Raw genomic sequence first — 56,089 nt, 5'->3', positions numbered from 1 at the left:
GCAGCTGCATGTCGCCGGTATCGGCGCCCGGGGCCAGCGCGCCGGCCGTGGAGGTGAAGCCGATCTCCAGATAGCGGTCCGCGGTTCCGGTGGGATGAGCCAGGGTGCCGAACGTGCCGGTGACGTTCGCGCATCCCTTCACCGCCCAGGAGCAGGCGAAGCGATAGGTGGTGCTCGCCGAGTCCGCCTTGAAGTAGTAGCGGATCCTCACCTGGCTCAACTGCACTGCGGTGGAGCCGGTGTTGCGCACCTTGAACCAGGGCTCGCTCTGGTCCGCGGTGGCGCCGCTCGCGCTGGTGCGGTACTGGACGGCAAGACCTCCGGCCGCGGCGGCGGGGGCGGACATCGGAACGGCGACCAGGGCGGTGCCGCCCAGGAGCGCCGACAGGGCGAGGGCCACGCGACGGCGGCCTGTGGGGGGACGGCTAAGGGGACGGTTTCTCATGTGGGTTCCTTTCGGTGGGCTCCCGCCGACCGCGGGAGGTGGGGGTGCTCAGGAACGCGAGAAGACGTGCCGTGCTTGACCAGTTGACCGTTCGGCCCTTACCAGTTGACGTCGCCTGAAAGTGGCATAGACCATTGCGTCCGTCAACCCCCTTGCGCCAAAGGGGACTTGCTTGGATCGGGACGGTTCGGGTTACCTGTGCAGCGAAGCCGCTTTGATTCAACCCCCTTGACCAGCAGACAAGTTAGGGTCAGAGGGCATACCAGTTGGCCGGTACCGACGACGAACGAGAGTCCTGCATGGAGATCGATCCCGACGCCTCCCGCGCGGTACTCAAGCGGGAAAGAGTCCGCGACACGATCCTCGAGCTCATCGAGGAACGCCGCCCCGGCGACGCCATTCCGTCAGAGCGCTCTCTCTGTGCCCAACTCGGTGTGTCCCGGCCCACTTTGCGAGCAGCGGTGGACCAACTCGTGGTCGCCGGACTGCTGGTGCGTGAGCACGGGCGAGGCATGTTCGTGGCCGCCGAGAAGATCACCCAGGAACTGGTCCCGGACCGGCAGACGTTCAGCCTGCCCCAGGCCGCGGGCACATGGACCAGCAGACTCCTGGAATTCAGCACACTGTCCGCCGGTGCCCGGGTGGGCCGCAGGCTGCGCATCTCGCCGGCGGCCAAAATCCGGTACGTGGCACGGCTCCGGCTGGTCGACGGCTCGCCCATGGCCATCGAGTACCTGCACGTCCCGGCCGACCTGGTGCCGGACCTGACCAGTGACGAACTGGAGGACGGCGACCTGTACGAGCATCTCGGTGAACGGCACGGAATCCAGGTCAGTGAGGCGGTCCAGTCGATCGAGCCCACGGTGGTGACCCGCGACGAGGCGGGCCTGCTCGATGTGCCGGAGCTGTCCCCAGCCCTGCTGTTCGAGCGACTCACCTCGGACGCCCTGGGCCGACCGGTGGAGTATGTCCACTCGATCTACCGCGGCGACCGCTACCGCATCGTCTCCCGGCTGGCGCTCGGTCCGCGATCCGAACACCCGTCACCCCGCGACGGACACCACCCCGGTATCCCGCCGGGAGACTTCCTGCCGGGCGAACCCGTCACCTTCTCCACCCGCGGCGTGGTGGCCGGCGGCCTCTTCGGTCACAGCGGCGGACGAGGTGAGGGCGGCCCCGCCACGTGACAGAGAAGGCGGCCCCGCAACGTGAGAGAGGGCGGCCCCGCAAGGTGAGAGAGAGCGACCCCGCAGCCTGGCGGCGGAGGAAGGCCCTGACCTCTTACCGGCTCCAGGCAGGCGGGCGCTTCTCGGTGAACGCCTGGGCGCCCTCGGTGGCGGCGCCGGTGGTGAAGACCGGCGCACTCAGCGGATCCTGGACGGTGTAGGCGGTGTGGTCGTCGAGGCCGCGGGTGTCCTGGACGATCCGCTTCGTGATGTGGACGGCGTCGCGGGAGTGGGCCTGAACTCGTTCGGCCAGGGCGAGGGCCGCGTCGAGTGCTCCGTCTTCACGGGTGAGCCGGTTGACGAGCCCGTACCGGGCCGCGTCCGGAGCGGGCAGGGCGGTCGCGGTCAGCAGCATCTCCGTGGCCACGTGGTAGGGGAGCCGGCCCGGGAGCCGGACGGCTCCGCCCTCGGCCGCGATAAGCCCGCGGGCGACCTCGGGCAAGGCGAAGAACGCGGTGTCGGATGCGGTGATGAGGTCGCAGGCGAGGGCGAGTTCGAAGCCCCCGGCGATGGCCGCGCCTTCGACGGCGGCGATGAGCGGCTTGCGGATGCGGGCGCGGGTGAGTCCGGCGAGCCCGCGGTCGGCGACAAGCGGAACGCCTTCGGTGGGGAAGGCCTTGAGGTCCATTCCTGAACAGAAGTGGCCGCCCGCACCGGTAAGGATGCCGACGGACAAGGACGGGTCGGACTCCAGGCGGGTGAGGGCCGAGTCCAAGGCGTCGGCCAGGACTTGGTCGACGGCGTTACGGACACGGGGCCGGTTGAGGGTGATGAGCAGGACGCCGGGGCGTGGTTCGGCCGTCATCACTACAGGGTCAAGGCTGTCCATGCGGTGTGCTCCTTGCCGTGGGCGGATGGGCAGATGGGCAGGCGGGCAGGCGCCTGGGTGAGGAGGGGGCAGCCACGCCGACGGGCCGGGTGGCCGGGCAGGCGCGCGGGCATGCGGGCACGCGCGCCTGCGGGAAAGGTCAGGTCAGATCCGTACGACGGGCAGCGCGGCGAGTCCGCGCATCACCCGGGCCGGTCGCCAGGGGAGTTCGTCGTCGGGTTTGGCCAACTGCACCTGGCCCAGACGCTGCAACAGCAGGGGGAAGGCGACGGCACCTTCGAGCCGGGCCAGGGCGGCGCCGATGCAGAAGTGGGGGCCGTAGCCGAAGGCGAGATGGTCGTTGGGAGTTCGGCCCACATCCAGCCGGTCGGCGTCCGGGAAACGGGCCTCGTCGCGGTTGGCGGAGCCGATCAGGAGACTGACGATGTCCCCCTCGCCGATCGACTGACCGTGCAGGCCGATCGGTTCGGCGGCGCACCGGAACGTCGCGTCCCGCACCGGGGAGTCGTAGCGAAGGAGCTCCTCGACGGCTGTGCCGACGAGTTCCGGGCCGGCTTCCGCTTCGGTCAGCCGGGCGGCCTGGTCCGGGTTCCGGAGCAGCGCGAGCGTGCCGTTGCCGATGAGGTTCATGGTGGTGTCGTGGCCGACCAGCAGCAGGAGGTAGGCGGTCGAGCGCAGCTCCTCCTCGCTCATCGCCCCGCTGTGGTCGCCGGCCCGTACGAGTGCGCCCAGCAGGTCAACCCCACTGCTCTCACCGCCGGTTCGTTTGCCGGCGATCAGGCGGTGGAGGAGGGCATGCAGTTCGTTCTCCACCCGGGCCGGATCCCGGCCCGGAGCGGGCGCGATCGTGGCCATGAGTGTGTCCCGAGTCGCCGCGTTGTCGAGTTCCTCGGGGACACCGAGGATCGCGCAGATCATCCGGAAGGTGAGAGGTGCCGCGAACGCCGCGATCACATCGACGTGGGTGTCGTGCTCGATCCGGTCCAGCAGACGGTTGGCGGTGTCCGCGATGAAGGGTTCCAGCCGGGCGATACGGCGGGGCACGAACGCCGCGTTCACCAGGGTCCGCAGACGGGTGTGGTCCGGGGGGTCGGCGTGGACCAGATGCCGGTTCAGCCCGGCCGGCCCCGGAACATAACCGGGCACCCGGCCCGGGTCCTTGCTCAGCCGCCCATCGGTCAACAGGGCTCGGACGTCCGTGTAGCGGGAGATCTGCCACACGGTGGGTCGGCCGGGCCTGCGGTCCGCGTGAGCGGGCGCATGCCGGCGCAGCCAGGTGAAGTAGGGGTAGGGATCCCGCACCCGCGTGGCCAGCAGGTCAGGGGGCGGGGACGGTGTGTGGGGAGCGGGCACGCTGGCTCCGGACTCGATGATCGAAACGGACACCGCGCCAACGCTGGGACGCGACCGAAAGATACGGAAGACGTCGAAATCGTGCGCGACACGAGAGGCAAGATCGCCCCGACGGGTCAGTCCGTCGATGGGCTCCGGGGCGGTATCCGCCCGACGCGACGAAGGGTGGTCCCTCGGCTAGGGTGATGTGGACGACGTGCTCACTCCGGTCGTTTCGTGCTGCCGACCGTCCGCTGCCCCTCGTGCGTCCACCACTGGTTCGTGGCGTGGCAGGAAAACCTTGAGGGCTGTCGCGGGATCCGCTGCCGTACGCATCGGCAACGGGGCCGTCGGCCGGCCCGGAGCGGGCACCGACATCGTGTGATGCGTGGAATTCCGGATCGGATTCGAGAGGACTCACACATGCCCTTCGCCACTGCCAAGGACGGCACACAGATCTTCTACAAGGACTGGGGATCGGGCCAGCCAGTCGTCTTCTCCCACGGCTGGCCGCTGACCGCGGATGCCTGGGACGCCCAGATGAAGGTGATGGCGGACAACGGCTTCAGGGCCGTCGCCCACGACCGGCGCGGTGGCGGACGCTCCGGCCAGACCTGGGACGGCAACAACCTCGACACGTACGCCGACGACCTGGCGGCGGTCATCGACGCGCTCGACCTCCGGGATGTCATCCTGGTCGGCCACTCGACGGGCGGTGGCGAGGTCACCCGATACATCGGCCGGCACGGCTCCGGCCGGGTGGCCAAGGCGGTCCTGGTCGGCGCGATCCCGCCGCTCATGCTCAAGACCGAAGACAACCCCGAAGGTCTGCCGATCGACGTCTTCGACGATATCCGCAAGGGCGTGGAGACCGACCGGTCGCAGTTCTACAAGGACCTCAGCGCCGCGTTCTACGGCGCCAACCGTGACGGATCGACCGTCACCCAGGGGACGCGGGACGAGTTCTGGCTCTGGGGAATGACCGTGGGCATCAAGGGCGCCTACGACTGCGTCAAGGCGTTCTCCGAGACCGACCTCACCGAAGACCTCAAGAAGATCGACGTACCCACACTCATCGTGCACGGCGACGACGACCAGATCGTTCCCATCGTGGCTGCCGGCGACAAGTCCTCGAAGCTCGTGAAGGACGCGATCTACAAGGTGTACCCGGGCGCTCCCCACGGTCTCGCCATGGTGCCCAAGTTCGCCGAGGTGTTCAACGCCGACCTCCTCGACTTCGCGCGCAGTTGAACCACCGGCCTCCGGACAGAACGCGGGACGAAGGAGGCCGCCACATGCGTAGTGCCCCGGAGGCATAGTCGATACGCTCCCTGTGGGGGGAACACCCATGCGGATGGGGGACGTTCGTGGCGTATCGGAGACCGGTGCGGCTGTGCTGCGGAGCAATGCGGAGCCTTAGCCATGGGGCTGGTGCTGGCCGGCTGCTCGGCGGCGGGGGACGGCGGAAACGCGGAACCCGCCGCTTCCAAGGACGCGACAGCGAGCAGTCGTACGAGCGCCACCCCCGCCCCGGCCGCGAGCAGCGGCACGAGCGCCAACTCGGCGCCGGCCCCGTCACCCAGCGGCACAGGACTGGACTTTCATCCCGATCCGGGCCGCGCGCCGAAGACCCGCGCGGAGGGCTTGCGCCTGGCCCGCGCCATCGCGGCGGCGCCCGCCAACTGGGGCCCCGGATACGTCAAGCGGAACCCGTACGAGAGTGACCCCGGCTACTGGCCCGTGCTCGACGCGAACTGCGTCTGGCAGCGCGAACCACTGCCCTCGACGGTGCTCGCCAGTCTCACCCGCTACAGCGAACTGCCCGCGGAGAACGGCAAGGGCCCGATCCGCCTCGCCGCGGTCGTCACCGTGCACCGGACCGTGCGGGACGCCGAATGGGAGATGGCCGGGACTCTCGAAGAAGCCCTGCGCTGCCCCGACCAGCAGCTCCGCCAGGGCGAGCGGATCACCGGACTGCTCTCCCAAGGGTCCGCATTCGGCCAGTTGGGCAACTTCAGCGCCGAGGACACGATCACGGAGGGCGGCCAGTACTACAGCGACGAACTCGGCGGTCCCTATTACTACTACTGGATGCAGGGCCGCATGGCCCAGGTCACCGTGGCCGTCGTCGGCTTCCGTGCCCGGTTCCGCCGTGAGGTCGAGGCGGCCCGCCGGGTGACCAGCCCCTGGGCCGTGCCGGTCACCGGCGCGGACCCGGACGCGGCGGCGCCCTGGCTGGCCACCGCGTTCGTGCCCGGCCCCTCGCTGGAGGAGGCGGTCAACCGCCACGGTCCGCTCCCCGCGCGCAGCGTGCGCGTCCTGGCCAGGATGCTCGCCGCCGCACTGCGCGAGGTGCATGCCGCCGGGCTGGTCCACCGGGACGTCAAGCCCGCCAACGTCCTGCTCGCGGTGGACGGCCCGCGCCTCATCGACTTCGGGATCGCCCGCGCGGCCGACGAGACCGCGATCACCTCCACCGACCTGGTCGTCGGCACACCCGGGTTCCTGTCCCCCGAACAGGCCGAGGCGCGGGGCTCCGCGGTGGGCCCGCCGAGCGACATCTTCTCGCTGGGCTGCCTGCTGGCGTACGCGGCGGGCGGCCGGCCGCCGTTCGGCACCGGCACGGCGGACGCCCTGCTCTACCGAACGGTCCACGACGAACCCGACCTGGCCGGGATCGAATCCGAGGGGGACACGGACGACGGCGGCCTGCCGGCACTGCTGCGCCGGTGCCTGGCGAAGGACCCGGCGGACCGTCCGACGGCCGAGCAGTTCGGCACGGCACTGCTGGTCGAGGACGCGGTCCCCGAGGGCGGGCAGCTCGACTGGCTGCCCGAGGACGTCGTACGGGCCATCGCCGACCGTTCGTCCGAGATGCTGGCGCTGCCCGACATCGAGCCGACAGTCGCCGAAGCGTCAGGGGACGGGGAACGGACCTCGCCGAGCCGTCGGCGCCTGCTCGTGCTGGCTTCCGGGGCGGCCGTGCTCCTTGCGGGTGGCGGTGTGGCGGCCTGGGCCGCTCTGCGGGACGAGGACATCCCGGGGTCGCCGGCGCCGCGGGACCACCGCTGGGCCGTCGGCGTGCAGGCGGACCTGAGCGGGCCGCAGCGGACCGTGGGCGAGGCGCAGGAGCGGGGCGCGCGGCTGGCGATCGAGCACTACAACTCCCGCAAGGACAAGCCTTTCGAGCTCGTACTGAAGACCGCTGACGACGGCGGCAGCGCCGGGCGGGCGCCGGGCGCTGCGAAGAAGCTGATCCTCGACACGGACGTGCTCGCCGTACTCGGCCCGACCAACGACGAGACGGCGGGCGCCGTCCTCGGTTCCTACGACGAGGCCCTGCTGCCGCTGCTGTGCCTCTCGGCCGGGGGGCTGATCCTGACCGCGCAGCAGTACCGGTCCTTCGTGCACTGCCGGCCCAGCGACGCGGCCGTCGCCCTGCCGATCAGCATCTATCTCATGCGGCAGAAGGGAAAGCTGCGCGCCGGCCTGCTCCAGGACCGCACCGCACGGACGTACGCCCAGGAGTCCGCCTCGATCAACGCCATCATGCTGCGCCGGCTGGGCCGGCCGGCCTACCCCCGGGTGATCCCGGCGGACACCAAGGACGTGCAACCCGTCGTCGCCGACATGCTGCGTGCGGGGATCGGCTCCTTCATCTACGCCGGTGACGCACAGGGCGGGGCCCGGGTGGCCCGCGCACTGGCCGCCGCAGGTTTCGACGGCCCACGGCTCACCCCGCAGGCCGTGATCGACCCGGAGTTCCTGAAGGAGGCCGGGAACGCGGCCGAAGGATGGCTGCTGACCGCTTCCTTCGTCGACCCCTCCGCCGTGCCGGCCGCGGCGGCCTTCTCCGCCGCCTTCCGCAAGCGGTACGGAGCCGAGCCCGGCCACTACGCCGCCGAGGCGTACGACTCCGTCAACCTCGTCGTCCAGGAGATGGTGAAGGCCGCGAAGGGCGGACGGCCGCCGAAACGCCAGGAGTTGTTGGGCGTGTTGCGCAAGAGCCACTACAAGGGCATCACCAAGGACTTCTCCTTCAAGCCGGCGGACGGCGCGTTCGCCGGCTGGGGCGTCTTCCTGTACCAGGTCGAGGGCGGGCGGTTCCGCTTCCTCGGCGCCGCCCCCTCCCAGGTGTAGCGGTGACCGGCGGGCACGGGCAGGGGCACGCGGGAGTGCGGGCGCTCAAGCCGGGGGATCCGCCTTTCGTCGGCGGCTACCGGCTGCTCGGCCGGCTCGGCGCGGGCGGCATGGGCGTGGTCTACCTGGCCCGCTCGACGGGCGGGGCGCTGGTCGCGCTGAAGGTGATCCGCGCCGAGTACGCGTCCGACCACGACTTCCGGGCCCAGTTCCGGCGTGAGGCCGAGGCGGCGGCCGGGCTCAGCGGGCGATGGGTCGTACCGGTCACCGCGGCGGCTCCGCAGGCCCGCGAGCCCTGGCTGGCCACCGCCTTCGTACCGGGCCCGTCCCTGGCCGAGGCCGTCGCGCTGCACGGGCCGCTGCCGGACCGGACGGTGCGCGCGCTCGGAGCCCGGCTGGCGGAAGCGCTCATCGAGGTGCACGCCGCGGGTCTGGTGCACCGGGACGTCAAGCCGGGCAACGTCCTCCTCGCCCTGGACGGGCCCCGGCTGATCGACTTCGGCATCGCGCGCGGCACCGGCGCCACGGCGCTCACCGCGAGCGACGTGGTGATCGGCTCGCCCGGCTATCTCTCGCCCGAGCAGGCGCGGGCCGAGGGCGGTGAGATCGGTCCGCCGAGCGACATCTTCTCCCTGGGCTGTGTCCTGGCGTACGCGGCGACCGGGCGCCGCCCGTTCGGCATCGGCACCCCGGCCGCCGTCATCTTCCGTGCGGTCCACGAGGAGCCGGACCTGGACGCCGTACCGTGGGCCCTGGTCCCGCTGCTGACCGGCTGCCTCGCCAAGGACCCGCGCGCCAGGCCGACCGCGCCGGAGGTCCGGGACGCGCTGGCCGGTGAAGGCGAAGGGGAGGACGACTGGCTGCCCTCCGCGCTGCCCCGGCTGATCGCGGAACGCTCCGCCACGGTCCTGTCCCTGCCCGACCCCGGGCCGAGCACACGCGTGCTGCCGCCCGAGCGGCCCGGCCTCGCACGGCGCCGCCTGCTGACGCTGGGCTGGGCGGCCTGTGTGGTCGCGGTCGGCGGGGGAGTGGCGGCCTGGGCCGCCTCCAGATCCGCGGCCGGCAACTCCGGCGGGACGGGCTCCGGGGCACTGCCCCGGTACGTCATCGGGCTGCACGCGGACCTGTCGGGAAAGGACAAGGCGGTGGGCCGGGCGCAGGAGCGGGGCGTGCGGCTGGCCGTGGAACAGTTCAACTCCCGCTCCCGGGACGGCCGTAGCTTCGACCTGGCCCTCAAGGTCCTTGACGACGCGGGGGAGGCGGAGCGGGCCGCCGAGGTGGCCGGAAGCTTCGTCGCGGACCACGGTGTGTACGCCGTCATCGGCCCGACCGGCACCACCATGACGGAGACCGTCGCCGCCCGCTACGAGAAGGCCTTGCTTCCCATCGTGACCGTCTCGTCCGGCAGCGATCTGTTCTCCGAGACCACCACCCGGGCGTTCTTCCAGCTCAGACCCGACGAGGACACCCTGTCCACGGCCTTCATCCAGTACCTCACCCACACCGAGAAGAGCCGCAGAACCGCCCTCATCGACGACAGGGCGGCCAGTCGTACCAGTTGGCAGATCGTCAGGGACCTGACGACGTTCCCGCCCTCCAACGGCACCACGACCACCCATGTCGTGCCCGCGGACAGCGAGGACTTCGACACCGTGGCCGCCGCCGTGCTCGCGGCCAAGTCGGAGGCCGTGGTCTACGGCGGTTCCTCAACGAGGCGGGCCCGGCGGCCGAGGGCTGGGTGATCTGCACGACCTAGGTCGATCCGGCCGAACTGCCCGCAACCGCAAGCTTTGTGACGGCGTACAAGAGGCGCTTCGGCGTACGCGCCGTCGGGCGCTTCGCCGTCGAGGCGTACGACGCGCTGAACTTCGTCGCCGAAGGTCTGCGCGAGCTGGGCAGCGCCGGGGTCGAGCGGGGCGCCATGGTGCGCAGACTCCGCGCGTCCACGTACAAGGGGCTGGCCAAGACCATCCAATTCGACGCGGTGACCCACGAGTTCCGCTGGATCGACGGCCTCTTCCTGCACCGCGTACAGAACGGCACCCCGCATTTCCTGGGCCGCTACGACCAGCCCAAGAAGGCCTGATCCGGCGCCTGCCTGGCGGTCCTGCTCAGTCACGCGCCTGCCTCGGCCGCGCGACGGCGCGCACCGCGACCCGCACCGCCCCCGCCGAGCCGGGCCGCGTCAGTCTGTCAGTCGCGCGAGGGCCAGCGCGTGGGCGCGGTCCAGCGCGTCGGCGGCGGCGCAGGCGATGTCCGGCTCCACGCCGGTGCCCTCCCAGTTGGTGCCGGAGACGGGGTTGATCGCGCGGCCCACCGGAATGGTGGCTTCCAGGTGTGGGTGCACCGTCCAGCCCTCACGCGGGTGCGCCCCGCCGCCGGTGCGCTCGCCGACGACAACGGCCCGGCCCAGCTGCTGCAGGTCGTACGCGAGTTCCTCGGCGGCGGAGAAGGTGCGGCCGCTGGTCAGCACGTACAACGGCTTGGTGCCACCGAAGCGCGCGCCGGGCACGTGCGCGGGACTCCAGTACTGCTCGTGGCGTTCGCCGTCGCGCCAGTGCATGGTGTTGAGGTGGGTGCGCTCATCCAGCAGATGACCGCAGACGAAGGACACCGTGTCCGGGTCACCGCCCAGGTTGCCGCGAAGGTCCACGATCAGTGCCCGGGCGGATGAGGCCAGAGCGAGCGCGGCCCCCAGCGGCCCGGCCGCCCACTCCAACGGAAAGAGTGCCGGCGCCAGCTCCACCACGGCCACCACGCCCTCGAGCAGCTCAACCCGGGGTATGCCGCCCAAGGAGGTGTCGAAGTCCCGGCGCAGGGCCGCCAAAGCCGCCGCCCCCTGCTCCGGAGGCACCAGGTCGGCGTGGTACTTCAGTCTCAGGTGCCCGTCGCCGTTGACGGATTGGAGGTCCGCGGTGACCAGCCGGCCGAGCTCTTCGGCGCTGTCGACGTCGTACGCCCCCTCGGCGAGACGCTGTCGCAACAGCCCCGCGAGCTGCTCGGCCGTCTCCGGGAAGATGTAGTGCTCGGTCAGGAGCCGGGCCGTCTCGTCGATGACAGGGGCGGGCCTTAGCTGTGTCTGAGTCGTCATGGCAGGGAGTACAGCACCGCTCTTGCGAAAGCGTCAAGAGAGTTAGACACTTTCGGAATGCACGATCAGCCTCACAGTCCGCAGCCACCCGAGGAGCTCCAGGAGATCGGTGCGCCCGAGCAGTTCGCGGCGCTCGCCCATCCGCTGCGTCAGCGGCTCCTCTTCGTCCTCGGCCACCGGCCCGCTACCATCAGCCAACTCGCGGCGCAACTCGACGCGAGGAAGGGCAACGTGGCCCACCACCTCAAAGTGCTGCGGGAAGCCGGGCTGGTCCACATCGCCGAGACCCGCCGGGTTCGCGGCGGAACCGAGCACTACTACCAGCGCACGGCCCGCCGCATGGTCGTCGCCGAACCCCGTGCGGACGGCACGGCGGCGATGCTGGCCGCGGTCGCTCAGGAACTTCAACGCTCACCCGCGGAAATTGTTTTGACGCTGCGTCATCTTCGCCTCAGCCCGGCGAAGGCACAACAGCTCGCCGAGACCCTCGCCCGACTGGTCGACGAATCCGAGGAGGACGGAGAGGGTCAGCCCATGCACAGCGTGCTGGTGACGCTGTATCAGCAGGCCGCCCAACCGGCCGGCACCGACACTTCCCCCTAGGTCCTGTCCGAGGTGTCTCCGGTCCCTCCCCAGGACGGCCTTTCGGCAGACCCGGCCGGCGGGTCCCCGTCGGCCGGGTCTTCCGTACCGGGGAGGGACTGTTCGGTCCAGATGGCCTTGCCCTCCGGGGTGTAGCGGCTGCCCCAGCGTTCGCAGAGGGCGTTGACGAGCTGGAGTCCCCGGCCCCCCTCGTCGGTGTCCGAGGAGCGCCGGATGCGGGGCATGGTCAGACTCGCGTCGGACACCTCGCAGACGAGTGTTCCGCTGCACAGGAGGCGCAGCCCGATGGGGCCCCTGGCATGCCGGATGACGTTCCCGACGAGCTCACTGGCCAGTAGCTCCGTCGTCATGACCAGGTCGTCCAGCTGCCATTGGGCGAGTTGCTCCCGTACATGGCGGCGGGCCTCACCCGCGGCCTCCGGACCCTCCGGCAGAGCCCAGGAAGCCATCTGCCGGTCGGCCACGGTGTGCAGACGGGCGATCAGCAGGGCGGCGTCGTCGGCGGTCGGCCCACCCGGCAGCATGCCCGCGGTGACGGTGTCGCACAGGTCCTCCAGATCGGGACAACAGGCCTCGTCGGGGAGCAGATCGGCGAGCTGGGCCATGCCCTGGTCGATCTCCCGGTGCGACGACTCCACGAGCCCGTCGGTGAAGAGGACCAGAAGAGTGTCCGCCGACAGTTTCAGTTCCGTCGTCTCGAACGGAGGGAACGCGGCGCCCAGGGGAGGGTTGACGGCGACCTCGGGGAAGTAGGCGCTGCCGTCGGGCCGGACGACGAGCGGCGGCGGATGCCCCGCCCGCACCACGGTGCACGATCCGTCGGTGGAGTCGTACAGCGCGTACAGGCAGGTCGCGTACGCGTGCTCGCCGAGGCCCCCCACGATGTCGTTGAGGTGGCCCATGATCTCGTCGGGAGGCAGTTCCAGGGCGGCCAGCGTGTGCACCGCGGTGCGCAGGCGTCCCATGGTCGCGGCCTCGGGCAGACCGTGGCCCATCACGTCACCGATGACGAGGGCCACCTGGCCCGCGGACAGCGGGATCAGGTCGTACCAGTCCCCGCCCACGTCGGAGGTCTGCCCGGCCGGCAGAAATCTCGCCGCGGCGGTGACCCCGGGCACGGTGGGCAGCCTCAGGGGCAGCAGAGCCTGCTGGAGTTCCTCGGAGCGGGTGAGCTCGGCGTCGTAGAGCCGTGCTCTCTCCAGGGCGTGTGCCATGAGCGCGCTGATGGTGATGAGGAGCGTTCGTTCCTCGGACGTGAGGCGCCGCACGGTGTCGAAGGCGATGACACACACGCCGAAGGTGTGGCCGGAGGCCGTCAACGGGAGGAAGGCCCAGGCCTCCTTGTTGCTCGGAGGCCGGCTGCCGCCGTCGGGGAAGGCCGAGAACCATTCCTCCCGCGACGAGAAGAAACAGGGTTCGCCCGTCAGGACGGCCCGCCCGGCGGGACCGGCGTCGGGCAGTTCCATGCCGTGGGCGCCGTGCATCTGCTGGAGGAAGGAGCTCGGGTAACCGACGGACCCGATGTGCACCAGCCTCCGGTCCTCGATGACGAGCACGAGGAGGCCCTGCGCGTCGAACGGCGGCAGGACACGTTGGGCGACGGCCTTCACCACGTCCTGCGAGGTGGTCGCCGCGGCGAGCTGAGTGGTCAGCTCCGCCGTGCGGCGCGCCCGTTCGGCCGCGGTCCGGATGGCCGCCACCTGCTCCGCCTCCCGGCGGCGCCGATCGGTGACGTCGGTGAAGTACAGGGTGAGACCGCTGGGCACCGGGACGAGCCGCAGGTCGTAACAGCGGCCGGTGTCGGCCATCGTGACGTCGAAGCCGGTGGCGATGGACTCCGCGGCGCCGTGCCGGCACCGTTCCTCCAGGTCGGGCATCCCGCGCAGCGCGGGAAGGTCCCACAGGTCACGTCCGAAGAGCTGTTCGTCGGCCGAACCGAGAATGTGTTCCGCCTCCAGGTTGGCGAAGGTGATGCGCCAGTCGTCGTCCACGGACAGGAAGGCGTCGCTCATGTGCTGCAGGGCACGGCTGAGGGCATCGCGGGTGGAGCGCGACGCGTCGCTCGCCCAGCCCTTGCCGATGATGCGCGCGACCCGACCCTGCTCGTCGAGGACGACATGACCGGAAGCGCGAGTCCACGTGTAGCCCCCGTCGCCGCGCCGGACCCGGTACTCGGCCTCGAACGGCGCGTGGGTCCGGATGGTGCGTTCGGCCGCCGTCAGGGTGCTCGGGAGATCGTCGGGGTGCACCACCTTCATCCAGCTCTCGACGCCGGGCACGAAGGCCGCCGGATCGGTGTGGTAGACCTTCATGGCCACCTCGTCCCACAGCAGCTCACCGGTACTCACGTCCCACTCCCAGGAGCCGACCGGAGTGAAATCGAGGTCGGTGCCCAGGCGGGCGGGCTCCGGCATCGCCCTCAGACGGTTCATGGTCCATTCGGCCACCGAGGTGAGGAACGTCCACTGCGCGTGCGTCGGTTCCTCGTTGTCACCGGTGAGGCACGTGATCGCGCCGATGGCGCGGCCGGCGTCGACCAGGGGCACGGAGAACCAGCCGGACCGTGACAGCAGCGGCGCGGTGGGTTCGACCAGGTCGGAGGGGAGAGCCGGCACCCATGCGTGCCGGCCGGAGCGTACGGCGCGGGCCGTCGCCGTGGGCCCGTCCTGGTCGACGATCTCCCATGCCCGGGTGACCGACGACGGCAGTCCGGTGGTGGACACCAGACGCAGAGCCGACATGGGGCCCCGCAGGTAGACGGCCCCGCCGACGCAGCCCAGCTCCGCGATGGAGTGCTGAAGGGCGAGCCGGAAGACCTCGCTTTCCGTGATGCCGTCGTCAGCGGTTTCGAGTAGGTCCAGCCGCCTGATCACAGACCCAATATAGGATGGAATGCCGCATACGACACTCATGGAATTGTCTGCTGCCGAGGGTGCTTTCGGTCGGGGCCACCTCCTCCATGGGCCCGGTCCCTCCCCTCCGGAGGGGGTGGAGACCCTCCTGTCGCGTGTGACTGATGGACAGCTCCGCCGAGCCTCGGAGCGCCACGGTACGGCTCAACCCGTGCGTGTCGCGGGCGTGATCGCTTTGGCAGGTGGCACAACAGGACCGACTTCGAAGGAACGCACCCGATCACGATCACGATCACGATCACGATCACGTTCGCGGCCATCGGCCAGGGCCTCTCTGACGATTCCCGCAGGTCGCGGTCGGCCCGTACAGCGGCAGCGGCCGGTCGTCCGGCCGGCTCCGGAAGTGGGACGCCGTCGGCCTGCCGGTCGGAGCCGAGGACCGCGCGTGTCCCGGGTTGCGGGGCGCGGTGCGCGACACCACGCTGGCCAGAACGCCCGCGTGATCGACCGCTCGGGACCGGTCGCCCGTTTCCCATGGTGTCGCGCGGCGGTCCGCTCACGGGCACATGTGGCGGGTGGTCCGACGACGGGAGGACGGTGGCGCACAGGTGAACGCCGGATCGCGTCGTCCTCACCGGCGGCCGGGCGAGCCCGGCACGGGTCGCGGCGGGCGCCGGATGCGGTACGTCGTGGGGAATCGTTCCTCCCGTGGCGTCTGGGCAGTTGCGCGGGCGCGTACGGCCGGCTCGGATGTGCGGCGCGGCACCGGAGACCACAAGGGCGTCCCGGTGAGTCACGGGCTGCGGGTGGCCGCGGCGTACGCGTGGCGGCTGCTCGTCGTCGGAGTGGTCGCCTACGTGGTCTTCGCCCTTCTGGGCAAGCTGCAGCTGGTCGCCGTGGCCCTGTTTCTCGCGCTGGTCGTGACGGCGGTCCTGCGTCCCCTCGCCGATCTGCTGGCGCGTCGCATGCCGAGGACCGTGGCGGTGATCGTGAGCATCCTCGGGAGCCTCCTGCTCGTGCTCGGCGTGATGGCGCTGGTCGGTCGTGTCGTGGCGGGCGAGTCGGGGCAGCTGGGCCATGAGTTCGCCGGGGGGCTGGGGCGTATCGAGCGATGGCTGGCGGGCTCCCCCTTTCATGTGAGCCACTCGGTCCTGTCGAATCTCCAGGGCAAGGTGGCCACCTTCGTCTCCGATCACCGTTCCGTACTGATCAGCAGCGCCCTCAGTGGTGCAGGCCGCGCGGTGGAGTTCGTCACCGGCCTGGTGCTCGCCCTGTTCTGCTCGCTGTTCTTCATCCGGTCCGGGGACAGATTCTGGCGCTGGTTCCAGGAGTTGATGCCGGAGGGCGCGCGCGACCCGTGGGACCGCGGTGGGCGGGCGGCCTGGCGGACCTTCGCCGGGTACACGCGCGGCATCATCATCGTGGCGGCCACCAACGCCATTCTCGTCGGAATCGCCCTCTACATTCTGGGCGTCCCCTTGGCACTGCCGCTCACGCTCCTCGAGTTCTTCGCCGCGTTCATCCCGCTGGTGGGCTCGCCCGTCGCGCTCGGCGTGGCCACCGTCGTCGCACTCGCCACCAAGGGGCCGGTCGTCGCGATCATCGTGCTCGCACTGATCGTCGTCATCGGCCAGTTGGAGGGGCACGTACTGCACCCGCTCGTCCTGAGCTGGGCGGTCCGGCTGCACCCCGTGGTCGTGGCCCTGTCCGTCATCGCCGGGAGCATCCTGGCCGGTGTGACCGGCGCCGTCGTGGCCGTACCGATGGTGTCGGTCGCCTGGTCCGTGATCTCCGAGCTGCGCGCACGCCCCGAGCCGGAGCCCTCCGGACGCTCACCGGATCACCCCTCCGCTCCGCCCGAACCGCACTCCGAGCCGCCCGGACCGTCCCGGGCCGGGGAACCGAAGCGGTGACGGCCGAGGGCGGGCCAGGTTCATTCCGTCCAGCCCAAGTCCGTGTAGGACTTCCCGCAGGCGATGGCGGCCAGCGCGGTACGGGTGTACTCGACCAGTCGGCCGGGGAGCGCGTCCAGCGGCCACCACCGCCACTCCGTACACCGTTCGGGTTCCAGGACCCGGGGCTCGCCGCTCCAGCGGGAGGCGGCGAAGAACAACTGCAAGCGGGGGAAGGGGCTCCAGGGGTTGCGTTGATCCAGGGTGTGTACGAGGGACAGGTCGCGCGCCTCGATCGTGATGCCGGTTTCTTCCGACGCCGCTCGGACCATGCAGGTCAGCGCGGACTCTCCCGGCTCGCGGTGTCCGGCCGGTACGTGCCAGGTCGAAGGAGCGAACGGGCTGTCAGGGTGGCGTTTGCCGAGCAGGACCGCGCCGTCTCGTACGAGGACGAGGTGGGCGCCGACGATGCTGCGCTCCCGGTGCTCGCCCTCCTGCCGGACGCGCACGGTCGGCGGTGTGCCGCTGCTGTCCGTGCGGGGGTGCGGATGCCGTTGGTGTTCGTGGATGACGACCGCTGTGCCGGGGTCCATGGTCATGTACGCCGTCTCGTCGGGGTGGGTCCAGCGGAGCTGGATGCCTTCGTGGAGAGGGATCTCGTGGGCGGGCCGGTTCAGGGTGCCCCGGTAGACGAGGACCCGGTCCTTGAGCGTGCCGGCGGCGTCGACCGTCTCCACGGTGATGAAGGGCGTGAGGCCGGGGACGGTGAGGCCGGTCTCCTCGCGCAGTTCGCGGGCGATGCACTGGGCGCACGTCTCGCCGGGCTCGGTGCCGCCACCGATGAGGCCCCAAGTGCCAGGACTCCAGATGGGTTTGTTCGCGTCGCGCAGGTGCAGCAGATAGCGCCCGCAGTCGTCGACGAGAAGGGCGGCGGTGCCGGGCACGTCCATGGTGCGGGGGCTCGACGGGAGGCTGTCGGCGTCGGTGTCGGTGTCGGTCACGCGGAGGGTCCTTTCGTGTCGGACGATGGCGACGGAGTCGGGGCGTGAAGCGTGCGTGTGAAGCGTGCCCGTGAAGCGGGGTGCCGACCAGGGGCGGGTATTCAGCATTCCTGGGACAGGTGCGGAGTTCGGCCGAGATACCGCCGACGTGAACGAGGCCGGCGTGCTGCTTCTGGCGTGACGCGCGACCACCGAGCGGGAGTGGCGGACCGCCGCTCGCGAAGCTCTCGCCGCCCGATTCGACCGAGACGCGGCAGCCCAGCCCACCCGGGGTCGTGGCGCATGAGCACACAAGGTTCATGTGTCGGGGTGCCGTTGAGGCTCCGCGTCAGGACCGGGCGAGGCCACCGAACTCGTTGCCCTCCGGGTCGGCCAGGAACGTCCACGGGATGTCGCCCCGGCCCGCGGGAGTAGAGTGAAAGGTGCGGTTCGGAGGTCTCTGCCCCGGACAAGGGGGTTATGCCCCGAACAACGAGGTCGCCATGCAGCCAACGGAATCGTTCCCCGACGGACACGCCGAGGTACGCATAGTCGCGGCTTCCCCGGAGGTCGCCCGTCGCGTGGCGGAAGTGCTTCGACGCTGCTTCGCCGCCACCGAGCAGCGTAGCTACCCCGGCGGCGCCGACGGGGGCACGCGTCTTCAGCTCAGCGTCGACACCAGTCAGCCGGCGGAACCGGCACGCTCCTGGCTGGAGACCAGCCGTGCCTCGGAGAGACCCTCCGACGAAGGGGAGCCGGCATCCAGGAACGGTCCGCCCGGCCCGTCCCAGGAGTAGCGTGAGGGCATTGGGAGCACTTCGCGCACCGGCCCCGATGCCGGTGTCGTTCCCGGTGAGGAACAACGCCGGGCAACTGCCCAAGGCAGCGGGTCCGGAGACAGGCTTCGCGCGATGTCCGCCACCGCCGACCATCTCCCGCCGCGCGTCGCGCTCTTCAAGGCCCCGACCGTGCGCCTCGCTTTGAAGCCCGTGAGTCCGTCACGCGGGCGTGTCGAGCTGGACGGCGCCTGGTGGCCCCGTTCACATGATCTGGCGCACGAACTCTCCGCGCTGGCGGATGTGCTGGATCCGCTGTGGGGGCGGATCACCCGAATCGCCGTGGACCCCGGCCACTGGCCGATCATTCCGCGCAGGATCTTCGTCAACGGCCAGGTGGTGAAGGTCGATTGGTTCACAGCGGGGCAGGATCAACACAAGATCCTGCTGTTGTCCTACAAGGCGGGCCGCTGGGACCTCCTCGTGATCCCCCCGGAGACCAGCGCCCCCGCGGCGGCCCGGCTGATGGCTGCCGCGAGCGGCACCGGTCCGGCGCTGACAGCGACCGCCCTCCTGGCGGCGGAACAGGTCGACGTGACGCCGTTGGCGTGCGAGTCCGACACCGACCGCCCCGCCCGACTGCCGCTGGGCGGGTGGCAGCCGTCGTCACCGCCCCGGCCGGCAGTGCGCTGACGGCCGAGAGAGCGGTCCGTCCCGGCTCGATCAGCCGTGACTGCCCGCGCCGGATGCCATGAGGGTCTCGGCGGACGCCGTGGTCGTATCCGGAGGTACGACCAGCAGGTCCCAGCGCCCCTGGCCGGGAGCGATCAGGATGATGGCGGGCGGAGCGGATGCGGTCGGACTCCTGTGCAGTCGCACGACCTGACCGGCGACGAGGGTTCGGCCGGGCAGCGCGGGCCATGCGGCCCCGCTGACGGTGACGTTGCTGATGCGGCCCCACGCGCGCGGCAACCCGGCGAGGAGCTGGGGAAGTTCGGCGAGCAGGTCGTACGAGCGTGGCCACCATGCTCCGTCGATGGCCCGGGGCAGACCGCTGTGAGGCGCCAGGCGCAGGCGCAGGAGGGAATGGACGGGAGGCGGAGGCTGCACTGCGGTGGTCATCTGGGCTCCTGCCGACTGTCGTACAGGGATGAGCGTTTGGCCTCAGACGCGGCGGGCGGCGACGCGCTCCGGAGTGGGCCAGTGCACCTCGGACACCCAGCCGAGGCGTTCGAGGATGCGGATGACGGCGGCCGACGGGTCGATCTGGCCGCGGTCCACGCCGTGGCGGGCGCTCGTGGGGTCGGCGTGATGGAGGTTGTGCCAGCTCTCGCCGAACGACAGCAGGGCCAGCGGCCACAGGTTGGTGGCCCTGTCGTGGCGCCTGGTGTGGAACGGGCGTTCGCCGATCATGTGGCACAGCGAGTTGACGCTCCAGGTCACATGATGGAGCAGCGCGATGCGGACAAGTCCCGCCCACAGAAGGGCGGTTGCGCCGTACACCCAGGTGCCGCCGATCGCCCAGCCCAGCCCGAAGGGCAGGGCGAGGGTGAGCACGCACAGCGCCGGGAAGGCTCGGTCGACGGCCCGGATGTCGCGATCGGCGAGGAGGTCGGGGGCGTAACGCTCCGCGGGTGTGAGTTCGTTGCGGAAGAGCCAGCCGACGTGTGCGTGGAACAACCCGCGCAACTGGCCGCGCAGATGTGTGCCGTAGCGGTACGGGGAGTGCGGGTCACCGGGCCGGTCGGTGAAGGCGTGATGACGGCGGTGGGTGGCGACCCAGCCGATGACGTCGCCCTGGAAGCTCATCGACCCGGCCACCGCGAGCGCGATGCGCACGGGGCGGACGGCCCGGTATCCGCCGTGAGTGAGGCCGCGATGAAAGCCGACGGTGACTCCGAGGCCGGTGACCGTGTAGAGGACGACGGCAAGCAGCACGTCGACGGGATGGATGAGGCGACCCCACAGCAGCCATCCGGCCAGGCCGAGCGCCACGAACGGCAGGACGACGATCACCGCCGTGACCGTCACGTACAGCCGCTCCCCGCCGCCGCGCGGGGCTGCTGAGCCGCCCGAGGGGAACGGGGACGTCCCGTCGTAGACCTGGGGTGGCGAGGGGTCGTCCGGCGGAACGGCGGTCGTGGGTGCGGTGGACATGGGCGCCATGGGAAGCTCCTCGGCCTTGGTGCGGGTGGCGCGGCCGGGGTCAGGGGCTGCCCCTGTGACGGGAATCGTGAGAGCTGGACCGGTTGGACAGCGACATATTTGGACAGCGGCATATGAAGCGTCCTCGCTTCGTCCACCGTACTCCCGCATTGTGCGAAACGGGGTCCGCCGGATCGAGTGACCACCGTCCGGCACCGACTCCCGGCGGACGTCGGCCGACAACTCGGCGGAGTAACATGCGGAGTACCGAGGGCATTTCGTGCACCGGCTTCCATGACGGGTCGTCTTCGGCGAGCCACGAAAACCGGGCCGCCGCAGAGGCGCCCCGGAGACGGGTCCACATCATGTCGGCGACCTTGTCCGCACCCCTGCCACACGTCGAGCCCGTCGCCGCCCCGGACGCGCGTCTCGTCCTCAAGACCGATGGCGGCTCCCGCGGACTCCTGGACGGTGCCTGGTGGCCGCGCTCCCGGGATCTGTTGAGTGAACTGCCCGCGTTGACCGAGACGTTGGACCCTCTGTGGGGTCGCATCACCCGGATCGCCGTCAACCCGCGGTACTGGCCGGACATCCCGCGCAAGATTCCCGTGGGCGGCCACATCGTCAGAGTTGGCTGGTTCACCCCGGAAATCGACCCGCACAAGCTGCTGCTGCTCTCCTACGGCACCGGCCGCTGGGATCTCCTGATCATCCCGCCCGAGACCGGTGCGGCGTCGGCGGCCCGGCTGATGGCAGCGGCGTCCGACCACGACGGTCCGCCCTTGACCGCGAGTGAACTCATGGCGGCGGAGGAGGTCGGGCACGGTGTCTCCGCGGCAGACCGGCCGCTCGGTTCGGACGAGGCATGGGAGTACGAGGGCGGAGCTTCGGCGGTATCCGCGGCCATTCCGGAACAGGCCGGTCCGGACAGTCGGACCAGCCGCCTGATTCTCGGTATGTGAGGCGGTCGCCATGTACGACTTCCTGACGGCCGTCGCCTTCGTTGTCCTCATCGTGGCGGCGGCATACGTGATCCACCGGCTCAACATCCAGCACGCGGACCGAATCGCCGTGCACGGGTACGGCGCGGCCCTGCCCGGACACGGGGGCCGCCGCACGCCGCAGCCCCCGGTGGGACCGGAGCGGTCCGATGCGCCCACCCCCGGCGAACGACGGGACCACCGCGACGGAGGCCGTGGCCGCTTCCCTCCAGGGCGCCGCAGCGCCCGCCCCACTCAGCACGACTGACCAGCCGTTATCCGTCAGCCGCGCACGGATCGCCGACTCGGCCCGTCCGGCCAGGCGTACACCCGGGAATGTATGCCTGGCCATGCTCCACGCGAACCGCACCCGGCGTCGACCGGCCGGGACCGCGTCCCTCAGGAGGCCTCCACCGCCGCCTTGATCCGCCGGCCGAAGGCGTCCGCGTCCTTGCGGGCCGCACTCAGCGCGAAGCTCACCAGCAGCTTGCCGATGCCATGGCCCTCGAGGACGTTGAAGATCCTGACACGGGTCGTGCGGTCGCCGGTGGACTCGAGGTCGTAGCCGCCCTCGGTCGCCGTGACGACGTTCTTCGAGACCTCCGCCCAGCGGATCAGGTGGGGCGGCTCGAACTCGGTGATCCGGAACGTCCGGCCCGTCTTCATGCCGGCGTCCTTGACCGTGCTGGTGAAGACCGTGCCCGCTGCCGTCGGGCCTTCCGGCGTCTTCGTGATCGCCTGCACCCTGGGGCTGAACTTGGGGTCGTTCGTGCCGGCGGCGAGGAAGGCGAAAACCTCCTCGATGGGGCGGTTGATCTCGGTTGTCGCCTCGAACTGACCGGACACGGTTCCTCCTGTGCTGCGATCACGGACCGCCCGCTGAGGGCGCGCGGGCTTGCCGCGCGGCTCAGCCTAGGGGGCGGGAGCTCCACCGGCCCGTCGCACGGACCCATTCGTACGACGACCGACACACAGACCGGAAGAAGCGGGAGACAGGAGTGGCGATACCCGGTCATGTCTCCGTGCGACGGCCCCGCACGCTCAATGATCGAAGCTGTCGGTCAGGCGCACGGTGTAGCCGTCTTCTTCCATCAGGACGACGGTGACGCCGAAAGGGTTGGGGTGGTCCAGCTCCATAGGGGTGAAGGCGTAGTCGACGGCGGCCCGGACGGGCGGCGGAAGTTCGCCGTCCGGCTGAGGCGCGGGAGCCGGCGTCCAGTCGAGGGTGGTCGTGGACCGGTCGGGGTCCTCGGCACCGGCGGACGGGAACGCCTCGGTGTAGGGGAACTGGTGCAGCACATGACCGTCCGGGGTGGCTTGGACCATGTTCAGGCAGGGGGCGGGGCCGACGACGGGCAGCTCACAGGTGGTGGCGACCTCAGATGTCTCCCAGGCGAGGACGATCTCGTCCGCGCAGGCCGCCGCGGCGATGTTCGACAGCGCCGCGATGCCGGTGAGCGCGTCGGCCCCCGGCTTGGTCGGGCGGACCCAGATCAGCCCGACCAGCTCTCCGCGCACCAGCGGCATGATGACCGGCCGGGGCGCTGCACCCTCGCCCACTCCGTTGGCGTAGGTGCTTTTCATCGAGCTGACCAGCGTGTCCCACGTTCGTGTGTCCACGGAAGCCCCCTTTGCCGCTGTTGCCTTCGATCACCAGTGACCCTGTCACGCGGGGCGTCCCCGTGTCAGCGGGATGTCCGGCACACGACCCCTGCGATGTCCTCCGCCCACACCCTTCGTAGATCGTTTGCGCGGGCGTCCCCTAGGCTCGATGAGATGCAGCGCGTGGAAGTCCTTCAGTTGCTGGTCTCGGCCGTACACCGTTTCGAGGGCCGTCCGAGCGACGGGGCGCCCGCGCTGCCCGATGCTGATCTGGTGACGACGGCGCAAGTGCGCGCCGGACTCGGAATCGTCGGCGACCGCTACTTCAATCATCCGGCCCACCGCAACGCGTCGATCACGCTCATGGCCGCCGAGCGCTTCCCGCAGGGCCTCGCCGCGGACGCGGACCTCCTGCTGACCCGCCGCAACGTCCTGCTGCGGGGTGTGGACATCGACGCGTGTGTCGGCGCGACCGTCTCGCTGGACTGCGGTACCGGGCCCGTGCTGCTGGCCGTACGCAGTGCTGCCAGGCCCTGCGCGTGGATGAACACCACGCTCGGCCCCGGCGCGCAACGGGCGCTGCGCGACCGCGGGGGAGTCCGCTGCCGCCCGCTGTCCGACGGCACCCTGACGCTCGGGCCCGCCCTGTTCACGGTGGTGGAGCCGGCACCCGCGAAGGACTGACCTGGGGCGGGTGAGGTCGGCACCCGCGAAGAAGTGACCCGTGGCGGGTGCGGTCGGCAGCCGGGAATCCTCGGCCCGCCGCCCCTTATTCAACCAGTTGGTTGACTAAGTCGTGGGGCGGTCGTACGGTTATTCAACCGAGTGGTTGATTACGTGAGGTGAGAGGTGGCCGACGACCGGCTGTCCCGGGTGTTCTCCGCCCTGGCCGACCCGACCCGGCGCGACATCGTGGCCAGGCTGGCGGCGGGGGATGCCACGGTCAATGACCTGGCCGAGCCCTACGACGTGACCGTGCAGGCCGTGTCCAAGCACATCAGGGTGCTGGAGGACGCCGGTCTGGTCAGTCGCAGCAGGGACGCTCAGCGCCGGCCCTGCCATCTGGAGGGTGAGGTCCTCGACCTGATGACGAAATGGATCGAACGCTACCGCCGCGAGGCGGAGGACCGTTTCCGTCGCCTCGATGCCGTCCTCGAACAGATGGAGGAACAGCCGGTGAAGGGCGCCTCGGTGAAGAAGGCGGCATCGTGAGCGGCGCGGACGCGAGTGATCGGTACGAGACGCGGATCGTGGCCGACCCGGCGCTGCCCACCATCCTCATCACCCGGGAGTTCGACGCCTCTGCCGAGCGCGTGTTCAGGGCGTACACCGATCCTGATCTCGTCGTCCAGTGGCTCGGCCCGCGCCGGCTCACCATGCGGATCGACGCGTACGAGGCGCGCACTGGTGGCTCGTACCGCTACGTGCATCGCGAGGACGACGGGACGGAGTACGGCTTCCGCGGCGTGTTCCACGAGGTGCGTCGCGACGAGCGCATCGTGCAGACCTTCGCCTATGACGGCTTCCCGGACGGCGTCAGCCTGGAGACCACCGTCTTCGAGGACCTCGGTGGCCGCACCCGGGTCACCACCACCTCCCTCATGGGCTCCATCGAGGCCCGCGACGCGATGATCAGAAGCGGCATGCGACGCGGCGTCCGCGAAGGCCACGAGCGCCTTGACGAACTGCTCGGCGGCCGCCGGAGCAGCAACGCAGGATGACGGACCGAGACGGAAGGCTTGAGATCATGACGAGCGCAGCCGAAGAGCACCGCACCGTCGCCGGGGTCTTCACGGACCGCGTGCGCGGAGTGCGTCCCGGGGCATGGGACAACCCCGCGCCGTGCGAGGGCTGGGTCGCCCGGGACGTGGTGCGCCACCTCGTCGAGTGGTTCCCGGACTTCGTGAAGGCGGGCGCCGGAGTCGAACTGCCGAAGGGGCCGTCGGTGGACGACGACCCGGTGAAGGCCTGGACGGTGCACAGCGACGGGGTGCAGGCACTCCTCGACGATCCGGCCACGGCGCACAAGACGCTGTCGAACCCGCACATCGGAGAGGTCCCCCTCGACCGGGCGGTCGACCGCTTCTACACCGCCGATGTCTTCATGCACACCTGGGACCTGGCGCGGGCCAGCGGCCAGGAGGAGCGCCTCGACCCCGGCAAGTGCGCCCAGTTGCTCGACGGGATGCTGCCGCTCGACGATGTGCTGCGCCAGAGCGGACAGTACGGGCCACGGGTCGAGGTCCCCGAGACCGCTGACGTGCAGACCCGCTTGCTCGCCTTCATCGGACGCGAGCCCTGAGAGACGGCATCGGCCGGATCACGGTCCCGCCGGGTCACCGCCCGGCCGGGTCACCACACTCCCGGATCACGGTCCGCCCGGTTCACCGTCCCGTACGGGCCGTGGCATCCCGTGCGGCTGCCGGGTCCGTTGCGCCGCCCTGGACCGGAGGCGGCGGCTCGTCCGGACCCCTCCCGCCGATCGCCGTCAGCTCCGCCGCGAGCGTCTGCAGCCAGCTGTCGATGTCGACCAGCGCGGGCAGCACGGGGGCCGGGGCCGCGGAGACGACCTCTGGCGGAAGAGGCGTGGGCCGTGCCCGTACGCCACCGGGCGGGAACGCGGCCGCCCGGTCCATCGCCGTGGCCAGTTCCCCGACCGACTCCCGGGCCCACCGGACCGCGTCGGGCGGCGCCGGACCGTACGCCTGCCGGGGCAGCCAATGGGATCCGATCTCCGCGTGGGAGGCGCAGTTGAGCGCCAGATGCCAGTCGGGGCCGCCGTCGACGGGATCACCGCCACCCTCCGTCCGATACTGCGCGTAGGCGCCCTCCGCGATGCGGAGCCGGTGCCGGGTCAGCCGCAGTGACTCCTCGGCCGCACCGCCCCGGGGCCGTGGATCACCGGACGTGCCGGACGCGCAGACCGCGGCGACCACGGTGACCTGCACCAGGGGCCCCACCGCACGCAGCAACTCCGCCATACTGCGTCGAACCTCGGCGCGGGCTCCGGCGGGCCAGGCGAGCACACCGCACATCAGCCCGATCGCGCAGCCCGCCAGGACATTGATCAGGCGGGTCTCCGCCAGCCGCCAGGTGGCCGGAGCGAGCTGGCTGAAGGCGGCGGCGACCACCAGGGTGAACAACCCCTGCGCCCAGGCCGGTCCCGCGATCGGCCCCACGGAGAAGGCCACGAACATCGCCGGCACCAGCACGACGGCGTACACGTCGACGGTGCCGCCCGCCCCGAAGATCAGCGCCCCGGCGGCCAGTGCGCCCACCAGCGTGCCGACCGCCGCCGAGCGCACCGTGGACCAGGTCGCTCCCGCGGTCGTGCGCCCCAGCGTCAGCACGGCCAGCAGTACCCAGAAGCCGTGCGAGAGGTCCAGGACTCCGGCCACGAGACGGGCCGCGCCGAGCCCCAGGGCCGTGCGTACGGCGTTCTGGAACAGGACCGAGCGCAAAGTGAGATTGCCGGTCAGCCGTAGGGTCAGGAGCCGTGTCGTGGATGGCTCCGCGTACCAGAACTGCTCGGGCGGCAGTCCCGCCGAGTTGCGGCGCCCACCGATCGCCACTGCCACCGCGGCCTGAACGGTCAGGGCCGAGGCCGCCGTGGTCAGCAGGTCGGAACGGCATTCCAGCAGCCGCTGCGACGCTTTGGCATCCGTGTCGCGCCCGGTGCCCGACGGACGTCCGCGTACGGCGACGAAGTCGGCGACCATCTCCTCGAGGGCCTCGGGTCCCGGAACGGCCCGCGCGCCGCGGAGAGCTTCCGCCGTCGCCGCGCATCCGGCCGCGACACCGCGCAGCAGCGCCTCGGAGAGCGGATCGGCGGCCGTCGCGGACTTCGGCCGCTCGGCCGTCCGGGCCAGTTGGTCAAGTACACGCCGTGTCGCGGCTCCGGCCTGCGCCAGTCCGCGGTCGGTGCGGCCCGCCCCGGTCGGGCGGGAGGCCGGTGGCGTCTGCGACAAGCGCAGTGCCAGTCCCTCCTTGCGCAGACGCCGTGCCCGCTCGGGGCCGTGACGGTGGCCTTGAGCCGCCGCGAGCGCCGAGGCGGCCGCGAGATCCAGGGCGCCGGCGATCCGCGCACGGTACGGCTGAACGGGGGGAGCGGGCAGGAGCAGCAGTTCGCACAGGACCAGCAGGGCGCCACCGGTGATAAGTCCGACGAGCCGCTGCGGCAGGGTGTCCGGCGCGTACGGCGGGAAACACGCGAGGACGTAGAAGAGCAGCAGCCCCGGGGCCGTACTCGCCGCGGCCGGTCCGTACGCGGCGGCGAAGGAGACGGCGAAGCCGATCACCAGCATTCCCGCGACGGCGGAGGCGGTCGTCACGGCGAGAGCGGTGCCGAGGGCTGTCAGCGCGACGGCGATCGGCAGCACGCACAGCACCGTACGGGCCCGGTCGCGGCCGCCGCCGGGGATCGGGGAGAGGACGCCGAGCGCGATCGGCGCGAAGAGGGCGTAGACCGCGACGACCGGCTGGTCCAGCGGGTAGAGGGCCGCGTAGAAGCCCGTCGCGGAAGCGATCGTGACACGCGCGGACTGCCGCGCGGCCCGTACACGACCGGGGGAGGAGGGCCGCTTCGGCATGGACGTGTCCTTCCCCGGCGCCTCCCCGGGCCCGTCCCCGCCGTACGTCCATTGTCGACCGGGACCGGGTCACGGGCAGCGCGACTGTCGCGGACCCGGTCCCGGCCCGGGGAACAGCGACACCGCTCGGCCGGCATCCCGAGCCGGAGCGGGCGGTCGGCGCCCACCTGTGACACGGTGGGGCCCACGCCTCGCCGGACGCCTCCTGGAGCTACGGCTTCGCCGGGCCGCATCCCGGGGCCCCGGGTTCGCCGTACGGCCGACCGCGGCTCTGCGCCGGCCGACCGGTGGCTCTGCTCCGGCCGGACGATGGCTGAGCCCGGATCGGACGATGGCTTCGCTCCGGCCGCCCGATGGTTCCCCTCCGGGCGCCCGTGGGTCTGCCGTGGGTCTGCCGTGGGTGGTGGCCGTAACAAGGCGGCGTGGTACGGAAGTTGGACGGATCCGGGCCGAGGGACGGCCACATGTTTGCCGAGCCCGCGACACGGTCCGCAAGCACGTCGTCACCCGGCAGGCGAGAGCACACCGTCTGGTCAGGGGTTTCTCTATTCAGGAGGCGGGTCAGCGCATAACATCCGGACGGGAACGCGCCCAAAAGGCCTGCTGGGGCAGCCTGCTGGGGTCCGAACCCGAACCCCCGACCACGTGTCGAGTCTCCGCCTGCTCAAACGTACAGTCCCGCACGAAGGAACCATCAGTGAGCGAAGCCGGATCTTCCGGAAGAGTCCAGCCGGCTCATGCCGGCGATCCCTCCCGTATAGGTCCGTACCGGATCATCGGTCGTCTCGGTGCCGGAGGCATGGGTACCGTCCATGCCGGAGTGGCGCCCGACGGAACGCGCGTGGCGGTCAAGGTGATTCACCCCGCGCAGGCCCAAGAGCCCGAATTCAGGGCCCGTTTCAGGCGCGAAGTGGAATTGTCCTCCCGTGTCACCGGCCCGTACTTGATCCCCCTCCTCACCGCAGACGCGAACGCCGAGCACCCATGGCTGGCCACCGAGTACGTCGCCGGACCGACGCTGAACCAGCAGGTGCTCGCCCAAGGACGACTCGCCGGAGCGAATCTGTACGCTTTCGCGGCCGCCACCGCGCAGGCGCTGGCCGGCGTCCACGCGGTCGGCGTGGTGCACCGCGACGTGAAGCCGCAGAACGTCATCCTCACGCCCTCCGGCCCCTGCGTCCTGGACTTCGGAATCGCGCACGCCGCCGACGGCACCAGCGTCACCCGTACCGGAGTCATGACCGGCACCCCCGGCTGGATCAGCCCCGAGCGGTACCGCACCGGGGCCACCGGGCCCGCGGGCGACATGTTCGCCTGGGGAGCGCTCGTCGCCTACGCGGCCACCGGAAGAACTCCTTTCGGGACCGGCGCACCCGACGTGGTCGCGTTCCGCGTGATGTCGGGTGACCCCGACCTGGACGGTGTCCCCGCGCCCCTGCGCGGGATCGTGCGGAAAGCACTGGCCAAGGAACCCGGGGACCGTCCCTCGGCCGCCGATGCCGCCGAGGAATGCTTCGAACTTCTGGCCTCCCAGGTGACCCAAGTCATGCGCGCCGACACGTTGTTCACGCGGGCCGAGGACATGGTCACAGCGGTCTGGGACATACCCCACGCGAACGATCCGGTGTGGCCGCGGCCCGCGAGGCGTCCACGAAGACCATGGGCGGGCATGGTCGTTGTCGCGGCAGCGGTCATCGGGGGCCTGGTCGGCGGAGTGGTGGCCCTGATGCCCGGCAGGACGGACGGCGGCCGTGCCGGAACCTCGAGCACGGCTTCCGCTCCGGCTTCCTCGTCGACCGGATCTCCGCAGCCGTCCACGGCGGGCGTGGAGGCGAGCACGGAGGCGAGCGCGGAGGCGAAGCGGAAGCAGGCTGCGAGCGGCGGTTCGGCAAGTGCGGCGAGCTGGGCCGAGGCGCGGTCGGCACGGGGCCAGGGTGAGCACGACGTCTCGCGCGCAGTTCTGCACGACCAGGGTGTTCTCGTCCAGGAACTGGGTGACGGCGTCGACTTCGCCCCGGAGGGCGTGAGGTTCCACGCGTCGCGCGGAGAGGTCTACCTCTCGTACCGGCTCTCCTCCGACGAGCAGGCAACGATGTACGCGGAGACGAAGGTCGCCGGGTTGATGTGCCGGACGCTGAGGGACGTCGTTCTGCGCCTGCACCCGGAACTGCCGTACCGCACCTACGTCATGGTGAAGGAGGCGACGGGCCGCGACCCGCAGGTGACCTGGGACGACGACTTCCTCACCAACGCGCGGTGCACGTCGGCCGCCGACAACGACACCGGGCAGGCTTCCGCTGCCGGCTCGGGCTGGGAGCCGGACGAACAGGGCCTCGGCCAGGCCATGATCCCCAGCACCGACAGCGATGAGATCAACGTCGCGGACCGCGCGACCAGGAAGATCATCGAGCGGACGAACGCAATGCGCACGACGCTCGGCACTGATCGCCTGCTCGGCAACGCGGAGCTCAAGATGGGCTTCGACCCGGGCAACTCGGCGATGTATGTGTGGTCGGACTACGTCACGTGGAACCAGGGGCAGGTCGCGACCTGGGCGGACATGGCGGCGGGCGAGGCGTGCCGGGCTCTGGTGAAGCAGCGGGACAGCGCGGGCGTTCTGTGGCCGTACTCCCGCTATGCCGTGGCGGAGAGGGGCGGATCCGGCTACCTGATGATCCGTTGGGGTACGGCGGGCGCCCTGGCGGATTGCCCGGCCTGATCGAGGACGGCCCGACGACCGTACGAGCGCGCCCGGGTTGACCCTCGACCTGGTCGAGGGCTCAGGGTTCCGGGTGTGGAGAGCGAGATGCGCAGCATTGGTGAGATGGCCCGGGACAGCGGACTGGGCGTGAGCGCCCTGCGGTTCTACGACCGTGGTGGTGTGCTGGTCCCTGCCTGGGTGGATCCGGTGAGCGGCTACCGCTGGTACGGCCCCGAGCAACTCGAGGAGGCCCGGTTGCTGGCCCGGTTGCGCCGGGCCGCCATGCCGTTGGCGGACATCCGTATGGTGCTCGCCGGATGGGCCGGCGCGGACACCGACCTGGTGCGCAAGCTCCTTCAGGCGCATGTGCGCCGTCTTGAGGTGGGACTGTCCGATGCCCGCAACGAGTTCTCCACGCTCCGAGCACTACTCGAACGCAGGGAGAAACCCATGACTTTGCCCCGCACCGGCGCCGTCCGCCTGTCCGTCTCCGCGCCGGAACTCGCCGGCGCGCTGGACGCGGTCCGTTTCGCCGCCGGTACCGACCCGGAGCTGCCGATGCTCGGGGGTGTCCTGTTCGACATCGAGGGCGAGACACTCAACGTCGTGGCCACGGACCGGTACCGGATGGCCGTCGCGCAGGCCGACACCGACGGGCACGCCGATCCTCGCGTGCAGATCATTGTCCCGTCCCCGCTCGCCGACGCGATGCGGGCCCTGCTCAGCGAGGATGAATCCGTCCAACTCGCCGTCGACGGCGACCGCGTGACGCTGGAGGCGGGAGACCGGCAGACGGCCGGCCAATGCCTCGACCACGACTTCCCCGACTACCGCCGCCTCGTCCGCTTGCCGGCCGGCCGGCGCGCCCTGGTCGATGTGGCGACCTTCCAGGAAGCGGTGGAGACCGGTCCCGTCCGACCGGGCGAAGTGCGCGGATCGGACGAAACGGCCGCCGACCTCAGCCTGCTCAAGGTGACGTCCGACGGAACGGTGACCATCGGCGTGGACGGTGACGACGACCAGAGTCTTGTCGCCGTCAACCGCGAGTTCCTGCTGAACGCGCTCGCCGCCGGAGCCAGGGACCGACTGGTCCTGGAGATCGGCGCCCCCACCGCGCCCATCGCGATCCGACGACCCGACGACGAGGACACGTTCTCCCTGCTGATGCCGGTCCGTCTGGAGAACTGAGCACGGCACCTGTGCTTCCGCCGCTCACTCCTGCTCGGCGCGGGACACAGCGGTGGTTGGATCGCGTGGAGCCGGTGAGGTGTCGCTCGATCGAGATGCAACTCGCTGGTTGCGCCTCGCGTGGCATTGTGCAACCCTGGAGTTGCATCTGATCGTGGCGATGAAGGAGTTCCCTCATGAGCGAGGACCGGATCGAACGCGAAACCCTGATCGAAGCGCCCCTGGAACGGGTCTGGTCGCTGGTGGCCCAACCCGGCTTCTGGGTCGCCGACAAGGCGAGCCTGCCCGGAACCGTGGCGACGGAGGGCGAGTCGATGGTGGCGAAGAACCCCGAGCACGGCGACTTCCCCGTGCGCGTGGAGACGGTTCGGCCGCCGACGTATCTGGCGTACCGCTGGACCAGCGCGTTCCCCGGAGAGGAACTGCGCGAGGAGAACAGCACGCTCGTGGAGTTCACGCTGACGCAGGAGGGCGACCGGACGCGGCTGCGTGTCGTGGAGAGCGGGTTCGCGGCGCTGGCCGGGTCCGAGGAGCTGCGCAGCCAGAACCTGAAGGACCACACCCAGGGCTGGCCCCTGGAGCTCGACGCGCTCAAGAAGCGCGCCGAGCAGCCCTCGCCGTGACGGAGGGGCAACCTGGTCGCGCCGCCGAGGACATCGACAGCGTCCTCGGTGCGCTGGCCGATCCGACGCGACGTCAACTGCTCGATCTGCTGGCCGAACAGGGCACCGCCACGGCGACGACCCTCGCCGAACGGCTCCCTGTCTCGCGGCAGGCGGTGGTCAAGCACCTCGCCGTCCTGGACGCCGCGGGGCTGGTCTCCGGCAGCCGGGTCGGGCGTGAGGTGAGGTACGCGGTGCGGTCCGCGGCGCTGGACGCGGCCGCACGGTGGATGGCCGCGCTCGCAGTCGACTGGGACCGGCGGCTCGCGCACATCAAGAGCGTCGCCGAGTCACCGGAACAAGGCCCCTCATCGGCTCGGCCCGACTGACACGAAGCGCTCACTGAAAGGAAGCACCCATGGACACGACAGGGCTTCGTGCTGCCTACGACAGGTTGCTCGAGGTCGCGGCCATGCCCGACCTCGGCGACGCCGACGACGGAGGGTGGAACGCCGATCAGATCCTGGCTCACCTCCTCAGCGTCGACGCCACTGTCGCCGCGGTCGCACTGGGAGTCGTCTCGGGCTCGCGTCCAACCTTCGACAACCGCGTCTCTCTCGACCCCTGGAATCTGGACTGGATCATCGCCGAGCACTCGGGCAGGGCAGACCTGGCGGCCCATCTCCGCAGCCAGGTCGCCGTCTTGTGCGACGTCGCCGGTCTGCTCAGTGAGCAAGCGGCATCGGTTCTGGTGCCCTCGCTCCTCCTGTCGAACAACGCGCTTGGGCTGGACCAGCCGGTTCCGCTCGCCGCCCTCATCGACGGCCTCGCCGACGACCATGTCCCGCGGCACACCCAACAGCTCTTGGACCTCCGCGTCGCGGTCCCTGGGCTCTCGGCGGAGAAGTAGCCCAGTTGACCGCACTTGCCGCGGTGCCGTTCGCGGCCTTTCCGGTGGCGCTGGTCATGCTCGACACCGACGACCTGCCGTGCAAAGGCCGGCGGCAGGCCTGTTCGTATGGATCACCGGCCGGGCCGAAGCCGCCCAGGCTGCCGCGTCAGCCCGGTCGGCGACGTCACTCGCGGGAACAGAGCCGCCGATGCCTGAGTGACGTAGTGGCGAGGGCGTCGAAGCGGCCCGAGTGTCGTGGTGAAGCGGTGTGGCGTACGGGTTGCGGCCGCACCGGACCGGAGGCGTGTTACTCACTTTCGAGTGACAGGCGGGTGAGGCGTGGCGATGTACTGGATGCCCGCGTATGGACTAAATGCTTCGGTAGTACGGGAGTTGGTGATGATAGTCCATCACTTTTCAGCTTTCCGTAGTTAAAGGCCTTATGCAGGCGTCTGTAACTGATATGTCCGTAATTGGTAACAGCGGTCGGGTGTCGCTCCTCGCGGGCGGCGACGTGCAGCAACTTATGAGTCCTCGGCCACCGGGCCGGGACTCGCACAGGGTCGCACCGTGCAGTTACCCACAAGTGGGGTGCTCGTACGGGGTGTGCCGGCTCTCGAACCTTGAGGAGCATTCATGTCCGTTTCCACGTCTGTCACGGCCCGCCGTGTGGCGGCCGCGGCCATCGCGGCAGGCGCACTGGTCGGCTCGGCCGCCGTGTCCGCCTCGGCCGCGGAGCCGCGCTTCGAGCGCACGCACGTCGCCATCAGCAGGGTCCAGAGCGACGCGCCGGGCTTTGACGACCGCTCCAGCCGTTCGCTGAACGCGGAGTGGGTGGAAATCACCAATTCCGACCGCCACGGGGTGAACCTGAACGGCTGGACGCTGTCGGACGAAGACGGCAACCGCTACACGTTCGACGACTACCGCCTGGCCGGCCGTGCCACCGTCCGGATCCACACGGGCATCGGCCGTGACACCAGCCGTGACCTCTACCAGGACCGCCGCAACGAGGTGTGGGACAACCACTCCGACGTCGCCACGCTGCGGACCGACCGCGGCCGCTTCGTCGACAGCGTCTCCTGGGGCCGGCACCACGACCGTGACCACGGTCGCGACGACCACCGTGGTCACGGCCGCGACCACGACCGTGACCACGGCCGCGACCACGACCGTGACCACGACCGTGACCACGGCCGCGACGACCACCGGGACCACGGCCGCGACCACGACCGTGACCACGGTCGCGACGACCACCGTGACCACGGCCGCGACCACGACCGTGACCACGGTCGCGACGACCACCGCGACCACGGCCGCGACCACGACCGTGACCACGGTCGCGACCGTGACCACGGCCGCGACGACCACCGCGACCACGGCGACAACCGTGGGCACGGCGACAACCGCGGCCAGGGTCAGGGTCAGGGGCAAGGCCAGGGTCAGGGCCACGGACAAGGTCAGGGCCAGGGTCAGGGGCAAGGCCAGGGCCAGGGGCAGGGCCAGGGGCAGGGCCAGGGCCAGGGCCACGGACAGGGCCAGGGCCACGGTCAGGGCCACAGCCCGATCCAGGGACTCCTCGGCCACTGAACGGCGCCTGAAAGCACACCCGTTCACGGTGTACGCGGTTGGCATCCGGTCAGGACGTGGAGATGACCGGCTGTAGCCCCGGGCCCGATCGGACCCGGTGAAAGCCACGAACCCGCAGGACGGCATCGACGCAGAAGACCCGCACCACACGGTGCGGGTCTTCTGCGTCCGGGCCCGGGCGGACCCCCACGGCTTCGCTCGGCGATCCGGATGCCCAGTCCGGTCCGGACCGGACCATGCCCCTCACAACACCCGGCGTCTGCGCCCCAGCCAGGTCTGTGCGATGACGACGACGGCCAGGAAGGCGCCGCTGACGACCTGTTGGTAGGCGGAGTCCAGCGAGCCGATCTGGTTGATGACGTTCTGGATGACCTTCAGCAGCAGCACACCGACGAGTGAGCCGCTGATGAAGCCGAACCCGCCGGTGAGCAGGGTGCCGCCGATGACGACCGCGGAGATCGCCTCCAGTTCCATGCCGGAGCCGAGGATCGTCACGCCCGACGCCAGCCACGCCGCGTTGAGCGCTCCGGCGAGTCCCGCGCACAGTCCCGAGAGCGCGTAGACGGAGATCTTCGTACGAGCCACGGGGGCGCCCATCAGAGCCGCGGCGTCCTCGTTCCCGCCGACCGCGTAGACGTACTGCCCGAACCGGGTGCGCCGGAGGACGACCGCGCCCAGAACGAACAGCGCCACGGTGATCCACACGGGCACGCCGACGCCGAGCAGCGCGCCCTGTCCGAGCTTCGCGAAGAACGAGTCCTTGTCCACGAGATACGTCTTCGAGCCCTCGTCGGTGACGGAGAGCAGGAGGCCCCGGGCGCCCAGCATCGAGGCCAGCGTGACGATGAACGGAGCCGGCCGCGAACGGGCGATCAGCAGGCCGTTGACGAGACCGATCAGCCCGCAGACGGTCAGCGGCAGGAGCAGCGCGACGACCGTTCCGTACTGGGAACCCCAGGCCGCCAGCACACCGCCGAGCGCGAAGAGCGAGCCCACCGACAGATCGATGCCGCCGGTGACGATGACGAAGGTCATGCCGAGCGCGACCACGGCGAGGAACGCCGAGGAGAGCGCCATGTTCTCCAGGTTGTCGCCGGTCAGGAAGGTGTCGAAGCTGAGCGACGCCGCGATCATCGCGACGATCAGCGTGACCAGTGCCCCGTGTTGCTGGGCGAGCGCGCTGAGCCGCTCGGAGCGGCCGGCGCCGGACGGTTCTTCCTCGGCCGTGTTCTTCGCGCGCACCGGAGCTTCCACGTCGGTCGTCATCGCTTTCCTCGTTCCCGTGCCGCGTAGACGGCGAGGACGATCACCACGGCCTGGGCGATCTGGGTCCACGACGGCGGCAGATCGTGCTTGATGAGCGTGGTGGTGAGCAATTGAATGAGGACGGCGCCGGCGACCGTGCCGCCGATGCGGACCCGGCCTCCGCTCAGCGGGGTGCCGCCGACCACGACCGCGGTGATCGCGGACAGTTCCATCAGGTTGCCGAGCGAGGTCGGGTCGCTCGCGGTGAGGCGCGCGGTGGCCAGCACTCCCGCGACGGCGGCGAGGACGCCCGAGCAGACGTACACCAGGATGAGGACGCGGCGTACCGGCAGTCCGGCGAGCCGGGCCGCCGGGCGGCTGTCCCCGATGGCGAGGAGCTGGCGGCCGAAGGTCGTGCGGCGCACGGCGAACGCGACGAGCAGCGCGAGGGCGACGGCGATCAGTACGACGTACGGGATGCCCAGGACATCGCCGGAGCCGAGCTTCGCCATTGCCGGATCGTGAACGTCCTTGAGCTGGGGGAGGAGCACCAGTGCGAGCCCGCGCCCGGCGACCATCAGGGCGAGTGTCGCGACGATCGGCTGGACACCGACGAACGCGATGAGGGATCCGTTCGCGACGCCGATCACGGCGCCGCCGGCCAGGGCGATCAGGATGGCGACGCCGGGCCCGTAGCCGAGGTAGAGGGACAGGAGCGAGGTGGACAGGGCCATCACCGAGCCCACCGCCAGGTCGACGCCCTCACTGCCGATGGCCAGTGCCATGCCGAGCGCCACGATCAGGACCGGGGCGACCTGGACCGCCTGGGTGCGGAAGTTCTCGGTGGACAGGAAGTGTGGTGTGAGGACGGTGTTCACCAGGAAGAGCGCCACGACGCCCAGGTAGACGCCGTACTCCTGGAGCAGGCCCAGCAGTCGGTCGCGGTCGGCTGTCACCCGGCCGAGCGTCAGGTCAGTCATCCTGGCCTCCCGGGCCGGTGGCCGTGGCGGTAGGGGCGGCGGGTGCGGTGGCGATGGCGCGCATCAGCCGGTCCTCGGTGACCGCGTCGCCGGTCAGCTCCTCGACGACCGCGCCGTCCTTGAGCACGATCACCCGGTCGCTGCCCTCGATGAGTTCCTCGGGGTCCGAGGAGATGAGGAGGACGCCGAGTCCGTCCTCGGCCAGTTCGTCGATCAGTTTCTGCACCTCCGCCTTGGCGCCGACGTCGATGCCCCGGGTCGGCTCGTCGAGGAGCAGGACCTTGGGCTGCATGGCCAGCCAGCGGGCCAGCAGTACCTTCTGCTGGTTGCCGCCGGACAGCTCGCCCACCTTCTGGTGGGGGCTCGCCGCCTTGATCCGCAGCCGTTTCATGAAGGTCTCCACGATCCGGTCGATACGTGCTTCGTCGACCAGGCCGAAGCGCGAGAGGCCGGGCAGTGCGGCGAGCGCGATGTTCTCGCGGACCGAGAGGCCCGGCACGATCCCCTCGGCCTTGCGGTCCTCGGGGAGCAGGCTGATGCCCGCGCGGATGGCGGCGGGCGTCGAGCCGGTACGCACGCGGACGCCCGCCACCACGACCCGCCCGGAGTCGGTGGGCAGCGCGCCCGCGATGGCCTTGGCGGTCTCGGTGCGGCCCGAACCGAGCAGCCCGCCGAGCCCCACCACTTCGCCGGGCCGCACGGAGACGGAAACGTCGTGCAGTTGATGACGCACACTCAGTTTCCGTGCCTCCAGGACGGGTTCGGCCTCGGTGCCGTGGCTGCCCGCGAACTTGGTCAGGCCCTCCTGCCGTACGTCCGCGATCTCCCGCCCCAGCATCAGCGCCACGAGCCTCAGCCGGTCGAGTTCGGCGATCCGGCCCGTGTGCACCACCTTGCCGTCGCGCAGCACGGTGACCGCGTCACAGATCTCGTACAGCTCGTCGAGCCGGTGGCTGACGTAGATCACCGCGATGCCCCGCTCGCGCAGCATCCGGATCACCCCGAACAGGGTTCGCACCTCGCGCGGTTCGAGCGAGGACGTCGGCTCGTCCATGACGACCACGCGGGCGTCGACGGAGACGGCGCGGGCGAGGGCCACCATCTGCTGTGCGCCGACGCCGAGTTCGCGCAGTGGTCGGCGGACGTCGACGCGCAGACCGAGTTCGCGCAGGGCCTCGTCGGCCTGCCGGTGCATGCGCCGGAAGTCGATCAGGCCGAGCCGGCCCCGGGGTTCGCGGCCGAGGAAGAGGTTGCGGGCCACGCTCATCAGCGGGACGAGGTTGACCTCTTGGTAGATGGTGGAGATTCCCGCGTGCTGCGCCTGGAGCGGGGTGGCGAAGCGGACCGGGGCGCCGTCGTACGTCACCTCGCCCTCGTCGGGCTGGTAGACGCCGGTGAGGACCTTGATGAGGGTCGACTTGCCCGCGCCGTTCTCTCCGATGAGTGCGTGCACCTCCCCGGCGCGGGCGGCGAAGTCCACGCAGGACAGGGCCTTCACGCCGGGGAAGGTCTTCGACAGGCCGGTCACTGACAACATGTCAGAAAGCCTTGCCCAGATCGGACTTGGCGTTGTCCTTGGTGTACGCGCTGTCCTGGATGATGATGTCCTGGGACACCTTCTGGCCCTGGGTGAAGGTGTCCAGGGTCTGGAAGGCGAGCGGCCCGAAGCGCGGGTTGGACTCGATGACGCCGTCGATCCAGCCGTCGACGATGCCCTGGACGGCGTTGCGGGTGCCGTCGATCGTCACGATCTTCACCGCGCCCGGCTTCTTGCCGGCTCCCTTGAGGGCGTTGACCGCACCGAGGCCCATCTCGTCGTTCTCGGCGTAGATCCCGGTGATGCCGGGCTTGGACTGGATGAGGTTCTCGGTGACCGACTGGCCCTTCTCCCGGGCGAACTCACCGGTCTGCTTGAAGACGATCTTGAGGTTGGGCGCCTTCTCCTTGATGCGTTCCTCGAAGCCCTTGGTGCGTTCCGTCGTCACGTTGTTGCCCGCGGCGCCGAGCAGGATGGCGATGTCGCCCTTGCCGCCGGTCGCCTCGATCATCCGGTCCGCGGCCCGCTTGCCCTGCTCCACGAAGTCGGAGCCGATGAAGCTCACGTAGTCCTTGCAGGCGGTGGCGTTGATCTTGCGGTCGATGGTGATGATCGGGATGTGCTTGGCGGACGCCGAGCGCAGGACGGGTTCCCAGCCGTCGGAGTTGAGCGGCGCGATCACGAGGAGATCGGCGCCCTTGGCGATGAGGTCCTGGACGTCGCTGATCTGCTTGGAGAACTGCGACTGCGCGTTGGCCGTCAGCAGTTTCACGCCCCGCTTGGCCGCCTCGGCCTTGATCGACGCGGTCTCGGCGATCCGGAAGGGGTTGGCCTCCTTCTCGGACTGGGAGAAACCGACGGTGGCCGACTTCAGGTCGATCTTCTTCGCGCCGTACGCGTCGATGGCGCAGGTCGGTCCTGAGCCCGTCGACGGCGAGGCGACGACCTGGCCCCCGTCGCCCTGACTGGTGGAGTTCTTGTCCTTGCCGGCGGTGTCGTTCTCCGACTTCGCGCATCCGGAGACGAGCGCGAGGCTCGTGATGAGGCCGGTGGCGAGGAGGGTCCTGGCGGAGGTGCGATGACGTGGTGCGATCGGCTTCATGGAGTCCCCAAACGGCGCGGCCCCGGCGCTGAGAGCGCTCCCGGGGATGATCGGCTCTTGCGGTCAACTCGGTGTACACGTCGTTCCGGGGAGGTTTTTACATCGTTGGAAGGAGCCTGTAAAGCCTTCTGTCCGAAATCTCGTCAGCGCCGCCCCAGCGTGCTCTCGCGCTCAACCAGCCTGAAATCCGCGGTCAGTTCACGTCCGCCGGGCTCGGTCCGGCCCGACAGACTGCGCAGCAGGGAGGCCACCGCCATCCGCGCTATGGCCTGCTTGTCCGGCGAGATCGTCGTCAGCGTGACCGCGCCGAACCGCCCCTCCTCGATGTCGTCGAAGCCGACCACCGCCACATCCCACGGAACCCGCAGACCACGCTCGTGCAGCACCCGCATCGCACCGATCGCGACCAGGTCGTTGTAGGCGAAGACGGCGTCCGGGCGTACCCCGGAGTCCAGCAGATGGGCCATCGCCCGCGCGCCCTCGTCCCGGTCCCAGCCGCCGACCGGCACCACCAGCTCGTCCGGCGCGGGCACCCCGGCCTCCGTCAACTCCTCGCGCCAGCCCGCCAGTCGCAGATGTGCCGGCCGGTTGGCCGAATCCGTGCGGGCGCCCAGGTAGGCGATCCGTGAGCGTCCGCGGCTCAGCAGATGGCGTACCGCGCTGCGCGCGGCCGCCACGTTGTCGATCGCGATGTGGTCGTAGGGCACTTCGTACTCCCGCTCGCCGAGCAGCACGAGCGGTACGTCGTCGGTACGGGAGCGCAGATCCTCGTCCTCCAGCTCCAGCGGGCTGAGGATCAGGCCGTCGATGACGTTGGCCCGGAAACCCTGGCTCACCAGCACTTCCTGCTCGCGGTCGCCGCGTGTGTGGTCCAGGAGGACGGTGAACTCGTGCTCGGCGGCGGCATCGATGACGGCCCCCGCCAGCTCCGCGAAGTACGGGTTGCCCAGCTCGGGGATGGCGAGGGCGATGATGCCCGTGCGTCCTTTGCGCAGGTGGCGCGCCGTGAGGTTCGGCCGGTAGCCCAGCTCGTCGATGGCCTCCTGGACCCGCGCCCGCATGGCCGGGGTGACGTGCGGATAGTTGTTCACGACGTTCGAAACCGTCTTGATCGAGACGCCGGCGTGCTCCGCGACGTCCTTCAGGCTGACCCGCAAGGGATCTCCTCTTCATCGATGTGCGCCTCTGTCACCTGGGCGTTTGTCATGCCCCTGGACAGAGGCCGGGACCCGTGCTGTGATGCCAACTCCCGTTCCTTCCAACGTTGTACAGACTGAAGCAACGAGCCGCCACCCTTCCTCAGCCAAGGAGGATCCGTGCGCATCAGAAACCCCAGAAGCATCAGAACCCGACTGGCACTCCTGCTCGTCGCGGTGCTCGGCCTCGCGGGACTCACCGCCGCCCCGGCCGCCACCGCCGCCGATGACCCCGTGGAAGTCCACGGCCTGAAGGGCGAGTACTACACCCAGTCCGCCCCCGGCGCCTTCGACTTCCACCAGCTGAAGGCCACCGGATTGGACACCAACCTCGACTTCGACAACCTGGAGCCGCGACTCGCCTTCGCCACCGGACAGTCGGACGACGTCAACGTCCGCTGGACCGGCCGGATCGTCCCCGAGAAGACCGGAGCGCACACGTTCTCGATCATCGGCGACAACGGATTCCGGCTGTGGGTCGACGGACACCTCGCCATCGACCACTGGGTCGACGACTGGGACCGCGAACAGACCTCCCAGCCCATCGACTTGACCGCCGGACAGGCCTACGACATCAAGGTCGAGTACTTCGAGCACTTCGGCGGCTCAAACCTCCATCTGCGCTGGACTCCGCCCGGCGGCACCAAGACGGCCGTCCCGCAGTCGGCACTCCGGCTGCCCGACGGATACGCCTACGACGGCGCCGTCGCCACCACGGTCCAGGGCGACGGCCGTACCCTGCGCCTCGACTTCGCCCAGCCGCTCACCGCGCCCCCGGCCGGCCTCACCGACCATGTCGAAGCCGTCATCGGCGGCGCCAAGTGGCCCCTGTCCACAGCGGAGTTGGACCCCGCCGACCCCAAGTCCCTGATCGTCGGCCTGAAGGAACCCGTCGTCGGCAACAAGACCGGCACGGCCAAAGGCACCGCCGATCTGCGCTACGACGGCAAGGGCGGCCTCTCCGGGACGAACGGCAACGTTGTCAACGCCTTCTGGAGCAGCGGCGCCAACCGCTCCACCCATGAGCTGCGCACCAAGTGGGCGGACGACGTCGGCCCCCGCAACGCCCTCCCCGAGTACCCCAGGCCCCAGCTCACCCGGTCCGACTGGCGCAACCTGAACGGCTCGTGGCAGTTCGCCGCCGCCAAGGCGGGCGAGCAGCCTCCGGTCGGGAAGAAGCTCGCCGAGAAGATCCTCGTGCCCTACCCCGTGGAGTCCCAGCTCTCCGGCATCGAACGGCACGAGGACCGCATGTGGTACCGGCGCACCTTCACCGTTCCCTCCGACTGGAAGGTCGGCTCCGGCAAGCACCTCCAGCTCAACTTCGGCGCCGTCGACTGGCGGGCCGAGGTCTACGTCAACGGCACCAAGGTCGCCGAACACCAGGGCGGCTACGACAAGTTCAGCGCCGACATCACCGCAGCGCTGAAACCCGGCCGCCGTACCCAGGAACTGATCGTCGGCGTCTACGACCCGACCGACGCACAGAGCGGCGAGAACCCGCCGGTCGGCAAGCAGCGCATCGACCCCAGCGGCATCTGGTACACCCCGTCCTCGGGTATCTGGCAGACGGTCTGGATGGAGCCGGTCGCCGCCGCCCACGTCGACTCGCTCAAACTGACGCCCGACGTCAGGAACAGCCGGCTCACTGTCGAGCCGCAGGGCATCCGGAACGGAGTGCCGGTCACCGCGACCGCGTACGCCGGACACCGCAAGGTCGCCACCGCGAAGGGCCGCACCGGGCGGCCGCTCGTCCTGAAGATCACCGACCCGCACCTCTGGTCACCCGACGACCCGTTCCTCTACGACCTGAAGGTGACCGTCGGCGCCGACCGCGTCGGCAGCTACTTCGGGATGCGGTCGATCGCCGTGGAGCAGGTGAACGGAACCCCGCGCACCGTCCTCAACGGCAAACCCGTCTTCATGATGGCCACCCTCGACCAGGGCTTCTGGCCCGACGGCCTTTACACCGCGCCGACCGACGAAGCCCTGGCGTACGACCTGAAGATGCACAAGCAGATGGGCTTCAACGCGGTCCGCAAGCACATCAAGGTGGAACCCGACCGCTGGTTCTACTGGGCCGACCGGCTCGGCCTGATGGTCTGGCAGGACATGCCCGCCATGACCGCCGGGGTCGATCCGAACGCGGCGTCCCGCGCCGAGTACGAGCGCGAGATGAAGCAGATGATCGACGAGCACATCAGCAGCCCGTCGGTCGTCATGTGGGTGACCTTCAACGAGGGCTGGGGCCAGTACGACGAGGCCCGCATCGCCGACCAGGCCAAGGCCTGGGACCCGACGCGCCTCATCAACTCCATGTCGGGCATCAACCTCGGCGTGGACGGCGGCACCGGCGACATCATCGACGAGCACGGCTACCCGAGCCCCGCGCTGCCACCGGCTCCCGACGGCAAACGGGCTCTGGTGAGCGGCGAGTACGGCGGACTCGGACTCGCGGTACCCGGACACGCGTGGTCCGTCCAGCAGTCCTACGTGGATGTCGACCCCTCGACGTACACCGACGACTACCTGGCCAGGCTGGCCGAGGTGCACAAACTCGCCTGCAAGGGCGGCAACGGCGCCGTCTACACCCAGATCTCGGACGTGGAGGGAGAGTTGAACGGGCTGATCACGTACGACCGCAAGGTGGTCAAGCCCGACGTGGCCCGGCTCAAGGCAGCCCACGACGCGCTGATCCACGACGCGTCACAGGCGATACCGGCGGGCTGTTCCTGACGACGAGGCGCCCGGCACACGCCTCCCCGCTGCTCCGTGTGCGTCTCGCCCCGGCCCGCTGACGGGTCGTCGGCACGGTCCGCCCTCCCCGCGAAGGGAGGGCGGACCGCGCCCGGTCCGCCGCTCACCCACGAGGAGTCGAGCATGAGGAGCCGAGCATTCGGAACGCGAGCACCTGCCCCGTGGCGCCTACGGTCCCTTCCGGCGGCACGCCGGGCCGGATCAAAGCGCCCACGACGTTACTGTCGGCGGCATGGACGGTGATCGCCGAGGGTGGCGCCAGTGTTTGCTCGGCGGGGCGGTGTTCGCCGTCTGCATGGCCGGCACCACGCTACCGACCCCGCTCTACGGCCTCTACCAGGAGAAGTTCGGATTCTCCGAGCTGACGGTCACCGTCGTGTACGCCGTGTACGCCTTCGGAGTCATCGGCGTGCTGCTGCTCGCGGGCAACGCCTCGGACTCGGTGGGCAGGCGACCGGTGCTCCTGTGGGGCCTCGGATTCGCGGCGGCGAGCGCCGTCTGCTTCCTGTGCGCAACCGGGTTGGGCTGGCTGTACGTGGGGCGGCTGCTGTCGGGCCTGTCCGCCGGCCTGTTCACCGGAGCCGCCACGGCGTACGTGATGGAACTGGCACCGCCGGGCGGCGCCGGCCGCGCCACCTTCGTCGCGACGGCCGCCAACATGGGCGGACTCGGCTGCGGTCCCTTGCTCGCCGGGCTGCTCGCGCAATACGCGCCCTGGCCGCTGTACCTGCCGTTCGCCGTCCACCTCGCCCTGGTGGCTTGCTCCGCCGCCGTCCTGCTGCGACTCCCCGAGACAGTACGAGAACGCCGGCCGCTCAGCACCGTACGGCCGCAACGGCCGGGCCTGCCCCCACAGGTGCGGCCGGTGTTCGGGCCACCCGCCATCGCCGCGTTCGTGGGGTTCGCGCTGTTCGGCGTGTTCACGTCGGTCAGCCCGTCGTTCCTCGCCAAGTCCCTGGACATCGACAACCACGCCGTGAGCGGACTGGTCGTCGCACTCGCCTTCTTCGCCTCGACCGCCGGGCAGCTCGCCGTCGGCCGGGTCGGAGTGTGGCGATCACTACCGCTGGGCTGCGCCGCGCTCCTCGGCGGTCTCGCGCTGCTGGCGGGGGCGCTGCGCTGGGACCTTCTGGTCCTGGTGGTGCTGAGCGCGATCGTCGGCGGAGGCGGCCAGGGCCTGGCGTTCCGCGCCGCGTTGGCCACCGTGGCGCAGGCGTCTCCCGAGCACCAGCGCGCGGCGGTGATCTCCACCCTGTTCGTGGTCGCCTACGCGGGCATCTCGGTGCCGGTGATCGGAGTCGGCGTGCTGGTGGGCCCGATCGGCCTGGAGGGCGCGGGGCTCGTGTTCATCGCCTGCATGGCCGTCCTGGTCTCCGTCGCGGGCGTCTACCTGCTCCGGCGACCGGCATCGGTGAAGACGTAGTCCGGACGAACGCGGTGAGGCCCGTGGCCGGGCAACCGCGTGATCGGGCGACCGCGGACCGGCGACCGCGCGATCGGGCGACCGGCGACCGGGTGGCCGCGAGACCGGGCGACAGTGGACCGCGAGACCGGCCACTGGGCGACGGCATGACCGCGGGACACGGCGTGCGAGCATCCGACCCGAGACGTCATCACCTGAGACGTCATCACCTGAGAGGTGATCACCCCCGCCGTGATCACCCGCCCCGTGATCACCCGAACGGTCCTAGCCGATGAGGGTCGCCTTCGGGCGGACCACGCAGAACTCGTTCCCCTCCGGATCGGTCAGCACGGTCCACGACTCCTCGCCGCTCTGCCCCACGTCCGCTCTGTGGGCGCCGAGCGCGAGGACGCGCTCGATCTCCGCCTCCCGGTCCTCGGCCGCGGAGGTCAGATCGAGGTGCAGACGGTTCTTGACGACTTTGCGTCCCGTCACCGGCATGAAGCAGATGCCCACCGGCGCCGTCTCGTCCGGCCCGATCACGACCTCGCGCTCCCGCTCGGAGAGGATCCGCCAGCCCAGCACCTCGGCCCAGAACCGAGCCAGGGAGGGGAGGTCGTGCGCGTCGATGACGATGTGATGCAGCGCGAGGGCCATATCGGTCAATGTGCCCTGATTCTGCCCGGACGGCATCTGGCGGACCGCTTCGTACGACCCCGGGGGACGACCGGCGACCCCCGCTGTCCGAAGACGGCTGCGAGGGTCGGCTACTGCCCGCCGGTCCGGAAGTAGTGACCCTTGTCGAGGTCCTCGATCAGACCCGGCCGAGTCGGTCGCCACCCCAGCAGTTCGCGGGTCGGCCCGCTGGAGGCCGGGCTGTCGAGGCCGAGGAATCCCGCCAGCCAGGCGAAGTGCTCGGCCGCGTCCTCGGCGGGGACGGAGCGGGTGGGCAGGTCGAGGTGGCGGCCGATGACCTCGGCGACCGAACGGATCGGAACGCCTTCCTCTGCGGTCGCGTGCAGGACCGATCCCGCCGGTGCGCCCTCCAGGGCGAGCCGGAAGAGGCGAGCGACGTCGTCGCGGTGGCCGGCCGGCCAGCGCTGCGAGCCGTCGCCGATGTATCCGGCGACGCCCTTGTCGCGGGCGATGCCGATCAGAGCCGCCATGAATCCGTTGTCGCCCTCGCCGTGGACGGTCGGGGGGAGCCGTACGACGGACGAACGGATGTTCCGGTCGGCCATGGCGAGTGTCAGGTGGGCGGTGCCCATCCGGGTCCGCGGGCCGACCGGCAGGTGCGCGGGCAGCTCGTCGGGTGTCCGTACGTCCGCTTCGGTGGCCACACTGCCCGGGACCAGTCCGAGCAGGCCCGAGGCGAGTACGAACGGCCGGCCGGAACCCGCGAGCGCGTCACCGAATGTCTCCACGGCACGGCGGTCCGCGTCGGCGGCGTCCTGGAAACCTCCGGAGAAGGCGAGGTCGTGCTTGAACGCGAGATGGACCAAGCCGTCCGACGCCTCGGCGGTGTCGCGCAGGACCTCGACGTCGTCGAGAGAGCCGGGTACCACGTCGGCCCCGGCCTTCGTGAGGACCGCGGCGGAGGCGTCCGAGCGGGCGAGCCCGACAACCTGGTGACCCGCGTCGATGAGTTCGGGGACGAGTGCGGAGCCGATCCATCCGGATGCCCCGGTGACGAAAACGCGCATGAGAAAGCCTCCAGCGTTGGGTGATCGCCCTCGCACCGGGAAGGCACGCGGGGCGACCGAGCGATGTCAGTCACTGTCATCAAACCTAGCACCCGATGTCAGGCACTGTCATCGAACGCTGGCTCTCGATGTCAGGGACTGTCATCGAGTACGATGCCGGGCATGGGTCGATGGCAGCCGGACGCGCGCGGCCGCCTGGAACGGGCGGCACTGGAGCTCTACGTCGAGCGCGGCTTCGAGCGCACCTCGGTGGCGGAGATCGCCGAGCGGGCTGGGCTGACGGAGCGGACGTTCTTCCGGCACTACGCGGACAAGCGCGAGGTGCTGTTCGCGGGTTCGAGCATCCTGCAGGAGCTGCTCGTGGACGCCGTCGCACGTGCTCCCGAGACCGCCACCCCGATGGACGCCGTGGCGGCAGCACTTGAGGCTGCCGCGGCTTTGCTGCAGGAACGCCAGGAGCACGCTCGGCGGCGGCAGTCGGTCATCGAGGCCAATACGGAGCTGCAGGAACGCGAGCTGATCAAACTCGCCTCACTGGCCACGGCGCTCGCCGACGCCCTGCGGCGGCGAGGTGTCGACGACGCCTCCGCGAGTCTCGCCGCGGAGGTGGGGATCGCCATCTTCAAGATCGCGTTCCGACGCTGGGTCGAGCGGGCCGGGGACAGGGAACTGTCCCAGTTCATCGGAGAGTCGTTGACCGGCCTCAAGGCAGTGACCGCGGACGCGTGACGCCCGATGCCGGATTCCCGATCCCGGGATGGCTCGAAGTCGGCCCGGGTGTCCGGCAGTTCGCTGAACTGTGGAGACGGAGACGGAGACGGAGACGGAGACGGAGACGGAGATGGACCTCAGGGCCGGAGCACGATCTTGCCGTGGGTCTGCCGCCGTTCCAGTTCGCGGAAAGCGTCTCGCACCCGCTCCAGCGGGTAGGCACGGGCGATCGGCACTTCCAGCTCCCCGCGCGCGGCGAGCCGGGCCAGCTCGCCGACCACCACCGCGCACGCCGCTGCGCCTTCTCCGTAGGTTCGCGCACCGACCCTGGCCGCGGCCTGCCAGTCGCGGATCGTGTTGATCCGCTCGGGCCGCACGCCCAACTCCACTGCCAGCTCCACATATCCGTCGCCGAACGTGTCGATGAACGCGTCGACGTTCCCGCCGGAAGCCTGCCGGATGCGTTCGGCCACGCCCTCCCCGTAGTCGACCGGGACGACACCGTGATCCTTCAGCCAGGCGTGGTTCCGCTCGCTCGCCAGCCCGATCACTGTGGCGCCGCGCCGCCGCGCGAGTTGCACGGCAAGGGACCCGACGCCACCCGCCGCTCCGGACACGACGACCGTGTCTGCCGGTCCCGGGTCCACCGCGAACACGGAGGCGTACGCGGTCGTACCGGCCACGTACAACGACCCGGCCACGTCCCAGGCAAGACCCTCCGGACGCGAGGTCAGCTTCACGTCCTCGACCACGACGAACTCCGCATGGCTCGCCCTGTTGTGGGTGAAGCCCAGGACCTCGTCCCCCACCGCGAAGCCGCGCACCTGCGGACCGGCCTCCACCACGACACCGGCCAGATCGCTGCCCTGCCCCGAGGGGAACGTCGCCGGCCAGCGCCCGTGCCGCGCGCCCTCACGGATCATCGACTCGCCGGGCTGGATCCCGGCAGCGCGGACCTCGACCAGCACCTCCCCGGGGCCGGGTGCAGGCCGCTCCACCTCCTCCACCCGCAGCACATCGATCCCGCCGTACTCGTGGAACCGCACCGCCTTCATCGCGTGATCACCGCTCTTCCTCGTTCGGACAGGTGTCGTTCGGACAGACCTTGGACGGCCGTGCCTCGGAACGGCCACGCATCGACCGTGCCAACGCACTCAACAGCTCAGGAACACAGCTGTGTTCCCGGAATCAACGTCCGAGAATGTGTCGACTGGGCTTCCAAGAGGCGCTGGCCACGGGTTCGTTGAACGGGCACATCAGGTGGTGCCGCCCTGTCATGCTGGGCGTCCCGGTACACCGAGAGGACTTCATGTCAACGGACCACGACATAGCCTTGTTTGCCGAGCGGCCATGGTTCGCGGCCAACGAACTCCTGGCGTTCGTGGTGGAGATCGTCGCGCTGGCATCTCTGAGCTGGTGGGGATTCACCACCGGTCACGGCCAGTTGCGCCACATCATGCTCGGCGTGGGGACGCCCCTGCCGGCCATCGTGCTCTGGTCGTTGTTCGCCGCACCGAAGGCTCGACTGCGGCCCGGGCTGCCCTTCGTGCTTGTGGTCAAGGCGGTTGTGCTGGGCGGTGGCGCCGCGGCCGTGTACGGAGTGGGGCACCCCGTTGCCGCCGTGGTCATGGCGGTCGTCGTGGTCGCGAACACGGCGGTGGCCGAAACCCTTCGCCGTACCGTGCCCGGCCGGCCCGCGGAGCCGGAGGGCGCGACCGGCTCGCCGGGATCCGGCTGAGACCCGACTAAAGGGCGCCCAGGGCACCCGGAAGAAGATTCACGCCTGGAACTCGGTGAGATCGATCGCGTGGATGCTCAGCGCGAAGCCGTACACCGGGTGCGTCGTCTCGCTCTCCGGTTTCATGCCGAGCTTGCGGACGACGTTCTCCGAGGCCTCGTTGCCCATCCGGTTGATGCTGATGACGCGGTCGAGGCCGCGGTCCTGGAGCGCGAACTCCAGTGTGGCGTGGGCGGCTTCGGAGGCGTAGCCCTGGCCCCAGAACTGTGAGCCGAACCGCCAGCTGATCGCCACGGCGGGCAGCACCTCAGGCAGGTACTCGGGCACGGACAGTCCCGCGAAGCCCGCCATCTCGCCCGAGGCCAGCAGTTCGACGGCGAAGAGGCCGAAGCCCTCCTCGTCCCATTCGTCCTCCCACTGTTCGATCGCCTCGGCCGTGGCGTCCAGATCGCGGACCGACCCGTCGTCGATCCAGCGCATGACATCGGGGTCCGCGTTGATGTCCGCCATCGGGGCGAGGTCGTGGTCGTACCAGCGGCGGAGCAGGAGGCGGGGGGTGCGGATCTCGGTCATGACACCCATCCTGCCTTACCGGTGAGGCACCGGCCGGTGGCCGGGGTGGTGACACACTGCTCCGGAGCGCGGCCGGGGAGCGAGACCGGCCCAGCGGGGACCTCGGCGGCCTTCACCGCCCTGCGGAACCGTCGCGCTGGTTGCTTCGCCCGGCGGCTGCGACGTCACGCATGGCCAGCAGGAAACGCCGTACCGTGGCCAGGTCCTTCTCGTCGAAGGCGCGCATCGAGGCCACCATCTCGCTGATCAGCGGCCCGAAGAACGACCAGCCCAGAGTGACGGCCCGGTCCGTGACGGTGAGCAGGACCCGTCGGCGGTCCCGGGTGTCCCGTTCCCGGCGGACGAGGTCCAGACGTTCCAGCCGGTCGATCAGGGCTGTGGTCGATGCCGAGTTCACCCCCAGCTGCGCACCGAGCCACCCGGGCGTCGCGGGCGTGTCCGCCCGTCCGGCGTCCAACAGGTGGATCAGCGCACGCACATCAGTGGGATGCAGCCCGTGCAGGCCGGCGAACTCGGCGGCGAAGAGATCCAGTTCCACGCTGACGGCTCGTAGCAGATGGACCAGTTGCAGGTCCGGGTCCCGATCGTCCACGCTGTCCCTCCTGGCGTTATTATCTCGTTCATCGAGACTATCGGTGGTCGAGTAATCATAAGGCGGCGATCATGGGTGGCGAGGCGATATTCCTCTCGGCGTACGACACCGTTCTGCGGCAGTTTCCCCTGGAGGTCGAAAGCGTCGATGTGCCGTCTCCCCACGGCAGCACCCGGGTGCACATCAGCGGCCCTAGGAACGGGAGCCCGCTCGTGCTGCTGCCCGGCGGCGGGACCACCTCGGTGGTGTGGTTCGCCAACGTGGGTGCCCTGGCCGCCGGCCATCGGGTGTACGCCCCCGACCTGATGGGCGACATCGGGCGGAGCGTGCACGACGGGGTGCCCCTGCGTGGAGCCGAGGACCTGGTGACCTGGCTCGACGCGCTCTTCGACGAGTTGTCTCTCGACGGCGCGCACCTGTGCGGCCACTCCTACGGCGCCTGGATCGCCCTGAACTACGCGTTGCGCGCTCCCCACCGGATCGGCCGCCTCGCGTTGCTGGACCCCACGAACTGCTTCGCCGGCATGAGCCTCGGATATCTCCTGCACGCACTGCCGATGCTGCTCAGCCCCAGCGCCGAACGCATGGAGGCCTTCTATCGATGGGAAACGGGCGGTACCCCCGAGGATCCCGCCTGGCAGGCGTTCCTGGGCAGCACCGCCGGCGCCCGCCGGTCCAAGGTCGTCGCCATGAGACGCCCGAGGCCGGGGGAGCTGCGGGCCTGCACCGTTCCGGCCCTGGTACTCCTGGCCGGGCGCAGCCGTGCCCACAACGTACGGCGGGTGGCCACGGAGGCCCGCCGCCTCATGCCCGGAGCGAGCGTCGACCTCCTTCCGAACGCCTCCCACCACTCCCTTCCCACGGAACAACCGGCCGAACTCAACCGTCTGCTCACGCGGTTCCTGGCCTGAGCGGTCCAGCCGGCGTCGGGCCGCTGGGCAGGGGCGCGCACATTCCCGTCAGGCCGGAACGGGCCATTGTTTTGGACGTGTCGACCGGGGCAACCGGCCGTCATGGAGACGAATAACGGCACGGACGACGGCACGGACGAAATGATCGAGACCCAGGGGGACGAGCATCACGTGGTCCTCAGCGCCGATACCAACGGCGACGGAAAGACCGACGTCTGGATGACCGACACCACAGGTGACGGCAAGGCCGATCTCTACCAGTTCGACACCACCGGTGACGGGGAGATCGACCTGACGATGGTCGAACGGGCCGACGAGCCGGGCGTGGACCGGGTCGTGGTCGAGGGCGACGGCGGCCACCCGATGGACACCTGAGTTTCCGGCGCGGCACGGCTCGCGCAGGGGTCGGCCCGGCCGCCGAATCGTGCCCCCGTGCCCGCGCCCCTGGGCACGCGGCATCGCGCTTACGTGGTGCCCGTCAGCGGGCGCAGTACGGTTGCGCCGGCGCGCAGGATCGCGGACACCGGCGGTCCCACCCACCGGGTCAGTTCGCGCGGCAGCGCGGGGTCCAGTTCGATCGTCACTCGGACGTATCGCGTGTGGAGCCGCGCGACCTTGGTGTGGCGGGGTGCGGCGACATCCGGTTCCCGCTGCAGGGCGGCTCGGTAGGTGTCCTTGCGCTGATTCACATCGTGTCCTGACGCTTGATGAGCTCGTCCGCGAGGTCCATGTAGGCCGATCCCTTGACCTCGACGGGGCTGCCGAACGACTGGGAGTACAGGTCGAGTCGGGGAATGTGGGTGGACAACACGTCGAAGCCGCGTTCGGTGAGCGCTTCGCGGGCGTCCGCGTCGGGACCGGTGCGCGTGGCGTCGGGGCGGTTCGTACGGTTCAGCAGTACGGCGGAGCGGGCCGGCCGGGCCCGCAGGGACTGAACGTCGCCCATCTCGCCGCCGATGGGTGCCATGCGGTCCAGTTCGATGGGGGACGGGGTGACCGGCACGATCCACTCGCTCGCGTACCGCATGACGCTGCGCGCGATGTGGGCGTGGTCCTCCATCTGCGGGGCGTCGAAGACCACGGCCTGCCGGTCGCCGAGGAAGTCGTTCACGCGCCGGTGCACGTCGCCCACAGGAAGGGAGAATACGGGGAAGGGGAAACCCCCCGCCAGTTCGCTCCACCGCAGCGCCGAGGACGCGGGGTCACTGTCCACCAACAGCGGTGAGAAGCCCGACTCGTGCAGTGCGTGAGCCAACCACACCGCGCTCGTCGTCTTGCCCACTCCGGGTTTCAGGTTCACAAAGGCATAGCTCATCGACACAAGGAGCCACGCTAGTGACCGCGAGGGACCCGCGGCCGTCCATGCGGGGCGTCCCGTCCCGTCGTTCACCCTGCGGCGCCGGTGAATCATTCCAATGGACCAACACGGCGTGCCCCCGCACAAGCCCACCCCACCACCGCTGTGCACCCGCATCCCGATGTCGACTCGACTGCCGTCGGCTGCGACCACGTCCTCGCGTTGACCGGCGACGGCACGGTCAAGGCCTGGGGCAAGGGCGCCGAGGGCCGGCTCGGCAACGACAGCGTGACCGACAGCAACGTGCCCGTTGGGCGTCGCCTGTCTCGACGCCTTCGCCAAGATCTCGTCAACCCCGTTGAGCACCACCAGGGTTGATGTCCTGCCCCGGCTCGACCAGCCGGGCCAGATTGTCCAACGCCAGGCGCGTTCCGGTCTCGTTGTCGGCGGCGGGCACCGCGTCCGGCACCCCCTCGTGCACGATCACCACCTCGGTGCCGCCGTCCGCCTCGGTCAGCTCCGTCGTCATCGTCATCTCACCGCGCAGCCCGGGATCGGCCGTCTCGAACTCGACCACCTCGACCACCCGCTCGTCCGGGACGAGCTCCACGAAACGGCCGTGATACGTGTCGGTGCGCGCCGCCGACTTGCCGGTCGAGTTCGGTACGTCATAGGTGAGCGAGACCCGGAAGGCGCCACCCTCGCGGGCGTCGAACTCGTGCACCTCGCTGCGCATACCGGTCGGCACCCGCCACCGCGCGACAGCGGTCGCGTCCAGCAGCGCCCGGTAGACCTCTGCTCGCGAGGCGTTCACCCGCCGCGAGACGCGCGTCGTATACACGTCCTTCAGGCTACACAGGATGGCGGGGCCGTCGATTCCGCCGGGCCGGGATGGGGTGCGATCCCCAAGTCCCGCTTGTGCGCGACCCCTTGACTGCTCTGGTTCAGACCTTTAGCGTCACGGCACACGCCGGTTCACAGGTGAACCCAACGTTCATCCATATGAACAATCGTCCGCGGGTGTTCGCCGCCCCGACCGGCTGAGAGCGGAACGCCTTCCCTTCCCCCACGATCTGCGAAGGACGTCAACATGACCCGTTCCAGGCTTCTGGCGACGGCCACCGTCGCGGGCTTCGTCGCCGCGGTGACCGTCCTGGGTACCTCCAGTGCCGGCGCCGCCGACCCGAACGTCGCGCCCGGCGGCAACTTCGACCTGTCCGTCTGGCAGTTGCAGGAGCCCGTCGGCTCCCCGGGCTCGCCGACCACCATCTCCTCCGCCCGGCTGCAGGGGGCCAACGGCAACCAGGACGCGTACTTCTACACCGACACCCGCGACGGCGCGATGACCTTCTGGGCGCCCGAGAAGGGCGTCACGACGCCCAACTCCTCCTACGCCCGCTCCGAACTGCGGGAGATGAACCGCAGTGGCAGCGCGGCGGACTGGTCACTCGGCGGCAGCCACCGGCTGAGTGCGACGCTGCGGGTCGTCTCGGTCACGTCCAACGTGTGCGTCGGCCAGATCCACCTCGGCTCCGGCGGATCGTCCACCAAACCGCTGGTGGAGCTGTACTACCGCTCCAGCGGCGACATCGTCGCCGGCACCGAGAACTCGCCTTCCGGCGGACAGACGACCCACACGGTGGGGCACGTGGCGGTCGGCAAGACGTGGACCTACACGATCGCCGTCTCCGGCGGCAACACCATCGACCTGACCGTCAACGGCAGCACCACGCACTACTCGATTCCGTCGTCGTTCTTCCCCTACAAGCAGTACTTCAAGGCCGGCTCGTACAACCAGTCGTCCTCGGACAGCACCACGAAGGGGGCACGAGTCGCCTTCTACGGCCTCAACGTCTCGCACGGCTGACGGACCGTCGCACGCGACAGAGGGGTGAGCGCGGCGAAAGCGCCGCGCTCACCCCTCTGCCTCATGGAACGTCCGCTCAGAGCGACGTCATGACGTGCTTGATCCGGGTGTAGTCCTCGAAGCCGTACGCGGAGAGGTCCTTGCCGTAGCCGGACCGCTTGAACCCGCCGTGCGGCATCTCGGCGACGAGCGCCATGTGGGTGTTGATCCACACACAGCCGAAGTCGAGGTTCCTCGACATCCGCATCGCCCGCGCGTGGTCCTTGGTCCACACGGAGGAGGCCAGCGCGTAGTCGACGCCGTTGGCGTACTCGACGGCCTGCGCCTCGTCCGTGAACGACTGGACGGTCATGACCGGGCCGAAGACCTCGTTCTGGATGATCTCGTCGTCCTGCTTCAGGCCCGAGACCACGGTCGGGGCGTAGAAGTAGCCCCTGTCGCCGACCCGGTGACCGCCCGCCTCGACCCTCGCGTGCTCGGGCAGACGCTCGATGAAGCCGCTGACCTGGGCGAGCTGGTTCGCGTTGTTGAGCGGCCCGTAGAGCACCTCCTCGTCGTCCGGCAGCCCGGTCCTGGTCTCGGCGGCGGCCTTGGCGAGGGCGGCGACGAACTCGTCGTGGACCGACTCGTGGACCAGGACGCGGGTCGCTGCCGTGCAGTCCTGACCGGCGTTGAAGAAGCCTCCGACCACCAGGTCCTCGACCGCCTTCGCCAGGTCGGCGTCCTCGAAGACCACGGCCGGGGCCTTGCCGCCGAGCTCCAGGTGGACCCGCTTCACGTCCTTGGCCGCGCTCTGGGCGACCTGGATGCCGGCGCGCACCGAACCGGTGATGGAGGCCATCGCCGGGGTCGGGTGCTCCACCATCAGCCGGCCGGTCTCGCGGTCGCCGCAGACCACGTTGAAGATGCCCTGGGGCAGGTCCAGCTCCGCCAGGACACCGCCGATGATCTCCGCGATCAGTACCGTGGAGGCCGGGGTGGTGTCCGAGGGCTTGAGGACCACCGCGTTGCCTGCCGCGAGCGCCGGGGCGAACTTCCACACGGCCATCAGCAGCGGGTAGTTCCACGGCGCGACCTGCGCGCAGACGCCGACCGGCTCGCGGCGGATGATCGAGGTCATCCCTTCCATGTACTCGCCGGCCGAGCGGCCCTCCAGCATGCGGGCCGCGCCCGCGAAGAAGCGGACCTGGTCGATCGCCGGGGCGAGTTCCTCGCTGAGGGTGAGGTGCAGCGGCTTGCCGGTGTCCCGGCTCTCCGCGGCGACCAGCTCCTCGGCCCGTGCCTCCATCGCGTCGGCGATCTTCAGCAGGGCGCGCTGCCGCACGGACGGTGTCGCGTCGCGCCAGACGGGGAACGCCGCGGCCGCGGCGGCCATCGCCGCGTCGACATCGGCCGCCCCAGAGAGCGGGGAGGTCGCGTAGACGTCACCGGTGGTGGGGTCCACCACATCGAGCGTCCGGCCGTCGGAGGCGTCCGCGAACGCACCGTCGATGTAGTTGCGGAACGTGCTGCTCATGGAACGTCTCTCCTGGTCAGGCGGCGGTACGGGGGGACAGGTGCTCGTGGACGGCGAGCCAGGTGCCGCCCTCGGAACGGGCGAAGACGATGGTCTCCCGTTCGTGCACCGTCTCCTCGCCGGCGTTGGTGGCGACCTGGGTCTCCACGTCGTGGCTGAACACAGCCGTTTCGCCGAAGGGCTGGATCAGCTGTGCGGACGAGGTGCAACCGAGGATGCGGAAACCGTCCTCCTCCACCCACTGCTGCCACAGGGCGCGGTACTCGGCCGTGGAGCCGAGCCGCTGCGGAGTGGTGTGGAAGACGAACGTCGCGTCCGGGGCGAAGGCGCCGAAGTAGTCGTCGAGGCGGCCCTCGGCGAAGGCGGCGACGAGCGCGTCCGCGGCGGTCCGGACTTCCTGGACGATGGTGGTGCTCATTAGAGGACCATCCCTTCTGCAGCCCTCACGAGTAGGGTTGTGACCTCTCGGTCCCGGTGGGTGCATGGCCTGTAGTGCGTGCCGTTCGA

The 56,089-nt window shown here is 70.2% G+C and carries 52 protein-coding genes, 2 pseudogenes and 1 CRISPR repeat array (1 of these 55 cut by a window edge); of the genes and pseudogenes, 28 read left to right on the top strand and 26 right to left on the bottom strand.

The features are described 5' to 3' along the window. Window positions 1–445 carry the beginning of a cellulose binding domain-containing protein gene (locus tag ACFYR3_RS14460; RefSeq protein ID WP_389283092.1) on the bottom strand. The gene continues 1,001 nt to the left of window position 1, outside the view, so only the first 445 of its 1,446 coding nucleotides appear in the window; its start codon is at window positions 443–445; the stop codon falls past the left edge of the window. Window positions 446–744: 299 nt separating this feature from the next. Here ACFYR3_RS14460 and ACFYR3_RS14455 point away from each other — a divergent pair, with 299 nt between their 5' ends. Continuing rightward, window positions 745–1,632 (top strand): GntR family transcriptional regulator, encoded by an 888-nt coding sequence (locus ACFYR3_RS14455; RefSeq protein ID WP_389283090.1) that lies wholly within the window; start codon window positions 745–747, stop codon window positions 1,630–1,632. A 94-nt stretch (window positions 1,633–1,726) separates the two neighbouring features. On the opposite strand, the gene ACFYR3_RS14450 is transcribed toward ACFYR3_RS14455, so the two are convergent. Together ACFYR3_RS14450 and ACFYR3_RS14445 are read right to left on the bottom strand one after the other, a co-directional pair. Continuing rightward, window positions 1,727–2,500 carry a crotonase/enoyl-CoA hydratase family protein gene (locus ACFYR3_RS14450; RefSeq protein ID WP_389283088.1) on the bottom strand — a complete coding sequence of 258 codons (774 nt, stop codon included), beginning with the start codon at window positions 2,498–2,500 and terminating at the stop codon, window positions 1,727–1,729. Between the two features lie 144 nt (window positions 2,501–2,644). Continuing rightward, a complete protein-coding gene (locus ACFYR3_RS14445; RefSeq protein WP_389283086.1) occupies window positions 2,645–3,886 on the bottom strand; it encodes a cytochrome P450 in 1,242 nt (413 codons plus the stop codon). 369 nt (window positions 3,887–4,255) lie between these two features. Here ACFYR3_RS14445 and ACFYR3_RS14440 point away from each other — a divergent pair, with 369 nt between their 5' ends. The 3 genes and pseudogenes from ACFYR3_RS14440 (at window position 4,256) to ACFYR3_RS14430 (ending at window position 10,058) form a co-directional block, all read left to right on the top strand. Next, window positions 4,256–5,083 carry an alpha/beta fold hydrolase gene (locus ACFYR3_RS14440; protein ID WP_389283084.1) on the top strand — a complete coding sequence of 276 codons (828 nt, stop codon included), beginning with the start codon at window positions 4,256–4,258 and terminating at the stop codon, window positions 5,081–5,083. Between the two features lie 171 nt (window positions 5,084–5,254). Further along, a complete protein-coding gene (locus ACFYR3_RS14435; RefSeq protein WP_389283082.1) occupies window positions 5,255–7,972 on the top strand; it encodes a bifunctional serine/threonine-protein kinase/ABC transporter substrate-binding protein in 2,718 nt (905 codons plus the stop codon). Between the two features lie 35 nt (window positions 7,973–8,007). Beyond that, window positions 8,008–10,058, top strand: a pseudogene (locus ACFYR3_RS14430) (bifunctional serine/threonine-protein kinase/ABC transporter substrate-binding protein). Between the two features lie 99 nt (window positions 10,059–10,157). On the opposite strand, the gene ACFYR3_RS14425 reads toward ACFYR3_RS14430, so the two are convergent. Continuing rightward, on the bottom strand, window positions 10,158–11,063 hold the full coding sequence (locus ACFYR3_RS14425) for a S41 family peptidase (protein WP_389283080.1): 906 nt from the start codon (window positions 11,061–11,063) through the stop codon (window positions 10,158–10,160). A 57-nt stretch (window positions 11,064–11,120) separates the two neighbouring features. Between ACFYR3_RS14425 and ACFYR3_RS14420 the strand changes: the two genes are divergently transcribed. Then, window positions 11,121–11,666, top strand: a complete 546-nt coding sequence (locus tag ACFYR3_RS14420; protein WP_389283078.1) for an ArsR/SmtB family transcription factor — start codon at window positions 11,121–11,123, stop codon at window positions 11,664–11,666. On the opposite strand, the gene ACFYR3_RS14415 is transcribed toward ACFYR3_RS14420, so the two are convergent. Next, window positions 11,663–14,539, bottom strand: coding sequence for a SpoIIE family protein phosphatase (locus ACFYR3_RS14415; RefSeq protein WP_389283076.1), 2,877 nt, complete (start codon window positions 14,537–14,539; stop codon window positions 11,663–11,665). The genes ACFYR3_RS14420 and ACFYR3_RS14415 overlap by 4 nt on opposite strands. Before the next feature lie 656 nt (window positions 14,540–15,195). Here ACFYR3_RS14415 and ACFYR3_RS14410 point away from each other — a divergent pair. After that, window positions 15,196–16,431, top strand: coding sequence for an AI-2E family transporter (locus ACFYR3_RS14410; protein WP_389283074.1), 1,236 nt, complete (start codon window positions 15,196–15,198; stop codon window positions 16,429–16,431). A 20-nt stretch (window positions 16,432–16,451) separates the two neighbouring features. Here the strand turns inward: ACFYR3_RS14410 and ACFYR3_RS14405 are convergent, their stop codons facing one another. After that, window positions 16,452–17,411: an NUDIX domain-containing protein gene (locus ACFYR3_RS14405; protein ID WP_389283072.1), complete on the bottom strand. Its 960-nt coding sequence runs from the start codon at window positions 17,409–17,411 to the stop codon at window positions 16,452–16,454. Between the two features lie 482 nt (window positions 17,412–17,893). On the opposite strand from ACFYR3_RS14405, the gene ACFYR3_RS14400 reads away from it, so the two are divergent. Further along, window positions 17,894–18,187 (top strand): hypothetical protein, encoded by a 294-nt coding sequence (locus tag ACFYR3_RS14400; RefSeq protein ID WP_389283070.1) that lies wholly within the window; start codon window positions 17,894–17,896, stop codon window positions 18,185–18,187. Between the two features lie 114 nt (window positions 18,188–18,301). Then, window positions 18,302–18,859: a DUF5994 family protein gene (locus ACFYR3_RS14395; protein WP_389283068.1), complete on the top strand. Its 558-nt coding sequence runs from the start codon at window positions 18,302–18,304 to the stop codon at window positions 18,857–18,859. A 30-nt stretch (window positions 18,860–18,889) separates the two neighbouring features. Here ACFYR3_RS14395 and ACFYR3_RS14390 read toward each other — a convergent pair whose 3' ends face one another. Beyond that, window positions 18,890–19,288, bottom strand: coding sequence for a DUF5994 family protein (locus tag ACFYR3_RS14390; RefSeq protein WP_389283066.1), 399 nt, complete (start codon window positions 19,286–19,288; stop codon window positions 18,890–18,892). A gap of 42 nt (window positions 19,289–19,330) precedes the next feature. Then, window positions 19,331–20,323, bottom strand: coding sequence for an acyl-CoA desaturase (locus tag ACFYR3_RS14385; RefSeq protein WP_389283317.1), 993 nt, complete (start codon window positions 20,321–20,323; stop codon window positions 19,331–19,333). Between the two features lie 245 nt (window positions 20,324–20,568). Between ACFYR3_RS14385 and ACFYR3_RS14380 the strand changes: the two genes are divergently transcribed. Beyond that, window positions 20,569–21,273 (top strand): DUF5994 family protein, encoded by a 705-nt coding sequence (locus ACFYR3_RS14380; RefSeq protein WP_389283064.1) that lies wholly within the window; start codon window positions 20,569–20,571, stop codon window positions 21,271–21,273. Between the two features lie 10 nt (window positions 21,274–21,283). Beyond that, window positions 21,284–21,559, top strand: coding sequence for a hypothetical protein (locus ACFYR3_RS14375; RefSeq protein WP_355843371.1), 276 nt, complete (start codon window positions 21,284–21,286; stop codon window positions 21,557–21,559). Between the two features lie 131 nt (window positions 21,560–21,690). Here ACFYR3_RS14375 and ACFYR3_RS14370 read toward each other — a convergent pair whose 3' ends face one another. Next, the gene (locus ACFYR3_RS14370; RefSeq protein WP_355843368.1) at window positions 21,691–22,137 is read right to left on the bottom strand and encodes an SRPBCC family protein; all 447 of its coding nucleotides are present in this window, start codon (window positions 22,135–22,137) and stop codon (window positions 21,691–21,693) included. Window positions 22,138–22,332: 195 nt separating this feature from the next. Beyond that, window positions 22,333–22,911 (bottom strand): hypothetical protein, encoded by a 579-nt coding sequence (locus ACFYR3_RS14365; RefSeq protein ID WP_355843365.1) that lies wholly within the window; start codon window positions 22,909–22,911, stop codon window positions 22,333–22,335. A 156-nt stretch (window positions 22,912–23,067) separates the two neighbouring features. Here ACFYR3_RS14365 and ACFYR3_RS14360 point away from each other — a divergent pair, with 156 nt between their 5' ends. From ACFYR3_RS14360 to ACFYR3_RS14345, 4 genes are all read left to right on the top strand, one after another. Next, window positions 23,068–23,577, top strand: a complete 510-nt coding sequence (locus tag ACFYR3_RS14360) for a molybdenum cofactor biosysynthesis protein (RefSeq protein WP_355843362.1) — start codon at window positions 23,068–23,070, stop codon at window positions 23,575–23,577. A 165-nt stretch (window positions 23,578–23,742) separates the two neighbouring features. Further along, window positions 23,743–24,105: an ArsR/SmtB family transcription factor gene (locus ACFYR3_RS14355; protein WP_389283061.1), complete on the top strand. Its 363-nt coding sequence runs from the start codon at window positions 23,743–23,745 to the stop codon at window positions 24,103–24,105. Then, on the top strand, window positions 24,102–24,614 hold the full coding sequence (locus tag ACFYR3_RS14350) for an SRPBCC family protein (RefSeq protein ID WP_389283059.1): 513 nt from the start codon (window positions 24,102–24,104) through the stop codon (window positions 24,612–24,614). The genes ACFYR3_RS14355 and ACFYR3_RS14350 overlap by 4 nt, the downstream gene beginning before the upstream one ends. Before the next feature lie 26 nt (window positions 24,615–24,640). Continuing rightward, the gene (locus tag ACFYR3_RS14345; RefSeq protein ID WP_389283057.1) at window positions 24,641–25,195 is read left to right on the top strand and encodes a TIGR03086 family metal-binding protein; all 555 of its coding nucleotides are present in this window, start codon (window positions 24,641–24,643) and stop codon (window positions 25,193–25,195) included. A gap of 82 nt (window positions 25,196–25,277) precedes the next feature. On the opposite strand, the gene ACFYR3_RS14340 is transcribed toward ACFYR3_RS14345, so the two are convergent. Next, entirely contained in the window at window positions 25,278–27,482 is a 2,205-nt protein-coding gene (locus ACFYR3_RS14340; protein WP_355843350.1) for an FUSC family protein, read from the bottom strand. A 697-nt stretch (window positions 27,483–28,179) separates the two neighbouring features. Between ACFYR3_RS14340 and ACFYR3_RS14335 the strand changes: the two genes are divergently transcribed. The 6 genes and pseudogenes from ACFYR3_RS14335 to ACFYR3_RS14310 all read left to right on the top strand — a co-directional run. Then, window positions 28,180–30,201: a serine/threonine-protein kinase gene (locus tag ACFYR3_RS14335; RefSeq protein ID WP_389283055.1), complete on the top strand. Its 2,022-nt coding sequence runs from the start codon at window positions 28,180–28,182 to the stop codon at window positions 30,199–30,201. Between the two features lie 87 nt (window positions 30,202–30,288). Then, complete coding sequence (locus tag ACFYR3_RS14330; RefSeq protein ID WP_389283053.1) at window positions 30,289–31,371, top strand: MerR family transcriptional regulator; 1,083 nt, start codon at window positions 30,289–30,291, stop codon at window positions 31,369–31,371. A 176-nt stretch (window positions 31,372–31,547) separates the two neighbouring features. Then, complete coding sequence (locus ACFYR3_RS14325) at window positions 31,548–31,994, top strand: SRPBCC domain-containing protein (protein ID WP_389283051.1); 447 nt, start codon at window positions 31,548–31,550, stop codon at window positions 31,992–31,994. After that, window positions 31,991–32,362, top strand: coding sequence for a metalloregulator ArsR/SmtB family transcription factor (locus tag ACFYR3_RS14320; RefSeq protein WP_355843339.1), 372 nt, complete (start codon window positions 31,991–31,993; stop codon window positions 32,360–32,362). Before ACFYR3_RS14325 ends, ACFYR3_RS14320 begins: the two co-directional genes overlap by 4 nt. 29 nt (window positions 32,363–32,391) lie before the next feature. After that, complete coding sequence (locus ACFYR3_RS14315) at window positions 32,392–32,883, top strand: hypothetical protein (RefSeq protein WP_389283049.1); 492 nt, start codon at window positions 32,392–32,394, stop codon at window positions 32,881–32,883. A 618-nt stretch (window positions 32,884–33,501) separates the two neighbouring features. Beyond that, window positions 33,502–33,894 (top strand): annotated as a pseudogene (locus ACFYR3_RS14310) (lamin tail domain-containing protein); the annotation flags it as partial. A 75-nt stretch (window positions 33,895–33,969) separates the two neighbouring features. Further along, window positions 33,970–34,202: a CRISPR direct-repeat array (repeat unit 29 nt; unit sequence GACCACGGCCGCGACCACGACCGTGACCA). A gap of 496 nt (window positions 34,203–34,698) precedes the next feature. Here ACFYR3_RS14310 and ACFYR3_RS14305 read toward each other — a convergent pair. The 5 genes from ACFYR3_RS14305 to ACFYR3_RS14285 all read right to left on the bottom strand — a co-directional run bounded on the left by ACFYR3_RS14305 (window position 34,699) and on the right by ACFYR3_RS14285 (window position 40,476). Further along, window positions 34,699–35,721, bottom strand: coding sequence for an ABC transporter permease (locus ACFYR3_RS14305; protein ID WP_389283047.1), 1,023 nt, complete (start codon window positions 35,719–35,721; stop codon window positions 34,699–34,701). Next, complete coding sequence (locus ACFYR3_RS14300) at window positions 35,718–36,680, bottom strand: ABC transporter permease (RefSeq protein WP_355843327.1); 963 nt, start codon at window positions 36,678–36,680, stop codon at window positions 35,718–35,720. The genes ACFYR3_RS14305 and ACFYR3_RS14300 overlap by 4 nt, the downstream gene beginning before the upstream one ends. Further along, window positions 36,673–38,217 carry a sugar ABC transporter ATP-binding protein gene (locus ACFYR3_RS14295; RefSeq protein WP_389283044.1) on the bottom strand — a complete coding sequence of 515 codons (1,545 nt, stop codon included), beginning with the start codon at window positions 38,215–38,217 and terminating at the stop codon, window positions 36,673–36,675. The genes ACFYR3_RS14300 and ACFYR3_RS14295 overlap by 8 nt, the downstream gene beginning before the upstream one ends. A 1-nt stretch (window position 38,218) precedes the next feature. Further along, complete coding sequence (locus ACFYR3_RS14290) at window positions 38,219–39,319, bottom strand: ABC transporter substrate-binding protein (RefSeq protein WP_355843321.1); 1,101 nt, start codon at window positions 39,317–39,319, stop codon at window positions 38,219–38,221. Window positions 39,320–39,462: 143 nt separating this feature from the next. Beyond that, the gene (locus ACFYR3_RS14285; RefSeq protein WP_355843319.1) at window positions 39,463–40,476 is read right to left on the bottom strand and encodes a LacI family DNA-binding transcriptional regulator; all 1,014 of its coding nucleotides are present in this window, start codon (window positions 40,474–40,476) and stop codon (window positions 39,463–39,465) included. 159 nt (window positions 40,477–40,635) lie between these two features. On the opposite strand from ACFYR3_RS14285, the gene ACFYR3_RS14280 reads away from it, so the two are divergent. Together ACFYR3_RS14280 and ACFYR3_RS14275 are read left to right on the top strand one after the other, a co-directional pair. Beyond that, window positions 40,636–43,251, top strand: coding sequence for a PA14 domain-containing protein (locus ACFYR3_RS14280; RefSeq protein ID WP_389283042.1), 2,616 nt, complete (start codon window positions 40,636–40,638; stop codon window positions 43,249–43,251). Window positions 43,252–43,504: 253 nt separating this feature from the next. After that, entirely contained in the window at window positions 43,505–44,695 is a 1,191-nt protein-coding gene (locus tag ACFYR3_RS14275) for an MFS transporter (RefSeq protein WP_356780030.1), read from the top strand. A 264-nt stretch (window positions 44,696–44,959) separates the two neighbouring features. Here ACFYR3_RS14275 and ACFYR3_RS14270 read toward each other — a convergent pair whose 3' ends face one another. Continuing rightward, on the bottom strand, window positions 44,960–45,331 hold the full coding sequence (locus ACFYR3_RS14270) for a VOC family protein (RefSeq protein WP_355843310.1): 372 nt from the start codon (window positions 45,329–45,331) through the stop codon (window positions 44,960–44,962). Between the two features lie 110 nt (window positions 45,332–45,441). After that, window positions 45,442–46,377 carry an SDR family oxidoreductase gene (locus ACFYR3_RS14265; protein ID WP_389283039.1) on the bottom strand — a complete coding sequence of 312 codons (936 nt, stop codon included), beginning with the start codon at window positions 46,375–46,377 and terminating at the stop codon, window positions 45,442–45,444. Window positions 46,378–46,539: 162 nt separating this feature from the next. Here ACFYR3_RS14265 and ACFYR3_RS14260 point away from each other — a divergent pair, with 162 nt between their 5' ends. After that, entirely contained in the window at window positions 46,540–47,106 is a 567-nt protein-coding gene (locus tag ACFYR3_RS14260; protein ID WP_355843305.1) for a TetR family transcriptional regulator, read from the top strand. A gap of 119 nt (window positions 47,107–47,225) precedes the next feature. Here the strand turns inward: ACFYR3_RS14260 and ACFYR3_RS14255 are convergent, their stop codons facing one another. Further along, window positions 47,226–48,143 (bottom strand): NADP-dependent oxidoreductase, encoded by a 918-nt coding sequence (locus tag ACFYR3_RS14255; protein ID WP_389283037.1) that lies wholly within the window; start codon window positions 48,141–48,143, stop codon window positions 47,226–47,228. Window positions 48,144–48,397: 254 nt separating this feature from the next. On the opposite strand from ACFYR3_RS14255, the gene ACFYR3_RS14250 reads away from it, so the two are divergent. Continuing rightward, window positions 48,398–48,826 carry a YrdB family protein gene (locus ACFYR3_RS14250; RefSeq protein WP_389283035.1) on the top strand — a complete coding sequence of 143 codons (429 nt, stop codon included), beginning with the start codon at window positions 48,398–48,400 and terminating at the stop codon, window positions 48,824–48,826. A 39-nt stretch (window positions 48,827–48,865) separates the two neighbouring features. Here the strand turns inward: ACFYR3_RS14250 and ACFYR3_RS14245 are convergent, their stop codons facing one another. After that, complete coding sequence (locus ACFYR3_RS14245) at window positions 48,866–49,399, bottom strand: GNAT family N-acetyltransferase (protein ID WP_355843297.1); 534 nt, start codon at window positions 49,397–49,399, stop codon at window positions 48,866–48,868. A 112-nt stretch (window positions 49,400–49,511) separates the two neighbouring features. Beyond that, entirely contained in the window at window positions 49,512–49,991 is a 480-nt protein-coding gene (locus tag ACFYR3_RS14240; protein WP_356780040.1) for a MarR family transcriptional regulator, read from the bottom strand. A gap of 71 nt (window positions 49,992–50,062) precedes the next feature. Between ACFYR3_RS14240 and ACFYR3_RS14235 the strand changes: the two genes are divergently transcribed. Together ACFYR3_RS14235 and ACFYR3_RS14230 are read left to right on the top strand one after the other, a co-directional pair. Further along, entirely contained in the window at window positions 50,063–50,902 is an 840-nt protein-coding gene (locus ACFYR3_RS14235; protein ID WP_389283032.1) for an alpha/beta fold hydrolase, read from the top strand. A 102-nt stretch (window positions 50,903–51,004) separates the two neighbouring features. Then, on the top strand, window positions 51,005–51,277 hold the full coding sequence (locus tag ACFYR3_RS14230; RefSeq protein WP_389283030.1) for a hypothetical protein: 273 nt from the start codon (window positions 51,005–51,007) through the stop codon (window positions 51,275–51,277). An 89-nt stretch (window positions 51,278–51,366) separates the two neighbouring features. Here the strand turns inward: ACFYR3_RS14230 and ACFYR3_RS14225 are convergent, their stop codons facing one another. After that, window positions 51,367–51,591, bottom strand: coding sequence for a hypothetical protein (locus tag ACFYR3_RS14225; RefSeq protein ID WP_355843286.1), 225 nt, complete (start codon window positions 51,589–51,591; stop codon window positions 51,367–51,369). Continuing rightward, entirely contained in the window at window positions 51,588–52,217 is a 630-nt protein-coding gene (locus tag ACFYR3_RS14220; RefSeq protein ID WP_261705162.1) for a ParA family protein, read from the bottom strand. Before ACFYR3_RS14220 ends, ACFYR3_RS14225 begins: the two co-directional genes overlap by 4 nt. A gap of 87 nt (window positions 52,218–52,304) precedes the next feature. On the opposite strand from ACFYR3_RS14220, the gene ACFYR3_RS14215 reads away from it, so the two are divergent. Continuing rightward, entirely contained in the window at window positions 52,305–52,577 is a 273-nt protein-coding gene (locus tag ACFYR3_RS14215; protein ID WP_389283027.1) for a hypothetical protein, read from the top strand. Here ACFYR3_RS14215 and ACFYR3_RS14210 read toward each other — a convergent pair. Next, window positions 52,549–53,040: an SRPBCC domain-containing protein gene (locus ACFYR3_RS14210; protein ID WP_389283025.1), complete on the bottom strand. Its 492-nt coding sequence runs from the start codon at window positions 53,038–53,040 to the stop codon at window positions 52,549–52,551. The two genes, ACFYR3_RS14215 and ACFYR3_RS14210, sit on opposite strands and share 29 nt — an antisense overlap. Window positions 53,041–53,289: 249 nt before the next feature. Here ACFYR3_RS14210 and ACFYR3_RS14205 point away from each other — a divergent pair, with 249 nt between their 5' ends. Further along, window positions 53,290–54,066, top strand: coding sequence for a polysaccharide lyase family 7 protein (locus ACFYR3_RS14205; protein ID WP_389283023.1), 777 nt, complete (start codon window positions 53,290–53,292; stop codon window positions 54,064–54,066). A 76-nt stretch (window positions 54,067–54,142) separates the two neighbouring features. Here ACFYR3_RS14205 and ACFYR3_RS14200 read toward each other — a convergent pair whose 3' ends face one another. Together ACFYR3_RS14200 and ACFYR3_RS14195 are read right to left on the bottom strand one after the other, a co-directional pair. Beyond that, window positions 54,143–55,582: a gamma-aminobutyraldehyde dehydrogenase gene (locus ACFYR3_RS14200; protein ID WP_389283021.1), complete on the bottom strand. Its 1,440-nt coding sequence runs from the start codon at window positions 55,580–55,582 to the stop codon at window positions 54,143–54,145. Window positions 55,583–55,598: 16 nt separating this feature from the next. Continuing rightward, on the bottom strand, window positions 55,599–56,000 hold the full coding sequence (locus ACFYR3_RS14195) for a nuclear transport factor 2 family protein (RefSeq protein WP_355843272.1): 402 nt from the start codon (window positions 55,998–56,000) through the stop codon (window positions 55,599–55,601). Window positions 56,001–56,089 lie beyond the last annotated feature (89 nt).

It is taken from the genome of Streptomyces sp. NPDC005784, assembly GCF_042871525.1.
Lineage (GTDB): Bacteria > Actinomycetota > Actinomycetes > Streptomycetales > Streptomycetaceae > Streptomyces.
Note: the sequence above shows the minus strand (reverse complement) of the source record. Positions and strands in the feature narration are given on the sequence as shown.

Coding starts and splice junctions, on each gene's coding strand:
- ACFYR3_RS14455 (WP_389283090.1), top strand. CDS start 745: ATGGAGATCGATCCCGACGCCTCCCGCGCGGTACTCAAGCGGGAAAGA.
- ACFYR3_RS14450 (WP_389283088.1), bottom strand. CDS start 2,500: ATGGACAGCCTTGACCCTGTAGTGATGACGGCCGAACCACGCCCCGGC.
- ACFYR3_RS14440 (WP_389283084.1), top strand. CDS start 4,256: ATGCCCTTCGCCACTGCCAAGGACGGCACACAGATCTTCTACAAGGAC.
- ACFYR3_RS14435 (WP_389283082.1), top strand. CDS start 5,255: ATGGGGCTGGTGCTGGCCGGCTGCTCGGCGGCGGGGGACGGCGGAAAC.
- ACFYR3_RS14425 (WP_389283080.1), bottom strand. CDS start 11,063: ATGACGACTCAGACACAGCTAAGGCCCGCCCCTGTCATCGACGAGACG.
- ACFYR3_RS14420 (WP_389283078.1), top strand. CDS start 11,121: ATGCACGATCAGCCTCACAGTCCGCAGCCACCCGAGGAGCTCCAGGAG.
- ACFYR3_RS14410 (WP_389283074.1), top strand. CDS start 15,196: ATGCGGTACGTCGTGGGGAATCGTTCCTCCCGTGGCGTCTGGGCAGTT.
- ACFYR3_RS14400 (WP_389283070.1), top strand. CDS start 17,894: ATGCAGCCAACGGAATCGTTCCCCGACGGACACGCCGAGGTACGCATA.
- ACFYR3_RS14395 (WP_389283068.1), top strand. CDS start 18,302: ATGTCCGCCACCGCCGACCATCTCCCGCCGCGCGTCGCGCTCTTCAAG.
- ACFYR3_RS14390 (WP_389283066.1), bottom strand. CDS start 19,288: ATGACCACCGCAGTGCAGCCTCCGCCTCCCGTCCATTCCCTCCTGCGC.
- ACFYR3_RS14385 (WP_389283317.1), bottom strand. CDS start 20,323: ATGTCCACCGCACCCACGACCGCCGTTCCGCCGGACGACCCCTCGCCA.
- ACFYR3_RS14380 (WP_389283064.1), top strand. CDS start 20,569: ATGCGGAGTACCGAGGGCATTTCGTGCACCGGCTTCCATGACGGGTCG.
- ACFYR3_RS14375 (WP_355843371.1), top strand. CDS start 21,284: ATGTACGACTTCCTGACGGCCGTCGCCTTCGTTGTCCTCATCGTGGCG.
- ACFYR3_RS14360 (WP_355843362.1), top strand. CDS start 23,068: ATGCAGCGCGTGGAAGTCCTTCAGTTGCTGGTCTCGGCCGTACACCGT.
- ACFYR3_RS14345 (WP_389283057.1), top strand. CDS start 24,641: ATGACGAGCGCAGCCGAAGAGCACCGCACCGTCGCCGGGGTCTTCACG.
- ACFYR3_RS14340 (WP_355843350.1), bottom strand. CDS start 27,482: ATGCCGAAGCGGCCCTCCTCCCCCGGTCGTGTACGGGCCGCGCGGCAG.
- ACFYR3_RS14330 (WP_389283053.1), top strand. CDS start 30,289: ATGCGCAGCATTGGTGAGATGGCCCGGGACAGCGGACTGGGCGTGAGC.
- ACFYR3_RS14325 (WP_389283051.1), top strand. CDS start 31,548: ATGAGCGAGGACCGGATCGAACGCGAAACCCTGATCGAAGCGCCCCTG.
- ACFYR3_RS14315 (WP_389283049.1), top strand. CDS start 32,392: ATGGACACGACAGGGCTTCGTGCTGCCTACGACAGGTTGCTCGAGGTC.
- ACFYR3_RS14305 (WP_389283047.1), bottom strand. CDS start 35,721: ATGACGACCGACGTGGAAGCTCCGGTGCGCGCGAAGAACACGGCCGAG.
- ACFYR3_RS14300 (WP_355843327.1), bottom strand. CDS start 36,680: ATGACTGACCTGACGCTCGGCCGGGTGACAGCCGACCGCGACCGACTG.
- ACFYR3_RS14295 (WP_389283044.1), bottom strand. CDS start 38,217: ATGTTGTCAGTGACCGGCCTGTCGAAGACCTTCCCCGGCGTGAAGGCC.
- ACFYR3_RS14290 (WP_355843321.1), bottom strand. CDS start 39,319: ATGAAGCCGATCGCACCACGTCATCGCACCTCCGCCAGGACCCTCCTC.
- ACFYR3_RS14275 (WP_356780030.1), top strand. CDS start 43,505: ATGGACGGTGATCGCCGAGGGTGGCGCCAGTGTTTGCTCGGCGGGGCG.
- ACFYR3_RS14270 (WP_355843310.1), bottom strand. CDS start 45,331: ATGGCCCTCGCGCTGCATCACATCGTCATCGACGCGCACGACCTCCCC.
- ACFYR3_RS14265 (WP_389283039.1), bottom strand. CDS start 46,377: ATGCGCGTTTTCGTCACCGGGGCATCCGGATGGATCGGCTCCGCACTC.
- ACFYR3_RS14260 (WP_355843305.1), top strand. CDS start 46,540: ATGGGTCGATGGCAGCCGGACGCGCGCGGCCGCCTGGAACGGGCGGCA.
- ACFYR3_RS14255 (WP_389283037.1), bottom strand. CDS start 48,143: ATGAAGGCGGTGCGGTTCCACGAGTACGGCGGGATCGATGTGCTGCGG.
- ACFYR3_RS14250 (WP_389283035.1), top strand. CDS start 48,398: ATGTCAACGGACCACGACATAGCCTTGTTTGCCGAGCGGCCATGGTTC.
- ACFYR3_RS14245 (WP_355843297.1), bottom strand. CDS start 49,399: ATGACCGAGATCCGCACCCCCCGCCTCCTGCTCCGCCGCTGGTACGAC.
- ACFYR3_RS14235 (WP_389283032.1), top strand. CDS start 50,063: ATGGGTGGCGAGGCGATATTCCTCTCGGCGTACGACACCGTTCTGCGG.
- ACFYR3_RS14230 (WP_389283030.1), top strand. CDS start 51,005: ATGGAGACGAATAACGGCACGGACGACGGCACGGACGAAATGATCGAG.
- ACFYR3_RS14220 (WP_261705162.1), bottom strand. CDS start 52,217: ATGAGCTATGCCTTTGTGAACCTGAAACCCGGAGTGGGCAAGACGACG.
- ACFYR3_RS14205 (WP_389283023.1), top strand. CDS start 53,290: ATGACCCGTTCCAGGCTTCTGGCGACGGCCACCGTCGCGGGCTTCGTC.
- ACFYR3_RS14200 (WP_389283021.1), bottom strand. CDS start 55,582: ATGAGCAGCACGTTCCGCAACTACATCGACGGTGCGTTCGCGGACGCC.
- ACFYR3_RS14195 (WP_355843272.1), bottom strand. CDS start 56,000: ATGAGCACCACCATCGTCCAGGAAGTCCGGACCGCCGCGGACGCGCTC.